The following is a 57313-nucleotide window of genomic DNA, read 5'->3' on the forward strand; positions in this document are numbered from 1 at the left end:
GCCGAGACAGGAGGCGAATGACGATGTCAAGGGCTTCGAAAATATTAGCCTGGAGCCGTCGGGGGGGGGCACTTCGAAGACGCTTCGCCCAGACGGCGCTGGTGTTCCTGTTCGGGTGCGACGTGCCTCCGCAGGTGGAGGTCGGCCGTGACGTCGAGCTCCTGCACAACGGCATCGGCACCGTCGTGCACCCGATGACCGTCATTGGGGACGGCGCGTGCATATGCCAGAACGTCACCATCGGCGACGCCACCAACTGGCCCGGCTACGACGGCGAGGGCTGCTTCGAGGGCGTCGTCATAGGCGAGGGCGTGATGGTGTGCACGGGCGCGAAGGTGTTGGGCTCCGACGGGCCGTTGCACGTGGGCAAGGGCACCGTGGTGGGCGCGAACGCCGTGCTGACGAAGAGCACTGGCGAAGATGAGGTCTGGGCAGGCGTGCCCGCCCGGCTGATTAGGAAGAAGAGAACGGCAAACCTGTGACATTTTAAGAAATGGAATTGTTTTACGTTAAAGAAGAAAGTATCAGGTTCAATGAATTTATTTCAAAAAGTAGTGTTTTCAGCAAAGCGGAAGATGCTGTTCGCTATAAGGCCCTTCATTGGTAATAGGACTTACACAAAACGTTATATCCAGCTCCTTAGGAATGCGGGAATAGATATAAGACCGTATAACGAATGCGGGTTTATTGCTACGAGCGTGTATTTTGACAAATACGATTTCTCAAAGCTTCATATTGGGCAAGACGTTTTCCTCACCCATGATGTTATTCTGCTCGTCCACGATCAATCCCCTGTCACGGCATGGAACGGCGAGTCGACACAAAAAGACGAAGGTTCTTTTTACAACCCCAAGGACATATACATCGGCAACAACGTATTCATTGGCATGAGGACGGTTGTGCTGCCGGGCACTGCCATAGGGGATGACGTGGTTATAGGCGCGGGTTCTGTGGTTAAGGGTGACATTCCGGCGGGCACCGTATGGGCAGGAAACCCCGCGAAGATGATCCAAACTACGAAGGAATATCGCGCAAAGCTAGAGAGACGCGGAGTTTTCGAAGACCGCGATTTTTCAGCGCTTCCCAAGAAAGGCACTTATCATGGCTAATGTCCTTCTTTACGAGCGGCCGAGCTCGAGTTTGCTTTTCCGCAACGTTATAACGGCCGTCCACGGGCAATCAACCATTACTGGTATTTCCAGTTATAGAGGCTCGTCGGAGGTGTGGTCTGGGGAATTCATCTATCAAGGGAAATATGATTACTATGACCAGGAGTGCGGCGAGCAGATGGACGATATCATCTGTCGCGATAGATCTCTCTCGTTAATGGACAGAGAGCGAGCCGAGCGTATCGTAAGAAGGTTTTGGAACGGGGCTCGTTCGCTCTTCGAGCATGGTCATTTCGATTATTTCTACACTATAAGCATAGATTGCTATGAAATCGATATTCTTCTCCGCCTTGCGCAGCGGTATGGCATTGATGCCGTTTCATGGATAGGGACATTTTTGAAAGGCTATGCGAGGATCACGCTTCGTGGGGAGAGGCGTATCTTAGGTAGACATGTAACGTGCGATGAAGCCGAATGCTTAGCTCGCCAGTTGCTAGACAAAGTTTATCTCCCTGCCTCTGAGAGCTCAAACATTCAAAAAAAGAAACAGGATGTGCAACGGTTTTATGTGCGTAGAAAACTCATCGAAAACCTGTACAACCCTCTTCAAAAAGTCCTAAAGCACGACCCTGACAATTTAATGTACAACGTTTACACCTTTCCAGATATGACGTTCGATGACGTTTACGGCTCAAATTACGATGATTACTTTACTTCGCTTGATTGCATTCAGATAGAGCGAACGAATACCATCTACTATCCGATGCATCTGATACCCGAGGCGACGACTAGTTACTGGTGTCAAGATGTTATAACTCCTGGTAAAGGAGACAACATCAGTTCTTACGCCGAATATGTCAAGAGGTTCATCGCTGAGGCCGACCCTGGCATTCATTTTCTTATCAAAGAACACCCTGCGATGTTCGGCAGGAGGCCCCTGACTTTCTACCGTGAGCTCCAAAGCTACAGCAACGTTGACGTGATACATCCAATGGTTCGTAGTAATGATTTGCTTGATCTCGTAGACAACGTTCTTGTAGATGACGGAACCGTCGGCATCGAGAGCCTTATTAGGGGGAAACGCGTCCTTTCGCTTGAGGAGAACTACTATAGCAGCCTGCATCCCAACATAAGCGTCGTTCCCCGCGTGACCTCGGGCGAGCTCTCGACGCGGATTGCTGAAATCGACCCCATTGCGTTTGTTGAGTCTCTGCTGGCCGATACTTTTCCTTCTGACTACGACAACGGAAAGAATCAAAACAAATGTGCGGTGGAACCTATAGCCGCCGGCGTCAAGTCTTACCTTGAAACGCGAAACGGCAGCAATCGATGAGCCAGAGTGTTGGAAAACAAGTCACTCTCAGCAGGCTGTTCTTCTTGTCGGCTGCCGTGTGCACGCTAATTTCCTTTTTCGGCCCTTTTGCATGGGAGGTCTATGACCCAGAGGCGCTAATCTACTTCTTTGCTGTTGAGGGGATTTTCTGGCTGGGGCTGCTTTGCGGCAGGTACTTTGCGATTAGCGGGAAGGGCCCTAAAGAAAAAAGTTGCCACTTTAACCGAAAAGGATACGCGGCCATTCTGCTGGCGTTTTCTGTGCTCAGCATCGTAGCCTGCATATATCTGTTAATTCGCTTTCGGTCGTATTACGGCAGCTCATATCAATTCGGTGAAGCCTCATATGAGTTCGCTGAAGAGGGTCGAGGTTTGCTTGATAAAATTTGCACAGTTTCCTTGCAGTTTGGCATGGCCAGCTACCTAATGGGACTTTGCACTGCCTGCAATCAACACGGGTTGGGAAAAGCGCTCTCCGTTGCCGGTTTTTGGACGACGGCCCTCTATTACACTGCGAGCGGTTCGAGATTTACGGCTGTTGTCGGCTTAATCGTCTTCCTTGTTGCCAACAGGCAGCAATCTATCGCAGCGCTTCAGAAGATTGCCACTCGGATGCGCATGCGAAAAGGCATGCAAAAAATCGTTGTGGTTTTCCTGGCCGTCATCGTCGTAGCGGCTATTGGTGCCATTACCAGCACGAGAATGGATACGGAGTCGAGAATCCCGCAGAACCATTACGAGTTCGTGCCAGGGGACAGCCCCCTTAAGGACAGTTGGGCTCCTTTTGCGGAGAGTGCCGGAGGCTCCGCAAACGCCATTTTCAGTTTATTTGACTATATCGGAGAATCACCGTTCGTGTTCTCTGCCTACTGGCATTTCTACATGCCCGAAAAGGTGTATTGGGGCGAGAGCACCTTGCGCTCGGTAGGGCAGGTTCTGCGACCTCTCGGGATTGATGTCGTCCAATCTGAAATGAGCATATACCAAGAAATCGGAGGCGGTACAGGGAAGTATTCGGGCTTCGTGTATACGCTCATCGTGGATTTCGGCAGGTATCTCACGCCTTTCGTCGCTTTTCTCATCGGCTTCCTGTTCTCAAAGATCGAGAGGCATCGAGGGGATAGTCCGCTAATGGGGTCGCTTTATCCCTGTGTGGTCGCATCCGTGGTTTTTGCCCCCATCTATTACTTTTATGTTGGCAGACTTGACTTCGTTGTCATGGGCCTTTTCGTACTCGAGGTTTTAAGGCGCTTGACGACTAAACAGGGTCGCCCCGCCGCCAGAAATGATTCGACACGCCGCTATGGAGAAACCTGCCATGGGTTGCGCTAGGGGAAGATATTTTGGGTGCTGTGACTGCCGTGCCCGTTTGTCAACGCCTTTCATGTGGGAGGGGTTGACGTTGCAGCGATTATTCCTTCGCGAGGATTTTGCAAGAGCTATGGAAATCGGCCGCAATTCCACGAGGTGTAGCTATGGCGAGCATTAAGGATGTTCTGAAGGGTTCGCTGACCTACTCGGTTGTTCCCATCTGCACGGCGCTGCTGACGCTTTTCGTTGTCCCGTTCGTCTCGTATGTGTATCCAACCGACGAATATGGGAAAATCAACCTCTTCTACACAGTCGGTTCCTTGGGGATGAGCATATTCCTCCTTGGCTTCGACTACTTCTTCATGCGCAATTACTACGATTATGATGAAGGCCGCTCCCCGAAGGTCCTCTTTACGCTGGCCTTGGCCGTTGGCATCGGTGTCGACGTTGTGGCTAGCGTGGCCGTCTTCCTTTTTTTCAGAGGGGCTGCTTCCAAGGTGCTGTTCGGGAGGGACGACCCCGCGAGCCTTCTCATGCTCGCGGTTTACATCGCGTGCCTGATTGCGTTCCGCCTCCTCAACACGATGGCCAGGATGCGCGGGAACGCGGCCCGCTTCAACGTCCAAAGCGTCATGCAGAACGTCATCACGCGGGCGTCGTTCGTCTTGATCGCATGGTATTCGACCAGCTACCAGTGGGCGCTTCTCGTCATGACGCTTGGTATGGCTCTCGTCACTGCTGTTTTCATGTTCAGGCAGCGCAGCGAGTGTCTTCAGCTCGTCTCTCGGTCGACTGCCGGACCGTTGGTAAAAGCTGGCTGGCTTTTCGGCGTGCCGTGCATGCTCGACGCAATGGCGACCCAATTGAACTCGTCGATTGGCAAGATAGTCCTGAGCGGTTACGGGATGTTCGACGCGGTTGGTGTGCTGGCCATAGCCACGACCTTATCGACGGCCTTTTCGATGATACCTCAGGCCTTCGGAACGTATTGGGCACCGTTCATGTACAAAAACTATAAGACAGAGCAACGGCTTATTAGGAACATGCACGACCTCGTCATGGTCCTCTCCATCGCGCTCGCGGTCGGCATATACGCTCTCCAGGATGTCTTGTTCCTCTTGGTGGGCCAATCTTATAAGACTGGCCAGGCCATCTTTATGCTGCTTATGTTGGTTCCCGTCCAGTCCCTTATATGCGAGACCACCAACTACGGGATAATGCTCGAGAACAAGCCCGTTTACGGCACGGCCGCGACAGCATGCGGCGTCGCGCTGTGCGCCGTGTTGACCATCTGTCTTGTCCCTTCTCTCGAGGTGAACGCCGTCGGTATCGCCGTAGGCTTGTCGGCCGTGGTGACCGGCGTCATGCGCAGCGTCATCGGCTGCAGGTTCTACAGGAGCGTCAACAGCTGGGGAAGGACCGCCGTCGGCTCTGCCTTGATCATCGCTGTGTGCGCCTCTAACTTCTTCGTTTACCAGTCCCTGCCGGCGCGGCTCCTGATATCGGGTGTGGTCCTTGCGATCACGTGCCTTTTGTACAGAAGGCAGCTTGCTTACGGCCTCGAGAGGCTGAAGAGTTCACGCACCTAGGGCACGAGGCATCCAAGCCAACTCAGATCTTTGAAAACGTTCGAATACAGATAGAAAGGCAGTTAGACTCATGTCCACCTTCAACGGCTCGACGCTGATGATCACGGGAGGGACGGGCTCGTTCGGCAACACCGTCCTGAAGCACTTCCTAACCTCGGACGTAGGGGAGATCCGCATCTTCTCGCGCGACGAGAAGAAGCAGGACGACATGCGCCACGAGCTGCAGGCCCGCTACCCGAACCACTTCGCCAAGGTGAGGTTCTACATCGGCGATGTGCGCGACATTCAGTCGGTGCGCGATGCGATGCATGGGGTGGACTACATCTTCCACGCCGCCGCGCTCAAGCAGGTGCCCTCCTGCGAATTCTTTCCGATGGAGGCCGTGCGCACGAACATCCTGGGCACTGACAATGTGCTTCACGCCGCGATGGACGCCGGCGTGAAGAGGGTTGTGTGCCTGTCCACCGACAAGGCCGCCTACCCCATCAACGCCATGGGCAAATCCAAGGCCCTCATGGAGAGCGTCATCTTCGCCAACGCCCGCGTGGCCGCCGAGCGGGGCGGCACGGTGGTGTGCTGCACGCGCTACGGCAATGTGATGTGCTCGCGCGGCTCGGTCATCCCGCTGTTCATCGAGCAGATCCATGCCGGCAAGCCGATTACGATCACCGAACCGTCCATGACGCGCTTCCTGATGAACCTCGACGAGGCCGTGGACCTGGTGAAGTTCGCTTTCGAGCACGCCAACCCCGGCGATCTCTTTATCCAGAAGGCCGATGCGAGCACTATCGGTGATTTGGCCAAGGCTGTCCAGCAGCTGTTCGGTGACACGGGAACGAGCGTCATCGGCCCGCGCCACGGTGAGAAGCTGTTCGAGACGCTGATGACCCGCGAGGAGCGCTTGCGCGCCGAGGACATGGGCGGCTACTACCGCGTGTCGGCCGACATCCGCGGCCTGAACTACGACACCAAACAGGCTTCCGGCGAGGTGAAGACCATGACCGGCGAGTCCTATACGTCCCACAACACCAACCGCCTGGATGTTGAGGGCACTGTGAGGAAGATCATGACCGCCGAGTACGTCCGCGAAGAGCTCGACGGCATTAGGCACAACTAGAGGAGGTCATCGATGATCTACAGATTCCCCCTGCGCGACGTCAAGGACATGCTGCTCAACCAGATAGGCAACAATTTCTTCAAGTCCATCGACGACGAGCGCCTGATCACCAAACATTTCGAGCGGACGCTCGAGAGGCTGGAGTGCAACATCTCCGCCAACGATAACAAATACTACTGGAGGCTCAACGCCGCCGGCGAGCGCGAGGCGTACTTCGATCCGCTGCACACCTGCCAGTGGATGTTGTTCCTGTATCTGACCGCGAACACCATCTACTGCGAGGAGAAGGACAACCCCGAGGCCGCGCGTGTGGTGTGCGACAAGATCTACGGGCAGATGAAGACCGTGTCGGGCTGCGACCTGTACTACGAGGTTGAGATGCCCGGGGCCTTCAGCTTCGACCACCCGACGGGCTCCTTCATGGGCCGCGCCACCTACGGGGAAGGCTTCTCGTTCACCCAGGGGTGCACGGTGGGCAACCTCAACGAGGTGTACCCGGTCATTGGGCGCGATGTGCAGATGTGCACCGGCAGCAAGGTGCTGGGCGACTCGCACATCGGCGACGGCTGCGTGATAGGCGAGGGCGCCGTGGTGAGAGACGAGGACGTGCCCGCAGGCTCCCTCGTGTACGGCAAGACCCCGAACCTGAAGATCACGCCCAAGAACTAGAGACACATCACCTACAGGAGGTTTTGACATGGAGGAGCTTGCAATCAACGGCGGCGCGCCCGTCAGCCCGAGGATGTTGGGCTACGGGCACCAGGATATCAACGAGGATGATGTGAAGGCGGTCGCCGACTGCCTGCGCGGTGACTATCTGACCTGCGGACCAGCGACCGCGGCCTTCGAGGAATCCATCAAGGTGGCCACCGGCGCCGAGTACGTGACCGCCGTGGCCAACGGCACTGCCGCCTTGCACGTGGCGTGCCTGGCAGCCGGTATCAAGCCTGGTGACGAGGTGATCGTGTCGCCCATCACCTTCGCGGCGTCGGCTAACTGCGTGCGCTACTGCGGCGCCACACCGGTGTTCGCCGACATCGACCCCGAGACCTGGAACATAGACCCGGCCTCGATCCGCGAAAAGCTGACCGAGAAGACCCGCGCCATCGTGGCCGTGGACTTCGGCGGTGTGCACGTGGATTCCGACGCGATTCGTAAGATCTGCGACGAGCGTGGCCTGACCTTTATCGAGGACGCGGCCCATGCCATGGGCACGCGCCACAACGGCCGCGCGGTGGGCTCCATCGCCGACATCACGACGTTCAGCTTCCATCCGGTGAAGACCGTTACTACCGGCGAGGGCGGCGCCGTTGCCACGAGCGACTCCGAGTTGGGCAAGATGATCGAGCTGTACGCTAAGCATGGCATTACGCGCGATTACGGTCTGATGCGCGAGAAGGATCAGGGTGGCTGGTACTACGAGCAGCTGGTGCTGGGTTACAACTATCGCATTAGCGACATCGAGGCCTCGCTCGGCGTGAGCCAGATGAAACGCTTGGGCCAGTTTGGCAATCGACGCAAGCAGCTCGTTGCCTTCTACAACGAGCAGTTTGCCAAGATTCCCGAGGTGCAGTTCCAACAGGACGCTACGCCCGAAGACACTGTGCGTCATCTGTATTGCTTGAAGTTCGACACCGAAGCCCTGGGCGTGACGCGCCGCTTCATTTTCGATGTGTTGCGTGCGGAGAACATCGGCGTGAACGTGCATTACCTGCCTGTTTATCTGCTGCCCTACTACAAAGACCTGGGTCACGGTCGTGGGGATTGCCCTAACGCTGAGGACTACTACGATCATTGTGTCACATTGCCGCTGCACTGCGGACTTACCGATGAAGATGCCCAATGCGTAGTGGACGCTGTGGCGAAGATTGTCGAGTGGTGCCGTGCAAATAAGGGGGCGGAATAGTGCCTGGAAGCATCTGTATCATCACAGCTCGTGGCGGTTCTAAGCGCATTCCGCGCAAAAATGTGCGTGAGTTTTGTGGCAGGCCCATTATTGCCTACTCGATTGAAGCGGCCCTGGAGAGCGAGCTTTTTGACGAGGTGATGGTATCGACCGATGATGAAGACATTGCCGAAATCGCCAAGGGCTGTGGTGCTGAGATACCGTTTATGCGCAGCGCTGAGACGAGTGATGATTTCGCTGATACAGCAGATGTAATCGGCGAGGTGCTACGTGAGTATACCGCTCGTTGCCGTTATTTTGAGACGTTTTGCTGCATCTATCCGACGGCCCCCTTTGTGACCGCTGCGAAGTTGCGGGAGTCTGGGGCTTTGCTTTCTGGTGGAGCGGAGGCCGTTGTCCCTGTGACTCCATTCTCGTTTCCGCCACAGAGGGGCTTCTTTCTCAAAGAGGGGAGGGTTACGCTTGCCGACCCCGAATCATTCGAGATGCGCTCCCAGGATTTGAGGCCAATGTACCACGACTGCGGTCAGTTCTACTGGGGAAGAGTAAACGGTTTCCTGAAGACAGGCGATATGGTGCCAGCTTCGACTGTGGCATATGTGGTGCCTGAGACCGAAGTTCAGGATATCGATAACTTGAGCGATTGGGAAATGGCGGAGATGAAATACAAGCATATGAGGAGGCGCTATGGGTGCTAGGTTCAATATAGGTAGCGTGGCTGTTGGCGATGGCTGCGATCCGTTCATTATCGCCGAAGCGGGTATTAATCATAATGGAAACGTTACGCTTGCTAAGCAGATGGTGAGGGTAGCTTCGGAGTCGGGCGTGGACGCCGTCAAATTCCAGACGTTTCGCACTGAGGATTTCATAGCCGACAGGTCGGTGGAGTACACATACAAATCTCAGGGCATCGAGGTTACGGAGTCGATGTTCGATATGTTCAAGCGAACCGAGTTCACCGACGATGAGTGGCGTGAAATTAAGGCGTGTTGCGACGAGTGCGGAATCACGTTTCTTTCCACCCCAGTTAGCGAGCGTGATCTTGACCTGCTGGTTGGTTTGGGTGTCGGGGCAGTCAAGGTCGGCTCAGATGATTTCACTAACATTCCTCTCATCACGAGCTTCGCTCGCCGAGGCCTTCCTATGCTTCTCTCATGCGGCATGGCTGATGGCGAGGAAATGGAGATGACGTTAGATGCTGCTAAAGCTGTGAATCCGGACATCTGCCTGTTTTTGTGTACGTCTCAGTATCCCACGCCTTCCGAGGATGTGAACGCTGCGAAGTTGCTTTCGATGAGCGAACGCTTCCCTGATGTGGTGCTGGGTTTCTCCGATCACACCCGCGGATGCACGGGTGCTATCGTTGCTACCGCTTACGGAGCGAAGGTGTTCGAGAAGCACTTTACGCTTGACCACGGGCTGCCGGGTCCCGATCACTGGTTCGCTTCCGAGCCTGATGAACTTAAAGCATGGGCTGCTGGCATCAGAGAGGCTAGCAAAATGGTAGGTAGTAGCGAGCTTAGCCCGACCGTGGAAGAGCGCAAAATGCGTGACTTGGCAAGGCGAAGCATCGTTGCCTTGAGGGATATTGCAGAAGGCGAGACGCTTACTGAGGAAAATGTGGGACTCAGACGGCCTGGTACCGGCATGAGTCCGGCGCGGCTGCCCGAGGTTCTGGGCTGTGTTGCAGCACGTGCAATCGCCGCGGAGGCCCTCATCTGTCCCCAGGACTATGTCGAAGAATAGGAGAACGACTTTGCTCGAAACCATCAAGGATCGACAGTTCATTGTAATTGGTATGGAGCATTATAATCCGCTGGGTGTAATCAGGAGCTTGGGCCAGTGTGGCATAATGCCGGTTTATATTGCAATTAAACATCGTTGTCCGCTTGCTTCGCTAAGCAAGTACTGTGGCGAGGTACGATATGTGGATAATGTAGATGAAGGCTACAGGATTCTTGTCGAAAACTACGGCGATCCCGTCAAGAAACCTTTTGTAATCACGACTGATGACGATATCCAAAGCCTCATTGATCTGAACTGGAGCTCGCTTAAAGATCGCTTTGTGCTGTTCAACTCTGGTAAGGATGGGCGCACGACTAAGTTCATGGACAAGAAGGAGATTTTGGATTGCGCTGAGCGCAATGGCCTGCCTGTGCTTAAAACAGTAGTGGTTGACAGGGGAATTGTTCCTCAGGGTATGGAGTATCCCGTTATTACAAAGGCAATCTCGCCTAACGATGGTGGTTGGAAGAGCGATGTGCACATTTGCGCTAGCGCCAAGGAGCTCGACGAGGCGTTCAAGACGATTCAAAGTGAACGCGTACTGATTCAGCGCTTTGTGGAGAAAAGCAACGAGATTTGTATTGAAGGCTTTTCCGCTGATGGCGGCAGGTTGACGTTTATGCCGTTTTACACCACATATAATTACAATATTGAAGGCTACTATAGCCCCTACATGACATTGCATTCCTATGACTTACCTGAGCTCGATCGGGGCGTACGCAACATGCTTGCTGAAATCGGCTTCGAGGGGATTTTTGAGGTGGAGTTTCTCGTAGATGCTGACGGGGCTCCTTACTTTAGTGAAATCAATTTTCGTAACTCTACTTGGAGTTATGCTGCTACGAAGCTAGGCATGCCATTGCCATGCCTGTGGGCTGAGTCTATGGAGACTGGTTCAGTGCCGGCGAGCTATTACCGTTCTGTGCCGGAGGGCTACCAAGCTATGGTGGAGCCCATCGATTACAAAAAACGTGTGGTAGAGGGTGAAACGAGTGCGGCAAGGTGGCTTGCCGATTTCAAGGGGGCTGATTGCCTCTACTATATGGACGAAGACGACCCGAAGCCTTACGAGGTAATGGTCGAGAATTGGGAGTTGCTTGGATAATGGCTGGAATGGATGAGTTGAAAAACGTTCTTGTGGTAGCAGCCCACCCCGACGATGAGCTTTTGGGTGAGGGCGGAACTGTAAGGCGCCTGGCAAACGCGGGGGTGACCGTAAGGGCGGTTATTTTGGCCGAAGGTCTGACGTCTCGTGCCGAAACGCGTGAAGAGTCCGACCTCGGTGAACTCGCGGAGTTGCAGGCGGATGCTCGCGCGGCGGCAGCCGTTGTGGGTTTTGAAAGTATTGATTTCTGCGGTTTTCCCGACAACCGCATGGATGAAGTTGACTTGCTTGACATTATCAAAAAGGTCAGCTACTACGTGGAGCTCTATCGCCCCGACACGATTTTTACTCATCATCATGGTGATCTGAATATAGATCACCGCAAGACATGTGAGGCGGTACTTACGGCATGTAGGCCGGTCGGTCAGTACTGCGTGAAGCGAATCTATGCGTTTGAGACTCCTTCCTCGACTGAGTGGAACTATATGTATGCTGAACCGTTTCGACCCAACGTTTTCGTAGATGTAAGCGGTACGGTTGAGGCTAAGATCGCCGGTATGGGGAAATATCGTAGCGAAGGTGCTGTGGCGCCACATCCCCGTAGTCCTGAGGCGCTGAGGGCGCTTGCTGCTTACCGCGGCTCTAATGTGGGCTGCACTTATGCTGAGGCTTTTATGCTTTTGCGTGAGGTACTTTAGAGAAATGGCGTCCGTGCACGAAAAGACGCTGCTGTTTAGGGTGGACGCAAACCCGTTGGTGGGATTGGGGCACCTTATGCGGTGCTTGTCAGTCGCCGATGCTGCTACACGCATCGGCGCTCGGTGCGTATTTGCATGTGCCGACGCTGAGGCTGCAGCTTTTGCTAGGCGTAGGGGCTATGATGCACTAGGGCTGAATGGGGATTACAGGAATCTGATTCCAGAGCTTGAGCGACTACACGAGCTTGCCTGCAGTGTGGATTCTTGTGTGCTCATTGTAGACAGCTACTATGCTGTTGATGAATTTCTCGAAGCCTCAAGGAGCATCGCGCACTTGGCTTATTTTGATGACTTTGGAGACGCGGTCCGTCCTGCGGATGTTGTGGTGAACTACAACATATCCGCCGATAAGGCGGAGTATGGGCGACTCTATGAGGGATGCTCGGGCACTGAGCTGCTATTAGGGCCGTCTTATGCGCCTCTGCGTGAGCAGTTTCGGGCTCTTGTCCCTTATGGCAAGCGTGCGGAGAAATCCGGTGTGCTCGTTTGCGTGGGCGGCTCTGATCCTGAGCGCATAGCGCTTCGGTTTGCGCGCGCTCTTGCGGCGGATTCCAAGTTGAGATGCGGACGACGCTTTACTTTCATGCTTGGTTCTTCCGAGCCTGATTTAATCGAGTTGCGCCGCATGGAAGCGATGCATGGCTGGCTCGAACTTCGAGAGGGCGTCGAAGACGTGGCGGGCCTTATGTGCGGGTTTGAGGCGGCGCTATCGGCGTCGGGCACAACACTCTACGAATTGTGCGCTTGCGGCTTACCGACTGTTGCCTATTGCTTATCGGATGATCAGGCAAAGCCCCTTGCGTCCTTTGTTGCAAGTGGCGCCATGGCTAATGGAGGGGACCTTCGTGGCAGTGGCTCCGTTGAAACGGCTTTGCATGCGCTAGCTGGATTGCTCGATGATGAGAAAGAGATGCTGCGCTTGTCGGATGCGGCTTGTTCTGTGGTCGATGGGTGCGGCGCCGAGAGGCTGGCGGAGTCTCTTCTGGGCTTGTGTGGTTGTGATTGTGGGGTGCGTGAATGATGACGAACCAAAAGGCAAGATTGAGGCCTGTCGAAATGCAGGACGCTGAGCTAATACTTGAGTGGGTGAATGATCCGCTTGATAGGGCGAATTCGTATTCCTCCGATCCCATAACGCTGGAGGAACATCTGTCTTGGATGGGTCGGTCTCTTGCTGATCCGAATATCTATCTGTATATGATGGAAGTTGACGGCGAGGATGTTGGCCACATTAAGCTCTATATCGAGGACGGGAAGGCAGAAATCGGCTACTGTATAGGTCCTGACTGGCGAGGTCGTGGCCTTGCTAAGACGATTGTTGCCCTTGTAACTATCGAAGCAGCAGAGAATCTAGCCGATGTGCAGATTTTATTCGGATGGGTGAAGGAGACCAACCCGGCATCTCGAAAAGCATTTTTGCGAACGGGCTACATCGAAGAAGGTCCGACTGACGGATCGTATCGCTATGTTTTCGATACGGTAGATTATCCGAGTAAAAAAGATCTGTTGCTAGAAGTTGTTCGTGGGCGGATATAAAAGAATAGCAGCTTAGAGGGTCGCTGGGGATAGGAGACCAGGCAATGGATCCGATCATTGCAGAAGGGGTTGCAAGCTTGGGTGTATCTCTAGCAACTCTTAGCGCTAAAGGAACTGCTTCTGCTGTTACGGCAAAAGTGAAGGCGCTCAAAGCAGAGAAGAACGCGGATATCATACGTACGGCCTACGACGAACTAATAAGCGAGTTGCTTGAAGAGCGTGCTAATGCAATCATGATTGCCCAGGGGTATAAAGCAGAACTCGACCGTGTGCAAATTAGCGATGATGATATAGCAAGCTTGGACGCAACTATCGGTCGAGTCTTGGATTTAATCGCACCTGATCCTGGGCAAGGGGATTCAAACGAGGTTGTAGCAGCGAGGGCAAGACGTGAGAGTTTGCAACAGTTTCGCCAACTAGTATCAGCGGATACGCTAAGAACAATGCAACTACTAGGCTTTAACTATAAGGCTGCTATCGGTGAGCCGTTAACGAATCTTTGCGCACAGAAGATTGCGTCATTTGGAAATTCCCAGGACGGTAATGCAACATCATCAGTTGGAGATGCTGGAAACTGAGGTTTTAACGTTTCCTGCATCCTGGTTTGCCGTTGTTGAGGGTGGACGTCCGCATTTCCTTACCCCATTACAGTCTGAGATAAGCCATCAATGAACTTCGATGGCGATCATTCGGCGCATGGCGTACAGTTTGGCCAAGCCCCGAGGGGCCGCCGATCGGGCGTCCCCGGATGGCCGTCCGCCCCTGCCCCTCGAGGGCCCGGGGGGTGTTGCCACCGAGGACGCTCGCCGCTCCGAACGACTGATAGGAAACTGCCGGGCCCGGGGGCCACGGCCGGGTAATGTGGGTGTCGAGGGGAGGGCTTCCGATCGGCCTGACGATTGGAGGACACCACCATGGCACCACCCACCAAGCCGAGAATCGTCATAGGGCTCGACGTCGGGAAATCGGCGCACTGGGCGTGCGTCGTCACGCGCGAGGGCGAGCTCCTGGCAAGCGGGCCCATTCCCAACAGGGAGAACGCCATCGACGGGCTCTACGCGCAGCACCCGGGCGCGCTGGTCGTCGTCGACCAGGTCCGCAACATCGGCTCGCTCGCGCTTTCGCGCGCCAAGCTCGCCGGGATGCCGCGCGCGCACCTGCCCGGGCTCGCCGCGCACGGCGCCTCGAAGCTGTTCGCCGGAGACGCCAAGACCGACGAGCGCGACGCGATGGTCATAGCCAAGACGGCGCTGGGCATACCCGACGCGCTGCTTGCGGTGGCCGACAGGCCGCCCGAGATAGAGGCCGCCAGGTCGCTCGCCGCGCAAAGGGACTTTTTGGCCTGCGAGAACACGCGCAGCAAGAACAGGCTCCGCAGCATATTGCTCGAATCGTGCCCGGAATTCGAGGCGCAAGCCGACCTCTCGGACCCGGCGACCCTCGAGCTCATGGCCGCCGTCGGCGGCCCGTGGTCGATATCCGAGGCCTCGTCGCAGTCCGTCGGGGCGCTCACGCGCGGCTGCAGGCGCGGCGAAGTGGCGGCGCTGGTCGGATCCGTCGAATCGTCAAGCAGGCCGCACCCGGCGGCCGTCGCCTGCGAGGACCGCGCCGTTCGGCTGCTCGCGCGAAGGATGTCGGAGAACGCCGCCGAGATAGAGTCGCCGACCTCCGAGATATCCGCGCTGCCCGCCGCCGACGAGACGTACAGGTGCCTGCTCACAGTGCCCGGCATAGGACCGCGAACGGCATCCGAGCTGGTCATATCCATAGACATAGCCGACTTCGCGGGCCACGACAGGCTCGCCTCGTACTGCGGGCTCGCGCCGCGCAACAGGCGGTCCGGCACGTCGATATCGTCGGTGTCCGCGTCGCGGCAGGGCAACAAGAGGCTGAAGAACCTGCTCATATTCTCTTGCAACTGCCTTGCGCGCAGCCGCAACCGATGGGGCGAATATTACGCGCGCTGCCGCGACAGGGGCATGCCGCACGGCAAGGCGCCGAAAGCCGTGGCGAGGAAGCGGCTCAAGGTGATTTACGCGATTATGAGGGACAAGGTTCCGTACGCAGCCTAACGGCCGGCGGAGATCGCAGGCCCGGCAGGGCCTGCGTCAGCATTGCCAAAAACGCTCATCGAAAGGGCGAATCCCTCTTGACAGAACTATAGGAACACCCCCCGCCGGTTCGACCGGCTCGCCGCAGGTTAAGTGCAATAGGGTCTGGATAGCCTGAAGGCCGGCGCTTTTAGGCGCAAGCCGGCCTTCCATGGGTTATACCCTAAGAGCGAACTACCCGCTATGCGGGTGGTCCTGATTTTACTCGGAATGCCCGACCGGCAGATTCCTGTCTTTATCGAATCGCTGGCGTTTGGCATACTGGCATTATGAGATCCATTCTTTGATTGCAAATCACAAGGAGGCGCTGCATGCCCGAAGTCGATAGCGGTGCAGCCAGTGATTCGCCCATGGGTTTCGGCGAGATGATCGCGGCGTTTCACGGCTTCGAAATTTGCGAAGAGCCTTGGCGTCTCTATTACGACGAGACGGGAAACTGGCGCTCTGTCTCTTACAGAGACGGTAGGGTAAGGGATGCCCGTGCCTTTGAGAGAGATTTTATACTCGGCGGCATCGTCGTGACGGACGATGCGGCGCTTCCCGAACTCCTAGAGGGCTCCAAGAAACTTCCGGCTCCGAACGGCGAGATAAAATGCAAATCGGTTCTCGGGGGCAGCAAAGATTTCCGGAAGGCTCTTAGGCGACAAGAGACAACGGACTTTTTGAGCCTCATCGACAGAGGCGGGGTGGCCGTGCACTACCACGCTCAGGACAACCTGTACTACTCCATCGTTGACATAGTCGACTCCCTTATCGCAATACCCATTCATAGAGCCACCGTGATATTTGAGCGGGAGCTGAAAAACGAGCTATACCTCTGCGCCCTTCAAGATCCGATTGCTTTCCTGGATGAGCTTTCTGGCTTTGGGTATCCGAACGTCAGCCGAAGCAAAGTTCGCCCTTTCTGCGAATTTATCCAATGGGTCATCTCGCTCCGCCAGTCGACGGAACGGTCGTCTGAGGAGATGGAGGGTTTCTTTCTGGAGACTCTGAGGCAAATGGTGAAGGCCGCATCCAAAGAAGAACCCCTGGCTTTTCTTGAAGGCAACAAGGATGATTCGCTCGTTGACGACTTCTCTTCTCACTACATCTCGGCATGCGCAGTGCTCCCGAATGCGACTCACATTTTCGATGAAGAATCCTATGTTTCCATGGAGCTTGCCAAGCCTCTGAACAACTACATTTTTGTCGATTCCAAAAGTGAGCCGTTGGTGCAGCTAGCTGATGTCTGGGTGGGGTTCCTCTCTCGTCTGTTCGCCTTTCTTGACGACTGGATGCGAAATCCTGACGACGGGCATCTTCAATCGCAAGAGATCGACAACTTAAGAACGGCAAAAAGGCTAATTGATCGCTCCGACGGCCTCCATCGTTCACTCATATCGAACGTAGGTGCAAATGGCACCATCCTCGGAAGAGAGAACGCATTGAGTTTTCTCTGCAGCCCTTAAATCATATACGGGGTAGCTCCCCAGCAAAGCAAGAGCTATTCCGTATACGCGGTCCACGGAATAGCTCTTGGCCGCCGCGCGTCTTCGCCCTCGGAAGGTTCGATTCGCGCACGCTAGGGTGGCATCGTTATGGGAGCGAGTCTTCTCGAAACGACACGGCGGCATTGCACGCCTCGCCTTTATCGATGAGTGCATTCCAAAGGATTGTGCCTCTAGCATGCATGTCCGAAAAGACGACACAGGTCAGAAGACATACGGATAAGCGCAGGTCAGCGGCCGGCACCGCCACTCGTCGGCCGATTTGAACGCCTTCTCGTTGAGGTTGGAGACTGTGTCGGCGGAGATGCCCGCGCCCCACAGGATCTCGCTGACGCCCTCGGTACCGTCAATAGTTTTGCGCAAATTCAGTCAGCCGCCGGCACGGCTACTCCTTGAGCAGAGACGCGTCCAGGTAGCGGCGGGAGCCCCATTCGCTGTCCGCGACGTATTTCAGGCGGGCGGCCACCAGCATCAGCGCGGATTTCCCGTCGGGGAACGTGCCGACCACGCGGGTCCTGCGCCTGATTTCCCTGTTCAGGCGCTCGATGGCGTTGTTCGTGCGTATGCGCCGCCAATGCTCGCGGGGCATCTCGCATCACGTCAGCGTCTCGGCGAAGCCCTCGCGCACGACCTTGGCGGCCTCCTTCAGCTTCATCGACTCGAGCTCGGCGGCCACCGACCCCGCCTTGGCCGACGCCGCCTCGCGCGACTCCATGGCGTGGATGGCCTTGAGCATGGCCGCGACCTGGGGGCGCTTGGATTTGGGGATCTTGGCAAGGACATTGCGGTAGAAGGCACGGTGCAGCGCTGGTATTTGGCCCCGGGGAACACCTCGGCGATCGATCCGACCATGCCGGCGGCCTTGTCGCCGGTGAACATGCGCACGCCGCGAAGGCCGCGCGACTTCAGCCACGACAGGAAGTCGCGCCAGCACTCCGACGACTCGGTGAAGCCCTCGGCGCAGCCGATCACCTCGCGGTAGCCGTCCTCGTTCACGCCGATCGCTGCCATGACCGCCACGTTCTCGTAGGAGCCGCCCCAGCTTCGCTTCAGGTAGATGCCGTCGACGTAGACGTACGGGTATTCGCAGGCCAGGGGCCTGCATCGCCACTCCTCGACCGCCTTGAAAGCCTTGTCGTTCAGGTTGGGGACCGTGCCGGCGGAGACGCCCGCGCCCCAGAGGATCTCGCCGACGTCCTCGATGCGCCGCGTCGACACGCCGGCCAGGTGCATCTCGATGATGGCCTCCTCGACCGAGGTCTCGCGCCTCTTGTAGCGCTCGATGACCGCCGTGGCGAAGCGCATGCCCTTGAGCTTGGGCATCCTGAGCGTGACCTGGCCCGACGTGGTGGTGAAGCCTCGCTTGTAGTGGCCGGCGCGGTACGCCGCCCGCCCGTCGGTGCGCTCATAGGGCGCGGCGCCCACCAGCTGGTCGGCCTCCTCGTCGAGCATCGCGTTGATGGTCTCCTCGATGGTTTTCCTGACCAGCTCGCGCAGCTCGGACTTCACCGCCTCCTCGTCGAATGATACGATTGGGTTGGACATGGCCTGCCTCCTAGCATGATTGAATTCGACACTCAAATCATACCGACGGCACGTGCCATGTCTTTTCTCTTTTCTGGACGTGTTCAGCTTTCAAAGTGCGCAAAGAATTTTACGTTACCCGCCTATGCGGCGGCCCACTCAACCATGTCGCCCGCCGTTGGGCATCCCGCGAACTTGGCGCTTCTGGTTTCCCCGGTGGAAACGCCGAGGGCGCGCATCGCGACCGATTCGGCGTGCTGGTCGATCGCGATGGTCGAGGCGCGGCTGGACCTGACGGCGTGCTCTTGCATGGCGAAGCTCCTTTCTGCCGTTCGCCGCGGCGAACGGCAGCTGGTTTGCATGGCGGTACCCAGCGTACGCCAACAGCCCACGGTCGAACAGCTCAGTGGCTTCTTTCGATTATCGGTTCAGCGGATGCGGGACATATCGTCTACGAAGGGGCTATGCCCTCGTTCGTCACCGTTAGCGGGGGGATCCCCCGCACCCCTGCAATATTAGGATGCATACTGAAATATCGAATTCGCGATTTCTCGGCTTACGCAAGAGCTAAACGTATTATCTGGGTTTATGTTTGCGCACCCAATGTCGATACTCTCCATGAACCCAATACGCCATTGCTCGTACGATGTTTTAGAGCTGAGCAGAAGCAATGTTTCTGGTTTCTGGTGACCCTCCGCTTCCGTCAAATAGCGGTACCTGTATTCGCCTAGCTGCATTAAGCCTTTTCGAGTTTGGGATACAAGATTCTTCTTGGTGATGGTCTTAGCTTCAACGATAAGGCATTTATCGTCTCTTATGCCTAGCAAATCAACAGCATCAGATTTGAATACTTTGAAATCCGCTTCAATCATTCTTTGTCGAGCAATTCCAACCAACTCTTCATGGCGACGACCAGCCTTCGTGCGACGCTGGATTCCAAGGCGGATGGCGTCGGGCGAATAGTGTCTCTCGTTGATATTAGGATTAAAGCTAGGTGAACTTGGAGGCGTTGAAAAATCAACAAGCCTAAGATCGCCGGACGTAGTGCCAGAAATAATTTCCGTATGGTCGATCGTAAATCCATCTCCTTGAATGGGCGAAAGGATCTCAACATGTTGGCTCATAGTGCTGGTATCGGGCGAACCGTAATAGACAAACCAGTCAAACGAATCGGATTCTTGTCCCTTAGGGAACCAATACTCATCCTGGTTTGTCTCATGAATAGAACAAATGTCATCAATCTGGAATAAGTTCTCAATTGCATACTGACTTAGGCGCAGCTCCTGACGGCCACCAATCGCAAGACCGGTTTGGAGAAGTAGGGAAAACCATTCAGCGCAGCTTCTCCTTAGCACTTGGTCGTGTGTAAGAACTCCGTTTGCCCTGATGTATTTCAAATTCTCGTAACCCAACAAGGGGTTGTCGTGGTTTTTGACAGGAACGAGTGCAGTGGCGCACTCTGCTGCAGTTAAAACCGCATTAGTGGGGTTTTCCTCGTACAAAGCGAGAAGCGTGCGGATAATCAGAACAGCAGGTTTGATCCGAACACCATGGGTTTTGTCGAGCATCCATCTCTTGTTGATGCCTCTAGCTTGAGCATACGCTTTTGCCTGGTTTGGTATGCCTTTATAGTCATTGGGGTATTGATATCTAAGGGCCTGTGTTGCCATCATTTCCGAATAACTCATCTCTCCATCGAGAAACAAGAGACCGGCTGGCGTGATGTTCAGATTCAAGGTACTCGTTAGGGTTGTAGAGACAATAAGACCGAGTTCGGAAAGGATTTGCTGATAGTCACGCCATGTATCCGAATGCCCAGAGTCGGATCGGATGTTTTCGGAAAACATACTCAGATTTGCCATATACGAAGAAACGCACTGAGAAAAATCGGGTGCTCCCTTAAACAGATCGGCGGCCTCAAGCAAAGCCGACAGAGAAGCGCTGTCGACCATACCCATGTGTTGTGTGAGCTGCCAGTTATACCCTGGATAAGGGAGTGTCAAATCTGCCATATTAATAACCCAGCGCTTTCTTTATTGCTTTGCCGATGGCTTTTGCCATAAGAACAGGAACAGCATTGCCAACAGCGCGATACTGCCAAGTTGTGGTGTTGGCAAACTCATACCAGTCAGGGAAAGTCTGAAGACGTGCAGCTTCGCGAACGGTAATATGCCTTGGATCGAATGGGTGAATGAACGGCCTACCGCCACCGCCTCGGGAGCCAACCAGGACCGTTCCGGAAGGTCTATCAGGGTGTACTCGATCGGTGTGGTCCGTGTGATCCCTCTCGCCTGGTTTTACCTTGTCGTATCTGTTTCTAACCCTATCGCAGTGTGCTCGAATGACATGATTCGGCACACCTTCGAGGTCTTCAAATGCGAATCTTGATTTAACCCATCCAGCTTGACCGTCTTTTGGCTTTTCAAAATGAGTTGGCTTAGGGAATTCGAACGGAATGTCCTCTTTGAAGCCGACAATTATGACGCGCTTTCGAATCTGGGGACATCCATAATCTGCCGAATTCATCACCTTATAATGAAAGTGATACTTTGTATTTTCCTCGAGATATTGAAGAAATTCTTTCCAGTCCTGACCGCCATTAACGGTTAGAAGGCCAGGAACGTTTTCGAACACGAACGCGCGAGGCTGAAGCTCGTTAAGCATGCGAACATACTGATAAACGAGCATCCCTCGAGGGTCTGCACACGCCTTGCGCTGGCCAAGGATACTGAACGCCTGGCATGGAGGACCACCAGCCATGAGATCGAACTGATTGATGCCGGTAATTTGTCTGATGTGATCACCAGTCGAATCGTTAATATCAGCTGCCTCGATTACAGCATTGGGAAAATTGTTTTGGAGAGTCTCGCAATGTTGTTTCTCCAAGTCGGAGGCGTATGCGGTTCTAAAGCCTGCAAGAGATAAACCCAGATCGAGTCCGCCACCACCGGAGAAGAAGGACACTACAGTTGGAGCGTTCTTGTCTTCGGTAAGCGTGTAGCCATTCAGTGTTTGCAAAAATTGGTTCAATGTGCACCTCAGTATGATTTTATTTAATCTCTTTATTCTATCTTCGGAAGTAGTGGCTCTCATAATAATTTCTGGTTGCGATGCAGAAACTGCAGCTAAAAACCAGAAAGGCTTGTCCATGAATAATCGTCCCCGCAGTTCAAAACGGGGCTTGCAGGCGGCAAGGGTGGGACGGCAAACGCTGCGAAGCGCGCCGGTTGCGCGGGGCGCGTCCTGGCCGGTGCTCGGGAAGCGCGATCGCAAGGCTCTGGCGCGATCCGTGGATCATGGGCGGTAGCTAGAACGTCCATCCCCATCAGGCGGGACGCCGGCTTTCGACGTTCCGGCGGTGGCCCCGCCGCGCCATCGCCCCGCCGTCGCGCTTTCGCCTGCGGACGGTCCCCGCGAAGGCCGTCGACCGCGCCGCTGCTTTGCATGACGCCCATGCTTTCGCGCTCTTTAAGGGACTCTTTCCATACTGCCGAACAACGCCTTATGCGCTGTTTTGTTAGACTCCGTGTCGGACAGGGTGAACAGGGGACGATTACAATCGTGCATCGCGGCGGCATGCGCGCCTGATGCGTGGTAGCCTCCGTGCGGGGGGGGGGCGGCCCTCTTCCTGCCGACTCTTGCCGTTAAGCGGTGGCAAGGCGTCCCGGGACCGTCGAGTTGCGCATTCGCGTGCAAAAACGGCGCCGGACCTTGCCCCATGCGGTGTGCTTCCGTTCGACTATTTAAGAAAAGTGCAGGTTATGAGCGCAAACAAAGATAAGAGCAAGAAGCGCGGCCAATCCAATAAGCTTCCCTTCGTTTTGATGGGCGGGCATATCTGCGTCGATGCCGCACAGGGCGGCTTAGCTTCGGTGCTGCCGTTTCTGGTGATTCAATCCGGGTTCTCGTACACCGAGATAACGGCGCTGGTTTTGGCGTCGAACATCGCGTCGGCGGTCATCCAGCCCCTGTTCGGTCTCATGGGCGACAAGAAGGCGCGTCCGTGGCTCATGTCGGTCGGCGTGGCGCTTGCGGGCTTGGGCATCGCGCTGGTGGGCGTGCTGCAGTCGTATTGGCTGGTGGTTTTGGCGGCAATGGCTTCGGGGGTCGGCAATGCCATGCTGCACCCGGAAGGGGCGCGCTTGGCATACCTCGCCGGCGGCGACGACAAAGCCATGAGCATGTCGATTTTCTCCGTCGGCGGCCAAATCGGCTTCTGTCTAGGGCCCATCATCGGCGTCGCCGCCGTTACGGCGTTCGGGCTTTCGGGCACGCTCGTGTATCTGGTCCTCTGCCTTCCGTACGCGCTGGTGCTCCTTGCGCTGAGCAAGCGCTTCCTGGCCTTCGGCGTCCGCGGAGGCGGCTCGTTGGCGGGCCGGGGCAAGCGCGACCGATGGGGTGCGTTCGGCGTGGTGCTCGGCGCGCTTTCGGTTCGCTCCATCGTGTTCTATGGCGTGACCAGCTTCTTCCCGCTCTACTTGGTGACCACGTTCAACGCGGCGGAAGATTCCGCCTCGCTGCTTATCACCGTGTTCTCGATTTTCGGCGCGGTGGCAACGGCTTCGGCTGGCTTCATGTCGCATCGTGTTCCCGCGTCGCGCCTCATGATCGGCTGTTTCGTTCTCATGGTGGCGTCGCTTGCCTCGTTCCTGCTTTCGGGCAGCGTGTGGCTCTGCGTGGCGGCGGTTATGGTGCTGGCGATGTGCTTGAATCTTTTCAACCCGCCCGCCGTGGCGCTGGCGCAGGAGTATCTGCCCGAGCATCTGGGCACAGCATCGGGGCTCACCTTTGGCGTGGCGGTAGCTGTCGGCGGCATCGCGTCGCCCATGCTCGGTGCGCTGGGCGACGGCGCGGGCCTTGCGTCCGCCATTTGGGTTCTGGCTGCGCTCGCCGCGGCCGGCCTTGCGCTCTCGATCGGCGTCGCCGTAATCGAGCGGCGCGGTGCACAGAAAGGCTAGCAAGTGTGCAGTCAGATAAGCGTCGACACTTGTCGCTGCTGACCAATGGATGCAAAGCCCTCTTCGCGCCTGCTCGGTTACGCGTAAATACCTTCGCCAACCTTGAAGCAGATTGCGGCGCGGCGCCGCTGGCGAAGTGCCGCTACATGGCCGTACTATGGCGGTCTCGAAACTCCACGATGCCGTAAAATCGACGTCGCAGACCCAACAATCAATCCTGCGAAAGAAGGTCTATGAACGAATTCGACGACATCATCGGTTACGATGCCACCAAGGAAGAGCTCGTCCGCATCGCCGATACGCTCAAAAACGCCGAGCGTTATCGGAAGCTTGGCATGGCGTCCCCGCGCGGCCTGATTCTGTATGGTCGGCCGGGAACGGGCAAAACGCTTATGGCGAACTGCCTCATCAAGGCAAGCGGGCGCCCTGCATTCACCTGTCGCCGTACCGAGTCGGACAACCCCTTCATCGACAAGATGAAGGGCGTCTTCGAGGAAGCGGAGCAAAACGCGCCGTCCATCGTGCTCCTTGACGACATGGACAAATTCGCCAACAGCGACTTCCAGCATCGCGATGCCGCCGAGTTCGTGGCTGTGCAAAGCTGCATCGACAACATGCGCGGCACAGAAGTGTTCGTGCTGGCCACCGCCAACGAGAATATCAAGAATCTGCCGGGTTCCCTGCTCAGACCTGGGCATTTCGATCGGCAGATTTGCGTGGAAACTCCGAAGGGCGAGGATGCGGTCAGGATCGTCGCCGGCTACTTGGCGAACAAGCCCTTCGCTGAAGACCTCGATCCGGAGCTGATCGCCTCGATGCTGGCGGGGCATTCGTGTGCAACGCTCGAAACCGTGGTGAACGAGGCCGGCATCATCGCCGCCTATTCGAAGAGCGATCGCATCACAACCGAGCACATGATTGAGGCGAGCATGCGCGCCGTGTTCCACGCGCCGGCGGAGTGCCTGTACGAGACGGACGTCGTGGACCTATCCAGCAGGTCGACGAAGTCGATCGTCGTGTGGCACTAGGCCGGCCATGCTGTGATGCAGGAGCTGCTGGTGCCGGGCAGCGTGGCGCTCGTCTCGGCGAAAAGCAAGTCGGCGAAGCGCAACCACAGCGGCTTCACGGTGCGGAACTGGCGCGAGGCCGATGACCTGCTGCGCGCCGGCATCGATGAGGTGCTGGTGGGCCTGAGCGGCCGCGCAGCAGTCGACGTGGTTTTCGGCATCTCCGATACGGGTGCGGACGACGACATCAAGCGGGCGTTCCAGACGCTGTCAAGCTTGCTGGGGAAATCGTGCGCGGACGGGTTCTGGCTGCATAGCCCCACCTGCGGTTTCTTCGACGAAGAGGACGGCTACGACGACGCCGAGGGCATAAAGCAGCGGCGCCAGGTGGTTGCGTCGCATATGCTGGGGCATTACTACGGGAAAGCGAAGCGCACGCTTCTGCGTAATCGCGCCTTGCTGGAGAGGCTTGCGGCCGCACTCGCTGAGAAGAGCTATCTGACCTCGAAAGACATAGCGCAGCTGAAGCAGGGGGTGTCGCTCAAGACGCCGGATTACCTATAACGCGCGGGTAAGCGCCTGGCTGGAAGAACGGGGGTCGGAGGTGCGTTTGGGGCGGTCTTTTGCGAAACGCAGGTCTCTTCCTCAACACACCTCCGTCCCCTGTTCAAGGACGAAAGCGTTAACGTTATCATTGCCGACAACAACGCGATGAAACGCATGAGGGGGAATCGCCGTGTATCGCAGGTATACCGATGGGGTGCCGCATCCGCCGTTGGTGAGCGAATACGAGGGCGCCGATTCCGGCGGGGTCCCCGACCTGTTCGTGAGCATGCCGGCCACCTGCCGCGATGTGAGCGATGAGCTGCTGGATTTCATGTGGTACCGGGAAATGTCCATCCCCGAGGTTGCGGCGGCGGCCGGCATTACGGAGAAAGCCGCCGAGGACCTGATCCTGAAAGGGAAGGGCGCGTCCGCCGACCTTTTCGCGCTGTGCGAAGCGCTGCGCGTCGAGTTGTTCTCGCTCCCTGGCGACGACGAGCTTGAGAGGGGCATGGAATGAGGGAAGCGTACGCGTGGCTGCAGAATCGCCTGGTCGGACGCTTCTTTGAGGACTCCGACGGCGTGACTCGGTTCAAATACGCCCCGGAAGCTTCCATGCCCATCAGCCTTTCGTTGCCGCTCGACGGCTCCTGGCAGGTCGATGCCCCGGGCGCGTTCTTGGACGGCCTGTTGCCGGACAACGACAGCGAACGCGAGGCGATGCGGCTCTGGTTCGGCGCGGCGTCGGCAGACCCGCTCGATCTTCTTGTGGCAACGGACACGACGGGCGGACTGTGCTTCACGTCGGTTCCCGAGCTGGGAGAAATCACGTTCCAGGCTCGAGAGTTCGCAAGGGAAAAGGACGTCGCGATCAAGGTTTACCGGCTCGGGCGCGGCTGGACGACGTGGCAGTCCGATGATCGCCGCAGCCGTTTCGCCCTTGCGGGTTCGCAGGGGAAATTCGCTTTGGAGCGGTTCGGCGGCCGTTTGACCTGGCCGAACGCCAAGCACCCTTCGACCCACATCGTGAAACCGCCCCATGAGCGCTTTTGCGGCACCCCGCTGGTGGAGGATGCGACCATGCATCTTGCGGCAGCGTGTGGGCTGGACGTTGCAAGGTCGTTCGTGCGGTCGTTCGGCGAAGATCGGGCTTATGTCGTCGAAAGATTCGATCGCGAGGTTTGCGCCGACGGGCGGGTTTTGCGCATCCATGTTGAGGATTTCGCGCAAGCGTTGGGCGTTTCGCGGCATGCGAAGTATTCCGTGACCGCTGCCGACGCGTTTGCTCTGCTGAAAGGGCAGCCCAACGGCCGCTCGCTGGTGAGGGAGTGGGCAAAGCGGCTCGTTTTCAACACGCTGGTGGGGAATTGCGATGCGCACGGCAAGAACTACAGCCTGTTTTTGCGATCGGACGGAAGCGTGGAGTTGTGCCCTCTCTACGACGCCCTTTGCATGCGAGTGTGGCAAGAAACCAGCGATTTGCTGGCCATGCCGATCAATTCCAAGAACCGGGCGAGCGAGTTGTCCCTGTCCGATTGGGCAGCGGAAGCGGCGGCGTCGGGGATCTGCGAAGACGACCTCGTTGGAGCGGTGGAAGCCATAGCCGCGCAAATCGCAACGCACGCGCCCGCCGTTCTGGCGAAATACCCAGATTGGATACAGGAAACAATGACCACGGCGATCGCCGTCAACAACCAGCAGCCGTTCCAGGAGCTGGGACTACGGCTTGAGAGGTGATCGTCCCCTGTTCACGTACACCGTTCAAAATACTTAACATTCTTGATATTGAGACAATATTAAATATTTTGTATACTCGGGCTACTAAGGCAAATACAAAGTATTTTGAACGGCGGCATAGCATGTGGACCAACGCTTACTCATACGAGGACATCGGCGAGTTTCTGCGGGAGGCGCGCAGGGCGCGCGGTATCACGCAGGTAGAGATGGCGAGAAAGCTCGGCTTCTCGTCGGTCACGCTCTCGGCGCTCGAGACGGGCAAGAACGTGTCGGCGATCAAGGTTGACCGCTACCTGCAGCAGCTGGGTTTTCGCATGGTGATCGTGCCCAAGGGCGCGGATGTGGAGGTGACCGAATGAGGCAGCTCGACGTTTACCTCGGAGAAAGCCTGATCGGACGCATCGTCGAGAACCGCAAGGGCGGGCGCTTCGAGTATGAGCAATCGATTGTTGGCAAACTTGCCGGCCGGCCGGTGCTCTCAATGGCGTTTCCCGCAAAAGTTCGCCCGTTCGGCGAGGCGAAAACTTCTGCTTGGTTCAATGGCCTGCTTCCCGAGGGAAACCGCCGCGACGAGGTTTGCAGGAGCCTTGGCGTGTTGCCGTATGACTGGATCGGCCTTCTCGCCGAGATAGGCTGGGAGTGCGCTGGTGCGGTGAGGGTGTTCGAGCACGGTCGTGAGCGCGCTTGCGAACTGCGGCTGGAGGAGATTCCCTCATCGGAGTTGGCTGAAAAGCTTTCGAGCGCTACGGAGCGTCTTCCGCAAGTTGAGAGCGGGTTGTTTCGCATGTCGCTAGGTGGCTTTCAGGAGAAGATGTGCGTTGTCATGCCGGCGATTCCTGAGGGGGCATCTTCCGTCGCCGCTGATGATGTTCTGCTTCCGATGGGTGACAGCCCCAGCACGCATATCCTCAAACCTGAAAGCGAGCATTATCCCGGTTTGGCGGAGTCTGAGGCGTGGGCCATGACGGCGGCCGGGAACGCGGCACGCGCGTCAAAGGTAGCCCTGCTCGATCTGGACGATGCGCCGAGCACGCTGGTGGTTGAGCGTTACGACAGAATCGCCGACAACGGCTCTGCACACGTGCTTAGGCTTCATCAGGAGGATGTTTGCCAGGCGCTTGGAATCGACCCGCACGGTAAGTACGCTGCTGCGGGTGCGCCTAAGGGCAATGATCCCACATACGTTGCAATTGCCGGTTTGCTGCAGAAGTTCTCTTCCGATCCCGAGGGCGAGAAGGCGGAGCTGCTGCGCCAGCTTGTTGCGAACCTGGCGCTTGGCAACTGGGATGCGCATGCCAAGAACACGTCGTTTCTCTACTGCGAGCAAATGGTCCCCACGCTCGCACCGCTCTACGATGTGGTGCCCATTGCCGAGGTCGAGCCGCGCACGACGCTTCTTTCCATGCGCGTGAACGGGGTGATAGACCCCGGGAAGCTTACACGGGCCGATGTCGCCGCCGAGGCTGTTTCCTGGGGATTGGCCACAACGGATGTTGAGTCGGTCGTCGACCGCGTGCTTAAGGATCTTGAGAAGGGCATCCGGATCGCATCGACGGCCTATCCGGCCGCTGCAGCCCGCCATGAAGCAAACGCGCTGGAAAGGATTCGCAAACTGAAAGGGGGTGCCCGGCATTGAGATGGCGTTGATCTGGTGAACAGGGGACGGAGGTGTGTTCGGGGTGCAACTTTGCGAGACGCAAGCCTCTTTCTGAACACACCTCCGCCCCCTGTTCGCGTTGACGGTTGCCATGCGACTTCTGGGCGGTTCTGCAGGAAATGGGCCCTGATTTTGCCATGGGTCCTTGGTTTCTGTGCGGTTTTCCGCAGGCGTCGTCCGCTGTCGACTTCGCTGACCTGGGGAAACGCTGCCGCTGCGCGGCCTTTCGGGTTGAATCCGCCTGCAAAACCGCCCAGAAGTCGCAAGCGGGCTTCCCATGGCGCTGTAAGTTACCTGGCTAGTCCGCCGCGCTCCCGCTGTGAGTTGTCCGGCTAGTCCGCCGACTCCCGTCGCTCCCGTCGTGACCCCGGTAGCATGCGTGCCACGCTCGGCGCCCATGCCTGCACCTCTGCGTTTTCCTTCTCGATATTTCCCCCTCCCCGTACTCCGAAAGCGGGGGCAATGCAAGACTGCAATCGTTGAGCGGAATGGGGTACGCTGGCACCTGAGAACTGAAGCGGTCCCGCTGCCGCGGTGCCGGTCGGTTCTCGTCATAAATCCCACGTGATGCGTCGGGGGACGCAGGGATGGGACGCATATTCGACCGAACGATCACCTGCCCAGTTGAACGCCAAGGTTGTATTGGAGCCGCCCTTCGGGGCTGCAACCTTGCCGATCATGAACAGGCGAAGCTGCATTGGAGCCGCCCGTAAGGGCTGTAGCTGCGTCTTTTCGAATCCGGGCTGGGGTTGATCATCTCGTTCACGGGGGTTTACGATACCCCTTTCTCGGTCTGCGCAACGATTCGGGGGAATCTTGCGCTGCTCAGCTTGATCTGAACTGCGCCGCGTCGCTCAAACGTGGGGAAACCTTATATCACCTGCTGCGTTTTCGCAGTTCTCTTTCCAAAGGAGAATGTCATGGCTATTTCCACCGAGATCGTCGGGAAGACCTTTGGCCCGTTCGTGCGCGACTATACCTTCAAGGACCTTGAGATTTGCGCGCTTGGTTGCGGCGCCGGCTGGGACGGCCGCGTGGACCTGGAGTACGTCAACGAAGGCGACGCCAAGAACCCGGACCTGAAGGTTCTGCCCATCTTCGCCGTGCCGCTGACCGTCAACGAGGAGATGACCACCACCCTCGACTACGGCTTCGACTACTCCGGTTCGCTGCACTACGGTATCGACGTGTACTTCCATGCGCCGTTCAAGATGAACGACCACATCGAGACGTTCGTCACCCAGGAGGCAATCTGGGACCGCGGCGAGGGTCGCGGCTCGCTGTCCAAGCAGGTCGGCAAGTCGTACTCCGCCGACGGCACCCATCTGTGCACGGTCGACACCTACGACTGCTGCATCTATGACGGCGGTTGGGGCGGCGAGCAGCCGCCGAGGGACTCCGTGGAGTACCCCGATCGTGAGCCCGATTTCACCTACGAGGAAACCTACGGCTACAATTGGCCGCTCGTGTATCGCCTGATGGGCGACTGGCATCAGCAGCACATCGACTGGTCCTACACCGAGCAGACCGGCCTTGAGCGCCCCATCGCCCACGGCGTCAGCAGCGCCGGCGTGGCCATGCGTCACGTCATCTCCCTGCTGTTCCCGGGCCATCCCGAGGCGATGACGCGCTTCAAGTGCCGCTTCACCTCCCCGGTGCTGCCGGGTGTGCGCCTGCGCACCATCGTGTGGAAGACCGCCGAGGGCGAGGCGAAGTTCCGCATGGTCAACGCCGACGCGCCCGACTCCAAGCCGTTCCTGAACCACGGCATCGTCGAGTGGGACCCCGCTCGCGCCTAGCGGTTTTGCGCCGCAGTCGGGCGGCTGACGGCTGAGCGTAGCCGCGCGAGCTGGTGGCGAAGCGGCTCGCCTGGGCATCGGCTTCGTTTGAACGCGGGTTGCGCTTGAAACGGTAGCGACTTGAGTTCGGTTACGGCTTGGGAAGATCGGCCGTGGGTCGAGGATGGCTGAGACCGGGTTTCGGCTGCGAACGAAATATGATGTGCAATGTGTGGCAGGGATGCGTCCCTGCCACACGTGTTTTTGCCCGACGTTTCGCCAGCGGCGCCGGGGTGTTTTGCCGTGTCTGGTGCCAGCGTGCCTGCGTGCTCTTGTCTTCTAATGCAAATGTTGGGCTATCGGGCGGCATCGATCCTGCCGATGAGAGAATTCGCCCATGAAATAGCGTCGCCGACGTTGAGGATCAGGTTTCCGTCTGGCAACTGGTCGGCATAGATGGTTGCCCATTCCTCGCCTCCCGCAATAGTGGGAGGCCAGGAATGCATCTTGCGGTAGGCGAACATCCTCATGCAGGTTTGACGCACGTCGGAGTAATCGCCTTCGTAAGCCTTGTCGAGCAGCTGCAAATCGATGAGGTCGTGAGCCCGCATGCTGCTGGGCGCGCTCACGGCGTGTAACTTCTGGGCGATTTGGTGGCGCAGCGCCATGATGGGAATCGGGCCGAGCGGCGGAAACCCCAGGCCTTTGAGGATGGCGTTGGCGTCTTCGGGCGAAACGAAGTCGGGTTCGTCTGCGTCGCCGATCTCGTTGTGGCCTACTTCTAGGTCGATGGTTACCCACGGTTTGCCGTTATATGATAGCTTCACCGAGAAAGGCTGCATCACATATTGCGGGGGAACGCCTTTGGGATGCGCCTGCCTCTCCTCGACCAACGCGCCCGTGAAGCCCTCCCATCCGGTTGCCAAAGAGCCGGCGAGCTGCTCGGAAAAGTCGTCTATGGCCGAGGCTCGCGCGATGTCGAGGTCGGTCGTGAAGCGCGTAGCCCCATCGCCCAGGCGCATCTTGATGGCGCTACCTCCCTTGACGGAGCCGTCCGGCAGCATTTGGGCGACGATCGTGTTCGCCATGATTGCTCGCTTAGCGATGAGATTCGGCTTCCCGACGAGTCTTTCGAGCGCGACGTCGAGGTTTCTCCTGCTATTCGGCCGTTTTGCTGGCATCCGCGCCCTCCAGTTCCTTCTTCAATGAACGAAATTCTTGCTTGCTTATGAAACCTTGCCTTCTGGCGGTTTCAGCTGCTGTCAGAAGGCGTTCCGGCAGCATCTTGCCTTTGCATGCGAGGATGGCATCATATGCGCTTTGGCACGGGATGCCGTCGTATATCGCGCCTGGCTCGATTCCGTCCACCCATTCCACCTTGAGGCTCTCCGGCAGCGCGCGGCGGCAGCGGCGGGGAGTTGCCACGAACGTGCGGGTGGGGTTCGTGGGGGCCAGGCCGAGCATGGCGATGACGGATTCGCCGTAGAGCACGGCGCTCGGCCCGACGGACGTGACCGCCCAGGCATACGCGTCGTTTTGCTCGGGGACCCACTGCGTGAGCTGGTAGAGGCCGTGGCCGACCTTCGCCACGCGCCCGCGCTTGGCGTATTGCACGAGCTCGTTGTTGGTTATGCCTGCTTCGCGAGCCTGAGCGGAGGTGATTAGGCCGTGGTTGTCGGCCGCGATGTCGAATATGTCTTCGTATTTCGTCATGGCAGGAGTATAACGAAAACATAATACATTTGACAACAACTGACTGTCGAGGGGTCGTCTTCAAGGCGCGCGTTCCCGCCTGAGCGCCTATGACCGCGGCGCGAGTGCCGGGGAAACTTTTGTCGCGAATATGTCTCAGATTGCGAGTTTTCCGAATGGCGAACGCGGCACGGCGTGCGGTGGCTTGCGCTTGGCGCGACATACGCATCGCTCGTTACATCCCGCAAGCGAAATCGACCAGCAAACGTCCTCCCTGTCGCCGGCAAATTCGGAAAACTCGCAATCTGTGGCACGAAACGCCGAAAACGTTCCCGCTCTTCCTTTTTTCCGCGGGGTTAACTCGGTTGTACAATGAGCGCGTTCTCGATATTGCTTGATGGAAGCGCGCGAAAGGATTTCGCTATGGGTACGGACATCGCTGCGGGCAACACCATGGATGCTGCGGATACCGCTATGAACGTCGTCGCGGACGCTGTTTCGGCCGGCGCCACGGACATGAAACAGGCTATGCGGCAGCGTCATACTGTGCGGAAGTTCGCGTCCGAGCCGCTTTCGCCTGAGCTGATCTCGCAGCTTAACGACCGCGTTCGCGCAAACAACGAGCGCCTTGGGTTGGCGATTTCGCTGAAGGTGGGCGACGAGTCGGCGCTGCCCGGTGCGCTCAAGCTGTTCTTCGCCAAAGGCGTGCGCAACTATTTTGTGCTGGCCGGCAGCGACAGGCCCGGGCTTGACGAGGACCTCGGCTACGCAAGCGCAGACTTGATGCTTTTTGCGCAGACGCTCGGGTTGAACACGTGGTGGATCGGCGGCACGTTCAGCCGCAAGAACGTCGAGCAGGCTGTGCCGGGGAAGATGGTTATCGGCATCGTTGCCGTGGGCTTCGGCGTCACGCCAGGCGTCGCGCACAAGAGCAAGACGGCGCCCGAGGTCAGTTCGTACGAGGGTCTAGAGCCGCAGTGGTTTGCGGATGGCGTGCAGGCGGCTCTTCTAGCCCCGACGGCGCTCAACAAGCAGTGTTTCCGAATCGCCGGCGCAGGCAACAAGGTTTCCATTAGCGAAAACGGCGACGCATTCAGCGGCGCGGACGTCGGCATCGTGAAGTACCACTTCGAGCTAGGCGCCGGCAACGAATTCGAGTGGGCGTAACCTGCCGCATGTGACACTTGTGAAATCGGGTGAGATGAACATGGCGAAAATCGATACGGATGAGCTGCGCGATTATCTGGAAGACTATTGCGGCACGGCGGCGTCTTCTGGGTTTCCTGCGGCGTTGCTCGATGTTGCGGACATCGAGAACATGGACGGTTACGAGCTTTGCGAAAAGGCAGAAGATCTCGGGATCGACCTGGAGCGATTCCGGGTTGACTAGTAGCTTGCGCGCGGGTCAAGCGGGCGCGTTGGCGTTAAGGCGCTGCGACCTTTGACGCGCAAGCGCGTAACAAGTTCTCAGCAAGAAGGCGATGCGAATCGTTCCGCATCGCCTTCTTCGCGTTTGCGGCGGGGAATCGGTAGAATCGTTCCTCTGCGCATGGAGGAGCTGGGCGTATGGGGTTCGTCCGTCGTTGGCAGGCATCCCCGATCCCTAGCACAGCCTTAGTGATTCTTCCAGGTCGTTTCCGCATTCGACCATCTTCAGGCCGGGGATGCGGCGGTACAGGTCGGGCGAGCAGGTGAGCAGGGTGGCGTCGTGGCGCATAGCCATGGCGGCGATGACGATGATGTTTGTGCCCGTGGGCGCGCCTACCGATTCCAAATGCAGACGGATACGGCAATGCAGGTTGCAGCAGCTGGAATCGTAGGGCACTTTATCGAAGGGCAACAGGAACTGGCGCACGATCTGCGTGTTGCGCTCGGCATCGCGGCTTTGCGTGGCGGCGATCAAAAGCTCGGACTCCACGACTACGGGGATGCCGAGCTCGGTCGGCGCTATGGAACGCATCGTCGCAGGTGAAACGGATATATCGCCGCGCAGCAAACCCACGCAGGTGCTGGTGTCCAGGTAGATCATCGCACGTGCCCCGCTTCCATATCCACTTTGCTTACGATGCGCACGGGCGCCTGGAACGTGGGGTCGTCGATGCTGCCGAACAGGCTCTCGAAACCCGGCGGCCATTCGCTGACCGCGGCGTTGCGGATCAGCTCGACAGCGCACTTCGAAAGCGATTTCCCGCCCGCTTGCGCCATGTCGCGCAAGACGGCCATGGTCTCATCATCTAGATACAGGGAAAGCTGCGACATGGAACCCCTCCGTTACGGGCACTTTTGCGCCCGCTCGCTTCGCAATGTTTCGCACAGCATACCCGATTCACGCGGGCAAGTACAAAAGCAAGTGCAGCCTAGCGAGGTATGCCGCCTCGTTCATAAACTGTCCGAGGTTCCGAAAAAGCGCGCTTTAGAAGGCGTTTTGCGGAACAGGGAACCATCCTTTGGAGAGGAGATACTATGGAAGCAAAGGGAAGGGCCACCTCGCGCCGTAATTTCCTGAAGCTCGGCGGCATTTCCGCGCTGGGCGCGTTGAGCGCCGGCGCGCTTTCCGCGTGCGGCTATCAGGAGTACACGCCTTATGCCGACGGAGCCGTCGGCGTTGCGGGCAACGGCTCCACCACCGCCAACGGGCTGCCGTCGTTCATGCAGGCGCCTGAGCCTATCGCAAAAGTCGCCGAAACCGTCGATTGCGACGTGCTGGTCATCGGCGTCGGCGCGGCGGGTACCCCGGCGGCGCTTTCCGCGGTGGAAAACGGCGCGAAGGTGGTGCTGCTGCAGAAGGAGCGTACTGCCATGTCGCACGGCAATTCCGCGGCAGGCCTCAACCTGGACAAATGCGATCCGGCGGGCATCGAGCACCTGATCTCGCTGGTGGTGAAGGCCAATCAGCATCGTTCCCATCGCGAGCTGGTCAGCAACTGGGCGTACAATTCCGGCGAGGCGCTGCACTGGTGCATCGATCGCATCAAATCCGTCGACGGCCCCGTGTCCGATGACGGCAATCGCCAGCAGGTCGCCACGCTCAACATCAACGGCTTCAAGCTTGACTACGTCACGGCCTTCTTCGGCCCGAAGCCCTTCACCACCGGCAATGCCATGCAGTCGCTGGCGAAGGTGGCGGCCGCAAAGGGCGTGGATATCCGTTACTCCACGCCGGCGCGACAGCTGGTCACCGACAAGTCCGGTGCCGTCACCGGCGCGATCGCCCAACGTGAGGATGGCGAATATGTGCAGGTCAACGCCAAGAATGGCGTGATCATCGCGACGGGCGACTACTCCAACGACGACGAGATGGTGGACTACTATATCCCCGACTTGCACAACTTCGAGCGCAAGCAGAACAACCAGACCGGCGACGGCCATAAGATGGGCATGTGGGTAGGTGCCGCCATGGAGCACGTCGGCCACACCAAGATGCTTCACGACTTCGATGCCGGCCCGGCTTCCATGTGCGACATGCCGTTTTTGGCCGTGGCGGACAACACCGGCAAGCGCTTCGTCGACGAGACCGTGGAGATGAGCCTGCTGAACAACTACCTGCGCGATGGCAAGCATCCCGGCTGGTACTCCCAGGTCTTCGACGCGAACTACATGACCGATGCCGCCGGTTGGAAGGGCAAGCTGGTGGACCCCGAGGGCCTGCGCGTGTACATGCCCGAGGAGGACGTCGAGCGCAAGGGCGTGTTCGCCGACCAGGTACGCACGTTCAAGGCCGACACGCTCGAGGAGCTGGCGGTGAAGATCGGTCAGGATCCGGCGACGTTCGTGAAGACGGTCGAGGACTACAACGCATTGTGCGAAGCGGGCACCGATACGGAGTTCGGCAAGGATCCGAAGTACCTGATCCCCGTCAAGCAGGCGCCATTCTACGGCATCCATCGCCGCATGCGCTGCTCCACCATTTGCGCAGGTCTTGAGGTTAATGGCGAAAACCAGGCGCTCACGGCGGAGGGCGAGCCGATCGAGGGCTTGTACGTCATCGGCAACTGCGCCGGCAACTTTTATGGCGGCGTTGATTACCCGCTGGATATTTACGGGCTGTCGTTGGGCCGTTGCGTGACCGCCGGCTACGTGGCCGGCCGTGCATTGGCTCAAAAGTAGGAAGGTGGAGAAGATGAGCGAGAACACTGAGAAGGCGGCGGAGCAAACCGCCAAGCCTGCGCCGAAGAAGGCCATGACGCGCGGACGCATCGTCGCTGCCGTGGTGGTCGCGGTGGTCATCGTGGCCGGATGCGGCATGTTCGCGTGGCATAACAGCCCCAGCTTCTGCGGGACCGTGTGCCATACGCCCATGAGCAAGTACGTTGCCGATTTCGAGGCCGGCCCGGTTGACGGTAACAGCACCGCCATGTTGGCCGCTTATCACGGCGCCGATGCGGATATGAACTGCCTGAGCTGCCATGAGGCCAAGATCGACGAGCAGGTGACCGAAGGCATGAGCTGGGTTTCCGGCAACTACAACTTCGATTCCGACACGCAGATGCTCGAAAGCCGTTCCAGCGAGCTGCCGACGGCCGAGTTCTGCCTGAAGAGCGGCTGCCATGACGGCGTCAACACCGTCGACGACTTGACCGCCGCCACGGCCGATCGCGAGTTCAACCCGCATGATTGGAGTCAGCACGGCGTTGTGGCCTGCGGAAACTGCCATAAGGCCCACGAGACCAGCGAGTTCTACTGCACGCAGTGCCACCTGGACGCCACGTACTCCAGCGTGCCGAACGGCTGGAACGTCGTCATCGACGGCACCACCTACAAGGTGAACGACGGCCAGCTGGTCGAGCAGTAAGCAAGCGTTAAACGAGCAGGCGGCGGCAGGTGATCGCTTCGAGGGCCACGCGCCAGCCGAAGTTCTGCGAGCAGGAAGCGGGTCGCGTTGGGACGCGGCCCGCTTTCGCGTTGTCGGGAGCGGTGGCAATGGGCCGAGGGCTTCCGTATCTTCGCCCGTTGGATCCTTCCCGCAACGTGAAAGAGCCTCCGCGTGGAGGCTCTTTCACGAATGCTGTTGAGGTCGATCGAGGCTGTTAGCCCAAGTAGTTGACGGAGTCCTCTTCGATCTGCTTGCCGGTTTTGGCATCGACCCAGCCGTCGGGCACCTCGGACTCGGCGTCCGCGTGGCAATCGGTGCAGATGAGCACCGATGCGCGATGCGACTTATGGCAGTCGCTGCACGTGTACTTGTCATGATGCCAGGAATGCGGGTTGCGCTCCATGTCGCTGGTCATCTCGGTCAGGTCGGCCTTCGTCAGCGCCTGGCCCTCGCTGTTCACGTGGCAACCGCTCTTCAGGCAGAACTGCTCGCCCGTGCCGGCATCGTTGCCGGAGTTCTGCATGAGCACTTCCAGGTTCGCCTCTTCAAGCGGGTAATAGTAGTCGCCCGTAAGGGTCGCCTGCACTTCGCCGATTTGCTGGCTGATGATGGGCTCGTGGCATGAAAGGCAGTTCTGGCCCGCTTCCTTGTGGGACACGACCAGCATGGCGCTGCTGTTGGAGACCTCGTTGCCCCATTTGTCGGTGCCCGGGGTGCCGGCCTGCTGATCGTACGTTTCCACGTAGTTGTTCATGGGCGTGTGGCAAAACGCGCTGCAGAAGCTGGGGCTGTTATGCCAGGTCCAAAAACCCATGCCCGCCACCACGATGACCACGACCACGACGCCGACGATGGTGAGCTTCTTATTCTTGGGCAGCTTCTGCTTGGGCGCGGAATCTATGCGCTCTTCGCTCATTCGCTGACCTCCTCTTTGATAGTGAATCCGTTTCGCGCAAGTGTTGCGTGAAGCCCCTATCCGATTCGAATAACCGAAACTATAGAGAATCAGGTGCGCAAGGGCATCACCCCCGATGGGGGAAAGTCGCGAGTGCTTCGCATAATGCCTGATGGGAATAGTGGTGAGGAGGCTTGCGGCGCTTACAGGCTTTGCCCTCGTGTTGCCAGGTCGATGAGCTCCTGATGCGAATGGACGCCCAGCTTGAAGTAGATGTGCTTGATATGGCTCTTCGCCGTGTTGCGGCTGATGACCAGGTGGTCCATGATGTAGCGGCCGTTGCGCCCGTGGGCGAGCAGGACGAACACCTCGCGTTCGCGTGCGGTGAGGCCGAATTCGTCGCTTAAGCATGTGCAGTTCTCGTCAAGCTGATTGGGCGCAGGTACTGCGGCGCCGGCTTCGGGGGCGGGCCCGTTCTCGGAGGGAGCGGTGCCTGCCGCACGTACGGCATCCATGACGGAAGCGCCATCGCTTGCGGGAATGTCGCCTGCGGCGGCGTTAGCCGCAAAGGCGTTGCCTGCCGTGGCGGTGCCGTCCGCGGAAAGCGCTGGGCTTGCGTCTCGCCCGAGCACGGCGGGCTCTTCCCCGGAAGCGTTCGGCATTGCCCCGGCAGTCTTGCCCGCATCCGCATCAGATTCACCGTCCACCTGCTCGTCCGAGCTGGGGTGGCTGACAGTTGTGACCGACTCGATGGCGTCAGTGAAGCTGAACGTGCGGAAGCCGCACCATAGAAACGCGAAGAACGCGAACACCATAGTCAAAGCGAAGCCGGTGGCCATGAAGAAATCGGTGGTCACGAAATCGTTGGTGATGTGGCCGGACATGGCGCCGATAAGCGTGCCGATGCTGCTCATCATCTGCATGACTCCCGCGGACACCAGGCAGCCGTATACGTTGCGTCGCCCGATTGCCGCGACAACCGTCCAAGCAAGCACATCGAAGCACTGCTCCCCGAAACGCAGCAGCGTGCTGGATGTGTTCGCAAAGGTCTCGTTAAACGATAGCGGCGTTGTCAAAAAACCTGCCATGACGATAAGCACCGAAAGAGTGAACAGCACGTCTTCGCGCTTATTTCCCCAGCTTAGCAGCAGGAAAAGAAGCAAAAGAGCCAAAAGCGGCGTGTTCGCCAGCAGCGTCGGCGGAGCGCTGGCGACCTCGTTGAACGTCAAGGCGAACCCCGAAGCTGCGGAGAATAGCAGGATGCATACGAAAACGCCGTGGAACACGGGAAGGAACGCTGTGGGGTCTGCCAGCTTCAAATCGTCGATCGAATCGCCGGCGCTGGTGATGTCGAGCACGCGGCTTGCGGGCTTCGTGGCCCATACCGCCACGATGATCTGCGCGGCGCCGAGCAGCAGGATGGCGTTCAGCGGCGTGCCGATAACGCCCCTGAAAAGGTCCAGCACGCTGAAAATGAACAAGCCTAACGCTATGGCGAAGCTGACTTGCTTCCCGGACTCAAGCTGAACCAGGCATAACGCGAACAAGCACAGGGTCAGCGCCCTGCTGATGGATCGACAGAAGATGCCCAGGGAAAGTAGTGCGACGCTATGGGTGCTTAGCCCTGCGCCTACGAACGCTATGGCGGCAAGCGTGAACGCGCAGGCGAGCGCGACAAGCGCGGGCGCGCGGACGATCTGAGGTTTTCGGTAGGCAACTGCCGTTATCACGAGGAAGGTCGCCGCCGTCACAAGCGTGGATATCTCCCTGATCCACCCGTCGGTGGTCGCGACCAAGGGGTAAAGGTACCCGTTGGTCATCGATCCCACAAGCTTTAGCGCGGCGTAAGCGAATGCGCACGCAAGCATGCCCGGCGTGAAGATGGACGAGATATCATCTTTGGTGGATGCGATGCGCATGGGGCTCCTTCCTGCTTACGGTTTCGTGCATTATACTCGCTTCACGCTATCGGTGAAACCGAAGCAACCCTTCTCTCATCTGGGCAAACGTAAAGTTTCACCCTATTGGGGTGGCAAACAGAGCGCAAAACCCCTCTTTCTCATTTCTCTCTCCTTCGCAAGCTTCATCCTTTCGAAGGATGCCCCATGCGGGGTGGTGACGCTTCTGCGCCTCCTGCGTATGCTGCGGCTCAGCGTATTGCTGAAAGCCCGATCCGATTCGAACCCGTCGAGCGAAAACCGTACGCAAACCAATGGAGGGAATAGTATGAACGAACAGACTCGTGGGCTCAGCCGCCGCAGCTTCCTGACCGGCGCCGCCGGCATGGGCGCCCTGGCCGCACTGGGCCTGACCGGCTGCGCCGCGCCGAAGAACGCCGCCGAGCGCGCCGCCGACGTGGCCGCCATCAAGAGCGGGAACGCCTCCGCAGGCGCTTCCGGCGTCGATTGGCTGGGCACCGCCCCGGAGATCGCCCCCGGCGACATCAAGGAAACCGTCGAAACCGACGTGCTGGTCGTCGGCGCGGGCATGTCCGGCATCATGGCCGGCGCCACGTTGGCCGAACTGGGCGCGAGCTTTGTGATCGTGGAGAAGGGCGCCGAGCCCGCCGCAACCCATTACGACATCGGCGCCATCCATTCGCGCTGGCAGAAGGAGCAGGACCTCGACTTCGACGAGAGCCGCTGGATCAACGAGCACGCGCGTTACGCGTCCTTCAAAAACGACCAGTCCGTCTTGCGCACGTGGGTCGAGAACTCCGGCGCCACCGTCGAGTGGATCGCCGACACGTACACGAAGCATTTCGGCCAGGAGTCCCAGGTCGTCGTCGACACCGAGAACGATAACGCCGGCGGCACCTCCTACTTCATCCCGCCCGAGTGCCATCATGTGTCCAACCCCGGCTTCGTGAACGAGCGCGGCCAGACCGAGCATGTCAAGGCCATGACGAAGGTCATCGAGGACGATGGCGGCCAGGTGCTGTATAGCCACGACCTGGTGAAGCTGGTGCAGGACGGCGACGGTGCCGTGACGGGCGCCATCTTCAAGGTTGAGAACGGGTACAAGCAGGTCAACGCGAAGAAGGGCGTTATCCTGGCATGCGGCGGCTATGCTGCGAACGCCGATATGCTGCAGGCCCGCGACCCCGAGGCCGTGCGCTGCATCACCTCGCTGAACTACAACACGAACAACACCGGCGCCGGCATCAAGGCGGCGCTTTGGGCGGGCGCTGACATGGATGGCGTGGGCGCGACCATGGTGTTCGACCGCGGCATCGTCAAGCCTGGTCAGGACGCCGGCATGGACGAGTCTGGCAATTGGGCGACCAACGGCCAGTTCAACCTTGGCTCCCAGCCGTTCCTGAAGGTGGACCGCAACGGCGAGCGCATCGCCAACGAGTCCGCGAACTACGACGCCATCCCCTTCGCCGCAGCTTCGCATCCCGGCGGCGTGTGGTGCCAGGTGTTCGATGTGAACGCCCCTGCCGACGTTCAGATTTTCAAGACCCAGGGCTGCTCTGCCAACACGTGGAAGACCACGCTGAAGGACAAGACCGTCGATGAGGCATACAAGAAGCAGCTGGACGGCGGCCTGATGATGAAGGCCGACACGCTGGAGGAGCTTGCGGGCAAGCTCGGCTTCGAGGGTGATGCCAAGGAGCAGTTCCTGAAGACCGTCGAGAACTACAACGCCATGTACGATGCGGGCGTCGATACGCAGTTCGGCAAGGAGGCTTATCGCCTGTCCGCTATTCGCCAGGCGCCGTTCTATGGCGCGTGGTATGGCGGTTCGCTGCTGACCACCATCGACGGCCTGCGCATCAACAAGCATTGCCAGGTCGTCGATAAGGACCGCAAGCCGATTAAGGGCCTGTATGCCGTGGGCACCTGCTCCGGCAGCTACTATGCCGGCAACTACCCGGTGTACCTGGTGGGCAACTGCCTGGGCCGTCAGGTCACGTTCGGCCGCTATGCCGCTCGTCACGCGGCCGGCGACATCGCGTAAAGGCCGCTTGTTACGGCGGGGCGCTGGCGGCAGCGTGCGTCGGCGAGGTTCCGGAGGCCGGTGACGTAGGTTCCGGGCGCCCTTGCTAGCTCACGCACACCACGTGCAGGACGTCGCCGTCCACGGTGAAGGCGACGTCCAGGCCCGCGTAGGCCAGGTGGTAGACGCGGGTCGGCTCGTGCTTGCTGCCGGCGCGCCGAGGGTCCTGGCGCAGCACCTCCGTCAGGCCAGGCAGCTTGCCGGCGGGCACTTCGGCCTGCAGCTGCTTGGAAAAGTCGACGTCAAGCTCATGCCAGGGCGCGTCCTCGATCCATCCGCCGCAGGCGTCTGGGTGGCAGTCGGCGAAAGGGATGTAGGGCTTGATGTCGTAGATGGGCGTGCCGTCGCGCAGGTCCGCGCCCAGCACGTGGATGATGGGGCCGGCGTCCGTGAACTCCACGCGGTCGAGCTTCACGCACGTCAGCCCGATGGGGTTCGGGCGGAACGGGCTGCGCGTGGCGAACACGCCCACGCGCTCGGCGCCGCCCAGCCGCGGCGGCCGCACGGTAGGCGACCAGCACGCAGGTTTGGGGGAGGTGGCGGGTGCGGTTTTGCCAGCTGCGCCTGCTCGCGCGTTATCGTCGACGACGTCGGCGGCGCCTCCGCCAGGTTCGCCGTTCTCGAAGCGCCAGAGCAGCCACAGGTGCGAGAAGCTGTCGATTCCGGCAACGGCGCTGTTCAGCGCGTATTCCGGTTCGAACACGATGCGCCCTTGCAGATGCGGGGCAAGGAAGCTGTTGCGGGGGATGCCGAACTTCTGCGGCAAATCGGTATGTATGTGAGCGATAGGTTTCATGCGCGCTATTGTATCGCGGCGCGCTGCCCCCGGCCGCGCCGCTCGCCGAAGGTTCTGCGGCATTTGCGTTGGAATCTGCCGTCATTTACTACTATGAAAGTATCAAATGCGGCATCGGCGCCGCGCTCGGCGAAGGAGGCTTTCATGGCGGATTCGAAGCGGCTGTTGGCGGATGCGCTCACGGGTCTGATGGAATGCAAGCCGCTCGACCAGGTGCGCGTCGCCGAGATCGCCTCCGCGGCAGGCGTGAGCAAGCAGACGTTCTACCACCACTTCTCCGACAAGTATCACCTGATGGAGTGCTGTTTCCGCGACATGTTCGCCGCTCCCTTCAAACGAATGGGGACGCTTGCGCCCTTCGACGAGTGCTATATCGAGTTCCTCCAGCTGTGCCATCAGCGCAAGACGTTTCTGCGCAACGCCTTTACCTCCCAGGACGTGAACAGCCTGTATCGCGTGATGCATCGTGCGCTGCGCGACGCGTTCGGTGCCCGCGTGCGCGTGCACGGCGTGCTCGATAAGGGGGAAACGGGGTTTTGCCTGGACTTCTTCTCGAAAGGCTGCGCAGGTTGCACGCGCCACTGGTTCGACCAGGGCATGGACTTCGAGGACGCCGAGCTGGTAGGCCTCATCCGCCAGTGCATCCCCGTCGGGGTTGCGAGGTTTTTCGAGTAGCCGGTCGCTCGGGACGCGAACAGGGGACGGAGGTGCGTTTGCATGATTGCCGCCGCCGGTCGACTTCTGGACGGTTTCGCAGGTTTTGGCCCTTGTTTTCGCCTTGAAATCTCACTTCTGGGCGGTTTCGGAGCGTCATTTTCGCATTTGCCAAATAAGCCGCGATAAAACCCCTGGTCAGGAAAATCCCAATAATGCGTTCATGTTTTCGCAGCCTGCAAAACCGCCCAGAAGTACCGGGGTCGCGGTTGGCGGGGGCGTAGATAAGCCCTCAGCACGAAACCACAAGTCGAACAAGTTGACGGTACGCATAAAACGTAAAGCGACCCCTTTACAAAACAGTGCTTGAGTCCATTCCTCCCTCAATTCACGCTTCCTATAATCCTCCCTCGTAGGGTCGAGCACGCATAGGGCGTTTGCTCGAAGTGCCCGCAAGGCTTCGCGCTTTCGCCGGGGCGCACGTTGCCCGCCCGCTCCGAAGGGGGCTGCGCAGCGCCGCGCCTAACCGCGTCGGCGACACGGCAAAACAGCAGGCAGGCGCAAGCGAGAGGAAGGAACAACATGGACAAATCGGGAATCAGCCGCCGTAGCTTTCTGACCGCCGCCGCCATCAGCGCGGCGCTTGCCGGCGCGGGCCTGACGGGCTGCGCTCCAAAGGTGGTCGGCGTCGCGGGCGGTGCCGCAGGCGCGGCGGGCTCGGGCAACGGCCAGACGATGGGCTTCGACGGCACGGGCGCCATGCCGTGGCTCGGTGAGGCGCCGACCATCTCCGACAGCGACGTGGCCGAGACGCTTGACGCCGACGTCGTGGTCGTGGGCCTTGGCTGCGCGGGCGTCCCCGCAACGCGCGCGGCTGCCGAAGCCGGCGCGAAGGTCATTGCCATCGAGGCATCCGCCCAGCTCAACAGCGTGGCCAGCGACATGGCCATCCTGGGTGGCGAGACCATGGCCAAGTGGGAGCGCGGCGACGGCTTCCTGGACAAGCACATGGTGGTCAACATGCACATGGAGGAGGGTAGCCACCACTCGAACTTCGGCATCATCAGCCGTTATTGCGACGAGTCGGGCAAGGCGCTCGACTGGTTCGTCAAGGGGTGCCCGGACATGTACATCGCGTCCGAAAGCTACGAGGAGGTCCCCGAGGCCAACCGCGCCCACTATATGTACCCGTACTTCTATCCCATGCTGGAAACGTACGACTACACGAAAGAGGACATGCCGTGCTACCCCACGTCGGTGGGCTTCTCCAGCCTGGCCACGGCCATGGCTGACAACCTCAAGCGCGCTCAGGAGGCCGGCGCCGAGGTTCGCTACAACACGAGGGGCGTGAAGCTCATCACAGCCGATGACGGTAGCATCGCAGGCATCTACGCGCAGGACACCAGCGCGGGCAAGTACCTGAAGATCAACGCGAAAAGCGTCATCCTGGCCACGGGCGACTACTTGGCCAACGAGGATATGATGAAGTACTTCGCCCCCGCGTGCGTCGAGAACGGCAACCAGATCCTGTCGCTGGACCTGGATGCGCAGGGCAACTACACCAACGTCGGCGATGGCCACAAGATGGGCGTGTGGGCAGGCGCGGCGGTGGAGCAGTGGCATGCGCCGATGATCCACCACATGGGCGGCGGCGCCGGCTCCGACGGCCGCGGCGTCATCGGCAACAACGGTTTTCTGTGGCTCAACCTGCGCGGCAAGCGCTTCATGAACGAGGATGTGCCTGGTCAGCAGCTCGAGAACCAGGTGGAGCTGCAGCCGCAGCGCACGGCCTACCAGTTCTTCGACAGCTCCTGGCCCGAGCAGCTCAAGTACTTCCCGGCCGCTCACGGCATCGCCTGCATCTACAAGGACGAGGCGATGCCCGACTGGACGCCGGCGGGCCTGAAGATCAACGTGCGCTGCCCGGCCGACATCGAGGCCGCCGTCGCCGAGGGCCGTTGCCTGAAGGCCGACACCATCGATGAGCTGCTGGCGAAGATCGACGGCATGGACGTCCAGGTGGCGAAGGGGTCCATCGAGCGCTACAACCAGTTGGCGAAGGCGGGCTCCGACGAGGACTTCGGCAAGAGCAGCCAGCGCATGTTCGCCCTGGAGAAGGGCCCGTTCTACGCAGCCGAGTGCGGCGTGGCGCTCACGCTGGCGAACCTGGGCGGCCTGGAATCCGACAGCGATTGCCACGTGTACAACACCGAGCGCCAGGTGATCTCCGGCCTGTACGTGGCCGGCGCCCCGCAGGGCGGCCGCTTCAACGTGCAGTACCCCATCTCGCTCAAGGGCCTGTCCGCCGGCATGTGCATGGTGTTCGGCAAGATCGCCGGCGAGAACGCCGCGGCGGGCAAGTAGGAGGCTGCCATGACCGACGAGAACAAGGTTGCGGAAACCATTTCCGCAGATGAGAAGCTTGATAGCGCGGGTGCGGCTGGTGCCGGCGCCTCGGGCGTTGCCAACGATTCGTGCGCCGCGGGCGCTGCTGGCGCTGCTGGCGCGACCCCGTCGCCCAAGCGTTGCCGCCGTAAGGTGACGGCGGTTGTGGCCACCGTGGTCGTAGTGCTGGTGGCGGCGGGAGCGGGCTTCATGGTCTGGCACGAGCAGCCCAGCTTCTGCAACGCGATCTGCCACACGCCCATGGACGGCTATCTGACCACCTACGAGTCCACGCTGGGCGAGGCCGCAACGGACAAGTGGGGCAACCAGGTCGCCGACGCGTCCAGCATGCTGGCGCCGGTGCATGCCCGGGAGGGCATCACGTGCGTGGGCTGCCACGTGCCGCAGATGTCCGAGCAGGTCACCGAGGGCCTGGGCTGGCTGACCGGCAGCTACAGCGTCGTGCAGACCGTCGACGAGCGCTTCGTTCCCGAGGAGAAAACGCTCTCCGACCTGACTGCGGCGCGCGGCATCGCCAGCGAGGCGTTCTGCCTGAACTCGGGCTGCCACGTCAACGACGACGGCTCCACCATGACGCGCGACGACCTGGTGGACAAGACCAGCTACATGAAGCGCAACCCGCACGTGCAGGAGCACGGCGAGGTTGCCTGCAGCGAGTGCCACAAGGCGCACCGCGCGTCTACCGTGTACTGCAGCAAGTGCCACAGCGACGCCATCATCCCCGATGGCTGGATCAGCTACAAGGAAGCCGAGGCCCTCGAGCCCACGGCGGTCGAGTAGGGAAGGAGCGCGCCCGCGAGCGTGCTGTGAGTCCACCCTGCTTGCAAGCCCTTGTCGGGACTCCCAGCAGGGGCTTTTGCTGTCGCGTGAACAGGGGACGGAGATGTGTTCGCCATCGGTTGCCTTTGCCACCTAATCGTTACCGTAAGCGTTGCGTTTTTCCCGGTAAACGGCGTGCCGTAGCGGTACACTGACAACAGCTGTAACGGTGCGGGCTTCGTCAGGGGGAACCGCTAAGCCCGCTTATGTAAAGGGGGTGCCGCCATGGCGGTCAATCGTTTCGTGCTCAACAACATCTCGTATCACGGCGCCGGCGCGATCGGGGAGATTCCCGGCGAGATCACGCGCCGCGGCTTCGCGAAGGCGTTCGTGTGCTCCGACCCTGATCTGGTGAGATTCGGCGTCACGGGCAAGGTGACAGCTAAGCTTGACGAGGCCGGCATCCCGTGGGAGCTTTACGACCAGATCAAGCCCAACCCAACCATCAAGAACGTGCAGGACGGCGTGGCGGCGTTCAAGGCTTCCGGCGCGGACATGATCGTGGCGGTCGGCGGCGGCTCGGCCATGGATACCGCCAAGGGCATCGGCATCATCGCGGAGAACCCCGAGTTCGCCGACGTGGTTTCGCTCGAGGGTGTAGCGCCCACGAAGAACCACGCCACGTTCACCATCGCCGTTCCCACCACGGCGGGCACGGCGGCCGAGGTCACCATCAACTATGTCATCACCGACCCTGAAAAGGTGCGCAAGTTCGTGTGCGTCGACGTCAACGATATTCCCGACGTTGCGGTGGTCGATCCCGACATGATGGCCAGCATGCCGGCGGGCCTGACCGCGGCCACGGGTATGGACGCGCTCACGCACGCCATCGAGGGCTACACCACGAAGGGCGCTTGGGAGCTGTCCGACATGTTCCACCTGAAGGCTATCGAGCTGATCTCGAAGAATCTGCGCGCGGCGTACGCCGAGGCGAAGTCGGGCGAGCCGGGCGCCGGCCGCGAGGGCATGGCGCTTGGCCAGTATGTTGCAGGCATGGGCTTCTCCAACGTCGGTCTGGGCATCGACCACGCCATGGCGCACACGCTGTCGGCGCATTACGACACGCCGCATGGCGTGGCGTGCGCCATGCTGCTGCCGGTTGCCATGGAGTTCAACAAGCCGGTGTGCGCCGAGCGCCTGGTCGACGTGGCGCGCGCCATGGGCGTCGACGTTGCGGGTATGAGCGCGGAAGCCGCCGCCGACGCGGCCATCGCCGCCGTGCGTCAGCTGTCCGCCGATGTGGAGATCCCGCATACCTGCAACGGTCTGGTGGCGGAAGACCTCGAGCAGCTGGCAACCGACGCCATGGCCGACGCCTGCTTCCCGGGCAATCCCCGCGAAGCCGACCACGCCCAGGTAGTCGATCTGTTCCGCAAGGTCATGGCGTAAGGCAACCTGCGCTGGCTCCGAGCTAAGGTGCTGGCGCAGAACCAGAGCGGCTGCGATAAAGGCGTAACCTACTAGGGGTCGGCCCCGGAAGAACTCCGGGGCCGACCCCTTCTCGTTTGTTAACGATTCTCTTGTGGCGCATATGCATCCCGGCGACCCTTGGGCAGATCAAAGCCGGGCCTGGGCTAAGCCTCGAACGGGTTGCTTTCGTCCTTGGGTTTCTGCTGTGCGGCCTGCGCTGCGAGGATGTCCGGCAGGATCGAGGAGGAACCCTCGAAGCCTGACGGGAGCAGGATGGTCGAGGCCTTGCCGGATTCGGCGAATGACCCCATCATCTCCACCCACTGGGTGTACGTGAACAGGTCGTTCGCTTCCTTGGCCGACACGCCGGAGGACTTGATCACGTCAAGCGATGCGGCGATGCCGTCGGCGATGGCCTTGCGCTGGTTCGCGATGCCGATGCCCGTCTGCTCCATGGCCTCGGCTTGGGCGCGCGCCGCCACGACGGTCTTGGTGCGCTCGGCCTCGGCAAGCGCCTTCGCCGCCTCCTGGTCGCGCTGCGCGGAGTTGATCGCATTCATGGAGCGCTCGACGTCCTTCGGCAGCTCGATGTCGGTGATGAGCGTGGTGATGATGTCGTAGCCGTAGCCCGCCATGAGCTCCGTCACGGAATCCTTCACGTTTTGCGCGATGAGGTCCTTGTTGTCGAACACCTCGTCGAGCGTGTATCCGGGGATGGCCGAGCGCAGCGCGTCGGCGATGTAGCTTTCCATCTGGTCGATGGGGTTGCTCAGGATGTAGTAGCTGCGGTAAACGCCCGACTGCTCGACGGTCTGGGCGGGCATCTGGTCAACACGGAACTGGACCGAGACCGCCGTGCCGATGGTCACGTTGTCCTTCGTCTTGCCGTTGAGCGAGTAGCGCGCCTCTTGCGTGCGCAGGTTGACCTCGGCGGCGCGGCGCTCGATGATCGGGATCAGGAAGTGAAGGCCCGGCTGCACGATACGGTTGAACTTGCCGAGGCGCTCGATGATGGACGCCTCCTGCTGCCGCACGACGAACAGCATCGGCGAGCCAAGGGCCGCGGACCCGACGGCCGCAGCGATAAACAGGATGAAAAGGGTAAGTACGATCATGGTGCTTCCTTTCTGCTGGGATGAGCTAATTGTACCGGATAGGGGCAGCCGACAACGTAAAATTTGGCGCGTGTTTCCTTCGCGATTGCGCGGGGCGCAGGGGCTGGCGGGGCGGGGTGGGCGCTGCCGGCGCGATTCCGCAGGGTGGTCAGGGGAGGAGGGGTGGTCGGGGACGAGTCGCGCACAGCTTGCGCTCGTGGACCCCCGCTTCCGCTTGCTTCCCGCGTGCTTGCGCTCGCAAAACGCGATACGTCTGCGTTCGAATCGGATGACCCTGAGTAGTCCGTTTAGCGGCAAGCCTTTGACCTGGGAAAACGACTACGTCAGGCAGCCGGTTACTCGGGAGGTTGCCAAACAAACGCAGACGTATCGCGTTTCCCGTCCGCTTACGGCACCGTGCGCGCATTTCTCGTCCGCCTGCGGCCCCGTGCGCGCGTTTCCCACCCGCCTGCGTCTCCGGCCGCGCATTTCGCGCTCGTTTCGCACTGCGGGCGCATGTAACGCGTTCGCTTCCGCTGCGTTTCGCGCTTGTTTCGCTTCGGTTGAAGCTTTGCTAACGCGCGGGTTGTCCGGCGGCCTTCGCACCCTCGAACCTACTATGCAAACCGTGCAAACGGATCGATCGACATTTGCTAGGTAGGAAACGAGACGAAGGATGTGATGCCTTATGACCCCACCCGCAGGCACGGCGGTTCTCGGCGGCGCAACGGCGGAATCGAAAGAGTACTTCGAAAAGCGATCGCTTAAGAAGGGCTCCGTTAACTGGGTGCTGCTGATGAGCCTTGGAATCGCGTATGTGATCAGTGGAGACTTCTCAGGTTGGAACTATGGGATCGGCTACGGCGGCTGGCTGGGAATGTTGATCGCGTTTCTGGTGATGGGTGCGATGTACCTGTTCATGGTGCTCGGCCTGGCAGAGATGTCGTCCGCGATGCCGGCAGCCGGCGCCGGCTACGGCTTCGCCCGCCGCGCCATGGGCAAGGTCGGCGGCGCGCTCACCGGATTCGCCATCCTCATCGAGTACACCATCTGCCCGGCGGCGATCTCGACGTTCATCGCGGCGTACGTGCATGCGCTCGGCCTGTTCTCCAATGTGCCGTCAGCCGCGATCATCGGCTTCTTCTTCGTCGTGTTCGTCGGCATCCACCTGATCGGCGTGGGCGAGGCGCTCAAAATCGTGTTCGGCATCACGGCGATCGCCATGGTGGCGCTCATCGCGTTCTTCGTCGGCATCGCGCCGCATTTCGATGTGGCGAACCTGTTCAACATCGCGCCCGCAGTCGACGGCGGCACCATGCTTTTGCCCTTCGGGCTCGGTGGCGTGCTCTCGGCGCTGCCGTTCGGCATCTGGCTGTTCCTGGCCGTCGAAGGCGTGCCGCTGGCCGCTGAGGAATCGGCCAACCCCAAACGCGACATGCCCCGCGGCATCATCGGCGCCATGCTGACGCTCATGGTCACCGGAGCGCTTGTGCTCATTCTGACCGCCGGCGGCGCCGGGGCCGCATTCGCCGGCACCGCAGCTGCGCCTCTGGTCGACGCGCTGAACGAGGTGGGCGAAGGCCCGCTGGCGACGTTCGTGAACTACGCGGGCCTCGCCGGTTTGGTGGCGTCGTTCTTCTCCACGGTGTTCTCCGGCTCCCGCCAGGCGTTCGCCCTGTCCCGCGCCGGTTATCTGCCGAAGTTCCTGTCGGTCACCGGTTCGCGCAAGACGCCGTATGTTGCGCTCATCATGCTCGGCGCCATCGCGTTCGCCCTGGCCGCGATCGTGCAAAACGGCGACATCCTGCTGAACATGGCCGTGTTCGCCGCGTGCGTGTCCTACGCCATGATGAACCTGTCGCACATTATCCTGCGTAAGAAAGAACCCGACATGGAGCGCGGTTTCAAGACGCCCGGCGGCATCGTTTTGACCAGCATTTCGTTTGTGTTGTCGCTCGTGGCCGTCGTCTCGACCTTCGTGGTCGACGCCTTCGCCGCCGGCTGCACGCTGGCCGTGCTGGCGGGCCTCATGGCATACTTCTTCGCCTACTCGAGAAAACACCTGGCCGGAAACGCACCCGAGGAAGAGTTCGCGGCGCTGAAGGCCGCCGAAGCGGAACTGGGTTAGCGGCCTGCGCGACGGCCGCGACCGCTGGGCCTTGCGCCCCGCAGTCACCGCGTCGCCTCCCGCGCCCGGTACCCGGGTGTACGCGCCCGTTCCCTTCGCGTCCCGCGTGTCCCGTGCCCGGCAGCATTTGGCCTGCCCTTTCTCGTGCCCGCGCGCCCCGCACGTTCCCCACAAACTCCCATCCGCTATTTCCCGTACGAAACGAGGCAAAACATGAGCACTTCCGAAGAATGCGGCATCATGGAATCGAACAGCTTTAACATGGACAACCTGGACACCCTAGACGGCGAATTGCACGACCTTGTCGCGCGCCGCAAGGTGCTCGGGCCGTGCTACCGCCTGTTCTACCAGCACCCGTTGCACCTGGTGCGCGGCCGCGGCACGCGTCTGTTCGACGCCGACGGTACCGAGTACCTGGACATGTACAACAACATCCCCTCCATGGGCCACAGCAACCCGGCCATCACCGAGGCTGTCACGCGCCAGATGCAGCTGCTGAACACGCACACGCGCTACGTGCACGAGAACATTCTGGACTACGCGGAGGACCTGCTGTCCACCATGCCGGACGAGATCGACCGCATCATGTTCATGTGCTCGGGCTCCGAGGCCAATGACCTGGCCGTACGCTGCGCGCAGCTCTACACCGGCGGCGAGGGCATCATCGTGACCGGCGAGGCGTACCACGGCAACACGGCGCTTATCTCCGGGTTGTCGCCTTCCATCGGCAAAACCGTGGCTATGAGCCGTACCATGCGCATGATCCCCTCGCCCGACACGTTCCGCTTGGGCACCGAGGATTTGGGGCCGTGGATGTGCGACCAGATCTCGGCGCAGATCGCCGACATGCGCCGTCACGGCATCAAGTTCGCCGGCGTGCTCTTCGACGGCATTTTCTCCTCCGACGGCGTCATCCCCGGCATGCGCGGTTTCCTGAAACCGGTTGTTGACCTGGTACATCGCGAAGGCGGCGTTTACATCGCCGACGAGGTGCAGCCGGGATTCTGCCGCACCGGCGATGCGTTCTGGGGGTTTGCGCGCCACGGCATCGTGCCCGACATCGTCACCATGGGAAAGCCCATGGCCAACGGAATCCCGTGCTCGGCCATGGCCATCCGCTCCGACGTGCTCGACGCATTCGCCGAGAATAACCCGTACTTCAACACGTTCGCCGGCAACCCCGTGTCCATGGCCGCGGCGCAGGCGGTGCTCGATTACATCCGCGAACACGACATCCTGGCGCACACGCACGAGATGGGCGAGAAGCTGCGCGAGGCGATGCGCGATGTGGCCTCGCGTCACCCGCAGCTAGCGGACGTGCGCGGCGCGGGCCTGTTCAACGGCGTGGAAGTGGTGCGCCCCGGCACGCTTGAGGCTGACCGCCCCTTTGCCGTGCAGCTTATCGAGCAGCTACGCGAGAACCGTGTGCTCATCTCGCTGTGCGGGCCGTACGGCAACGTGCTGAAGGTGCGCCCGCCGCTGGTGTTCGACGACGCCGACCTGGACTTTTTCGCCAGCGCGTTGGAAACGTCGCTTGAGCAGCTGGAACGCTAGAAGGGCTGCGGTGGCGGGTGCCCGCGTCGGCGTCCGCCTGGCCGCACCTGCGATTGCAAGGAGATCATGATGGCAACGAATTTCGAAAACCCCGAAGTGTTCATGGGAGTGGCGCGGACGGCAGCTGCGCGCTACCCCTACGACGACTTCGACGTGAAGCTGCTAGCGTTTTCCGAAAACGCGACTTATATGGTATACAATCCGCTGACCAGCGAAAAGCTGTTCGTGCTGCGCGTCGGGCGCCCGGGTTACCACAAACTGGAGGAGTACGAGAGCGAAATCAGCTGGCTGCGTCAGATCAACGACTACACGCCGCTGAAGGTGGCCAATCCCATCCCGGCGCGCGACGGGTCCTATATCCAGCAGGTCGAGCGCGACGGCATCTGCTACTTCTGCGTGGCAACCGAATTTCTGACCGGTGAAACGCTTGAACACGACAACTCGCCCGAGGTGGCGCCGGCGCACTTCCGCGTGCTCGGCGAAACGACGGCCTACCTGCACCGTCAGACCGAGATCTGGAACGGCACGAAGGACATCAAGCGCTTCGAATGGGACTTCGATAACGTCATCGGTCCCAACGCCATCTGGGGAAATTGGCGCGACTACCCTGATCTGTACCCCGAGGCGCAGGCGAAGATCGAACGCTGCTGCGACATCATCAAGGCGCGCCTGGAGCGCTACGGCAAGACGGACCGGAACTACGGCGTCATCCATGCCGACCTACGCGATACGAACATCATCGTCGAGGGCGACGTGATCAAGGTCATCGACTTCGACGATTTCGGCTTCGGCTGGCACCTGCACGACCTGGCCGGCGCGCTGACGTTCATCGAGGAGCGCGATGACGTCCCCGACCTGGTCAACGCATGGCTGGACGGCTATCGCAAGGTGCTGCCGTTCACTGACACCGACTTCGTGGAGATCGACACGTTCATCCTGCAGCGCCGCATCCAGATGATGGCGTGGATGGGCAGCCATCAGGACTCCACGCCGGTACAAGGCTACATGAAGGGCTACATGGAAGGCACGATGGGCCTGGTCGACCGCTACCTGCGTTTGTTCGGGTAGCGCGGATGCCGGCGCCGCTGGAGCAGGCGATCGTGCGAATCGATCGCGTTGCGCAAGCTTGCAGCCAGGCGTTTTGGGGTAGCGGCACGATGGTCGATCGCGATTGATTCGCCGCGACCGGCCGGCAGCGAGTGCGCGCCGTGGCCGACTAGATGTTTGCAAGTAAGATCGAGTTCGCGGGCGTGCCCCGCAATGAAGGAGCGCAGCATGAAGGAAATTGAGGTCATCATCAACGGCGACAAGCTCGAGCGCGTCAAGCGCATTCTGTCGGCGTTCAGCAAGAGCGGCATTTTCGTGACGCAGGGATTTGGCTATGGGCACCAGCAGGGCTTTCACCAGGTGTACACGCGCGATGACAACCGCGGTGTGAACATGCTGCCGAAGGTGTCGGTGCGCACTGTTGTGCCTGATGAGCTGGTCGATCCCATCGTCGATGAGATGGTAGCCGACATGGGCAACGCCACCTTCGGCGACGGCAAGATCTTCGTGCGCGAAATCGCCGACGCCATCCGCGTCCGCACCAACGAACGAGGCGACGCCGCTCTGTAGGGGGCGGGGGAGCAGGAGATCCGCAAGCGCAGGAATGGCCGCGAATGCCGCAAGCGCGGGAATGGTCGCGAACGGTCGAGGAGCTGCAAGTGGCCAAGGGGCAGCGAAATCCGCGGGAGCGGGAGAGGCTGCAAGTGGATTTCGCGGCCCTTGGTCTTTGCTGTTTTTCGTTGCTTCCCGTCGCCGTCGGCTTTCGGCTGCTTCCTACCCGCTCCTCGCCGTTTCGGCTGTAGCTCGTCTCCCGCCGCTTCCATCGCGCCGGATTCACCTACTTTTAGCTGTCAGAACCCGCTCTCAGCCGTAAAAGTCGATACGTCTGCGTCTAGATCCGCCCCGCGCGAGTAACTCTGGTATCGACCTACGCATTTCACCAGGTCATAAGCGCGAAAAACTATCGTCCTTGAAGCGAGTTTGCTATAAAACGCAGACGTATCGACTTTTGCTCATGGGGTTTGCGTCGTACTGCGTTTGGCCGCGCGTTGTGGCGTTTGCAGGCGGGTTGGGTGCGCGAGGTTGAAGATCGTCGCGCAACAAATGGTGCGCCGCGCCTCTATTCGCCCTCGGCTGGAAAATCGCCGTTGGCCACGCAGATTCTGAGAGCTTGCTCGAGTGTCCGCACACCGTTGGCAAGGTCCTCGGGCTTCGTGAATTCGTTGGGCGCATGGGCATGGCTGCCGACGCTCGGCACGAACATGAGCGCGGTCGGGGCATGCGCGGCAAGCGCCACGGCATCGTGGCCGCATACCGTTTTGGTGCGCATACAGGTTATCCCGCATGTTGTAGCAGCGCGCTCGATAAGGGAGATGCCGCTTTCGGGGAACGCCATGGACGGCCGCATCTCGGTGTCGGTCACCTTGATTCGCGTGCTGGATGCCGCTTCGATTTCCGTAAACCGATTCGTCAGCTGCTTAGCCGCTTCGCGCGCGTTCTCCTCAGACTCCGCGCGTATCTCCAGGTGAAGCTGGCATTCCGATGTCACGATGTTCGGCGAGTGGGGGAACAGCTGCACCTTCGTGACTGATGTGCGCAGCTCGATGCTGCGGCGGGCGAAGTCGTCGGCAAGCTCGCGCGCGGCGACGGTAAGCAGCGCCATGCCATAAAGCGCATCTTTGCGCAGTGACATGGGCGTCGATCCCGTGTGCGACTGCTCGCCAAGGATGCGCATGTCCATTTTCACGGCAGCCCAGTTGCCCGTGACCGCGCCGATGCTCACGTCCGCGGCCTCGAGCACGGGGCCCTGCTCGACGTGCAGCTCGAAGTAAGCGGCGGCTTGCGGCGGTTCGTCGGTGCCTTGCCAACCGCCCTCGCGCAGCGCGTCGTCGAAGCGCATGCCGTCCAGGTCTTGCGCCTGTTCGACATCGGAAAGCCGCAGCGAGCTCGTGAACACCCGGCTACCCATAAGGCTCGGCTCGAATCGGGCGCCCTCCTCGTTGGTCCAATCGACCACGGCAAGATTTGCCTTCGGGGCAAGCTGGCCCGCGCGCACGGCCTTGTCAACCGCCCGCGCAGCGCACAGCGCTGCAACCACCCCGTAGGCGCCATCGAGCACGCCACCGTTCTCCTGGCTGTCAAGATGCGATCCGCACAAGATGTAAGGCGCTGAATTATCCCAGGTGAACAGGCCGAAAATGTTCCCTGCAGCATCGATACGCACCTCGGCGCCGACTTCGCGCAGCTGCTTGACAAACCAGCTGCGATGAGCGCAATCGTCAGGGGTGAGCGCCATGCGGTCGGTGCCGCCGTTAGGCTTGCGGCCGATGGCCATTGACTCGGCGAACAGGGTTGTAAAACGCCGCGGCGCGGATGTCTGCTGATTCACGAAAGGCTCCTTTGAAAGAGGGGGGCGAAAATCGGGCCCAAGAAAGCGGGATTTGCTGCCGAAACGAGGTTCGCGGCCGCCTCGGCGGCGAAAAGGCCGATACGTCTGCGTTTGATGCTGGCACGTCAAGTAGTGGGCACTAGATTGGAAACAAAAGACCTGGTCAGGCAGGTGGAAAGAGAATCGCTGCTGGCAAGAGCCCGATTCAAACGCAGACGTATCGGCCTTTGGGGCTGCGAATGCCGCGGAGCGAGGCATTCGGGGGGTGTGTGGGCGAAGCGCGTGCGCCCGGGCAGGGGGTGCGTTCATCCCTGCCCGGGCGTCAACCATCGCTACAGCACGCCTGCCGTCGCGGTGCCGGCTCCCGCGTGGCGTGCGGCAACCTCGCGCGCCGCGGATACGGCACCTGTCACCTTGCCCGTGCCAAGCCCGCCGCTTGCGCCCGTAGGCTCCTCGCGGATCATCACGCCGGCGGCGTTTCCGCAGGTTGCAACTGCGCTTGCCATCACGTTCGCAACACCGGCACCCGCGCAACCCGCAGAAACCTCGCGCTCGGCAACGCGCTCGGCCGCGCTAACCGCCGCCATGCCCGGCGCGGTCACGCCGCCAGCTGCCACGCTGCGCTCGCCGTCCGCGGCCACCGCGAACAGCTCGTCGACGCGTGCGCGCTCCTTGGCCGTCGTGCCCGTCAGCTTCGATACCGCCACGTACACGATCAGGTTGATTGCCAGCGCGACCACGCCTCCGGTGATGCTGCCTAGAGCGGGGATGTCATCGGGGAACGCCACGGTCAGCACCGCCGCGCACGCGAAGCCCACGATCATGCCGGCAAGCGCGCCGCTCTTGTTGCCGAACTTGAAGAAGATGCCCAGGAACAGCGGCACGGAGATCTGCACGACCGCCTGGTAGGAGATCTGCGCGAGCAGCTGCAGACGGTCCATGCCGTTGGTGAAATAGGCCAGCACCGCGGCAAGCGCGATGAACAGCATCATGCTGCCCTTCGACACCAGGGTCTTCTGCTTGTCGGTCAGCGCCACGCGGCTGCCCACGATGTCGTTGGCGATCTGGGTGCCCGCAGCCTGCACGCTGCCGTCGATGTGCCCGATGGAGCCGGCGAAGATCATGGTCAGGCCCAAGCCGAGCAGCCATACGCCGCCGTAGTTCTCAAGCAGCGTCATCCAGCCCGCCTGCGGGTTGGCGGCGACGCCGGTGATATGCGCGGCGGACAGCATCACAACGGTGAGCAGGGCGTAGAAGCCGCCGG

General features: G+C 59.8%; 52 protein-coding genes and 2 pseudogenes (2 of these 54 only partly in view). 39 read left to right on the top strand and 15 right to left on the bottom strand.

Annotation, left to right across the window (positions count from 1 at the left end; genetic code table 11):
* The 18 genes from DW178_RS02200 to DW178_RS02285 all read left to right on the top strand — a co-directional run.
* Positions 1-21: the final stretch of a glycosyltransferase gene (locus DW178_RS02200; protein WP_199669217.1), read on the top strand. 1071 nt of this gene lie to the left of the window's left edge; the window shows 21 of its 1092 coding nt (coding positions 1072-1092); its start codon lies off the left edge, out of view; it ends in the stop codon at positions 19-21.
* An 80-nt stretch (positions 22-101) separates the two neighbouring features.
* Positions 102-482, top strand: a complete 381-nt coding sequence (locus DW178_RS02205) for a serine O-acetyltransferase (RefSeq protein ID WP_118349481.1) — start codon at positions 102-104, stop codon at positions 480-482.
* Between the two features lie 51 nt (positions 483-533).
* A complete protein-coding gene (locus tag DW178_RS02210) occupies positions 534-1109 on the top strand; it encodes an acyltransferase (RefSeq protein WP_118349482.1) in 576 nt (191 codons plus the stop codon).
* Complete coding sequence (locus tag DW178_RS02215; RefSeq protein WP_118349483.1) at positions 1102-2442, top strand: capsular polysaccharide export protein, LipB/KpsS family; 1341 nt, start codon at positions 1102-1104, stop codon at positions 2440-2442. The genes DW178_RS02210 and DW178_RS02215 overlap by 8 nt, the downstream gene beginning before the upstream one ends.
* Positions 2439-3773 carry an oligosaccharide repeat unit polymerase gene (locus DW178_RS02220; RefSeq protein WP_118349484.1) on the top strand — a complete coding sequence of 445 codons (1335 nt, stop codon included), beginning with the start codon at positions 2439-2441 and terminating at the stop codon, positions 3771-3773. Before DW178_RS02215 ends, DW178_RS02220 begins: the two co-directional genes overlap by 4 nt.
* A 143-nt stretch (positions 3774-3916) precedes the next feature.
* On the top strand, positions 3917-5341 hold the full coding sequence (locus DW178_RS02225) for a lipopolysaccharide biosynthesis protein (RefSeq protein WP_118349485.1): 1425 nt from the start codon (positions 3917-3919) through the stop codon (positions 5339-5341).
* A 70-nt stretch (positions 5342-5411) separates the two neighbouring features.
* Positions 5412-6458: a polysaccharide biosynthesis protein gene (locus DW178_RS02230; protein ID WP_118349486.1), complete on the top strand. Its 1047-nt coding sequence runs from the start codon at positions 5412-5414 to the stop codon at positions 6456-6458.
* A 12-nt stretch (positions 6459-6470) separates the two neighbouring features.
* Entirely contained in the window at positions 6471-7127 is a 657-nt protein-coding gene (locus DW178_RS02235) for an LbetaH domain-containing protein (protein WP_118349487.1), read from the top strand.
* Between the two features lie 28 nt (positions 7128-7155).
* Positions 7156-8364 carry a UDP-4-amino-4,6-dideoxy-N-acetyl-beta-L-altrosamine transaminase gene (pseC, locus tag DW178_RS02240; RefSeq protein ID WP_118349488.1) on the top strand — a complete coding sequence of 403 codons (1209 nt, stop codon included), beginning with the start codon at positions 7156-7158 and terminating at the stop codon, positions 8362-8364.
* Positions 8364-9062 carry a pseudaminic acid cytidylyltransferase gene (gene pseF / locus DW178_RS02245; protein WP_118349489.1) on the top strand — a complete coding sequence of 233 codons (699 nt, stop codon included), beginning with the start codon at positions 8364-8366 and terminating at the stop codon, positions 9060-9062. The genes pseC and pseF overlap by 1 nt, the downstream gene beginning before the upstream one ends.
* On the top strand, positions 9052-10110 hold the full coding sequence (locus DW178_RS02250) for an N-acetylneuraminate synthase family protein (RefSeq protein ID WP_118349490.1): 1059 nt from the start codon (positions 9052-9054) through the stop codon (positions 10108-10110). Before pseF ends, DW178_RS02250 begins: the two co-directional genes overlap by 11 nt.
* Positions 10111-10120: 10 nt before the next feature.
* On the top strand, positions 10121-11254 hold the full coding sequence (locus DW178_RS02255; protein WP_199669218.1) for an ATP-grasp domain-containing protein: 1134 nt from the start codon (positions 10121-10123) through the stop codon (positions 11252-11254).
* Positions 11255-11262: 8 nt separating this feature from the next.
* Positions 11263-11952: a PIG-L deacetylase family protein gene (locus DW178_RS02260; RefSeq protein WP_286168465.1), complete on the top strand. Its 690-nt coding sequence runs from the start codon at positions 11263-11265 to the stop codon at positions 11950-11952.
* Between the two features lie 4 nt (positions 11953-11956).
* Positions 11957-13033: a UDP-2,4-diacetamido-2,4,6-trideoxy-beta-L-altropyranose hydrolase gene (pseG, locus tag DW178_RS02265; RefSeq protein ID WP_158573971.1), complete on the top strand. Its 1077-nt coding sequence runs from the start codon at positions 11957-11959 to the stop codon at positions 13031-13033.
* Positions 13030-13548, top strand: coding sequence for a GNAT family N-acetyltransferase (locus tag DW178_RS02270; RefSeq protein ID WP_118349493.1), 519 nt, complete (start codon positions 13030-13032; stop codon positions 13546-13548). Before pseG ends, DW178_RS02270 begins: the two co-directional genes overlap by 4 nt.
* Before the next feature lie 44 nt (positions 13549-13592).
* Entirely contained in the window at positions 13593-14126 is a 534-nt protein-coding gene (locus DW178_RS02275) for a hypothetical protein (protein WP_118349494.1), read from the top strand.
* Between the two features lie 336 nt (positions 14127-14462).
* Positions 14463-15620 (top strand): IS110 family RNA-guided transposase, encoded by a 1158-nt coding sequence (locus DW178_RS02280; RefSeq protein ID WP_118349535.1) that lies wholly within the window; start codon positions 14463-14465, stop codon positions 15618-15620.
* A gap of 350 nt (positions 15621-15970) precedes the next feature.
* Positions 15971-17107, top strand: coding sequence for a DUF3800 domain-containing protein (locus DW178_RS02285; RefSeq protein ID WP_118349495.1), 1137 nt, complete (start codon positions 15971-15973; stop codon positions 17105-17107).
* Between the two features lie 246 nt (positions 17108-17353).
* On the opposite strand, the pseudogene DW178_RS02290 reads toward DW178_RS02285, so the two are convergent.
* The 5 genes and pseudogenes from DW178_RS02290 to DW178_RS02305 all read right to left on the bottom strand — a co-directional run.
* Positions 17354-17485: pseudogene (locus DW178_RS02290) on the bottom strand (transposase); the annotation flags it as partial.
* A gap of 46 nt (positions 17486-17531) precedes the next feature.
* Positions 17532-18691 (bottom strand): annotated as a pseudogene (locus DW178_RS02295) (IS256 family transposase).
* Positions 18692-18813: 122 nt separating this feature from the next.
* Positions 18814-18981, bottom strand: coding sequence for a hypothetical protein (locus tag DW178_RS11240; RefSeq protein WP_158573975.1), 168 nt, complete (start codon positions 18979-18981; stop codon positions 18814-18816).
* A 204-nt stretch (positions 18982-19185) separates the two neighbouring features.
* On the bottom strand, positions 19186-20682 hold the full coding sequence (locus DW178_RS02300; protein ID WP_118349497.1) for a hypothetical protein: 1497 nt from the start codon (positions 20680-20682) through the stop codon (positions 19186-19188).
* Position 20683: 1 nt separating this feature from the next.
* Positions 20684-21820 carry a DNA cytosine methyltransferase gene (locus DW178_RS02305; protein WP_118349498.1) on the bottom strand — a complete coding sequence of 379 codons (1137 nt, stop codon included), beginning with the start codon at positions 21818-21820 and terminating at the stop codon, positions 20684-20686.
* 611 nt (positions 21821-22431) lie between these two features.
* On the opposite strand from DW178_RS02305, the gene DW178_RS02310 reads away from it, so the two are divergent.
* The 8 genes from DW178_RS02310 to DW178_RS02345 all read left to right on the top strand — a co-directional run bounded on the left by DW178_RS02310 (position 22432) and on the right by DW178_RS02345 (position 30371).
* Entirely contained in the window at positions 22432-23628 is a 1197-nt protein-coding gene (locus DW178_RS02310) for an MFS transporter (RefSeq protein WP_158573977.1), read from the top strand.
* 233 nt (positions 23629-23861) lie between these two features.
* The gene (locus DW178_RS02315; protein ID WP_118349500.1) at positions 23862-24656 is read left to right on the top strand and encodes an AAA family ATPase; all 795 of its coding nucleotides are present in this window, start codon (positions 23862-23864) and stop codon (positions 24654-24656) included.
* Positions 24657-24668: 12 nt separating this feature from the next.
* Complete coding sequence (locus DW178_RS02320; protein WP_118349501.1) at positions 24669-25199, top strand: hypothetical protein; 531 nt, start codon at positions 24669-24671, stop codon at positions 25197-25199.
* A gap of 172 nt (positions 25200-25371) precedes the next feature.
* Entirely contained in the window at positions 25372-25698 is a 327-nt protein-coding gene (locus DW178_RS02325; protein ID WP_118349502.1) for a hypothetical protein, read from the top strand.
* On the top strand, positions 25695-26915 hold the full coding sequence (locus DW178_RS02330) for a HipA domain-containing protein (RefSeq protein ID WP_118349503.1): 1221 nt from the start codon (positions 25695-25697) through the stop codon (positions 26913-26915). The genes DW178_RS02325 and DW178_RS02330 overlap by 4 nt, the downstream gene beginning before the upstream one ends.
* 122 nt (positions 26916-27037) lie before the next feature.
* On the top strand, positions 27038-27274 hold the full coding sequence (locus DW178_RS02335; protein WP_114619999.1) for a helix-turn-helix domain-containing protein: 237 nt from the start codon (positions 27038-27040) through the stop codon (positions 27272-27274).
* The gene (locus DW178_RS02340) at positions 27271-28551 is read left to right on the top strand and encodes a type II toxin-antitoxin system HipA family toxin (protein WP_118349504.1); all 1281 of its coding nucleotides are present in this window, start codon (positions 27271-27273) and stop codon (positions 28549-28551) included. Before DW178_RS02335 ends, DW178_RS02340 begins: the two co-directional genes overlap by 4 nt.
* Positions 28552-29492: 941 nt before the next feature.
* Positions 29493-30371 (top strand): MaoC/PaaZ C-terminal domain-containing protein, encoded by an 879-nt coding sequence (locus tag DW178_RS02345; protein ID WP_118349505.1) that lies wholly within the window; start codon positions 29493-29495, stop codon positions 30369-30371.
* A 335-nt stretch (positions 30372-30706) separates the two neighbouring features.
* Here the strand turns inward: DW178_RS02345 and DW178_RS02350 are convergent, their stop codons facing one another.
* Positions 30707-31438 (bottom strand): nucleotidyl transferase AbiEii/AbiGii toxin family protein, encoded by a 732-nt coding sequence (locus DW178_RS02350; protein ID WP_286168466.1) that lies wholly within the window; start codon positions 31436-31438, stop codon positions 30707-30709.
* A 70-nt stretch (positions 31439-31508) separates the two neighbouring features.
* A complete protein-coding gene (locus tag DW178_RS02355) occupies positions 31509-32063 on the bottom strand; it encodes a type IV toxin-antitoxin system AbiEi family antitoxin domain-containing protein (RefSeq protein WP_118349507.1) in 555 nt (184 codons plus the stop codon).
* A gap of 402 nt (positions 32064-32465) precedes the next feature.
* On the opposite strand from DW178_RS02355, the gene DW178_RS02360 reads away from it, so the two are divergent.
* Positions 32466-33209, top strand: a complete 744-nt coding sequence (locus tag DW178_RS02360) for a nitroreductase family protein (RefSeq protein ID WP_286168467.1) — start codon at positions 32466-32468, stop codon at positions 33207-33209.
* A 40-nt stretch (positions 33210-33249) separates the two neighbouring features.
* Positions 33250-33432 carry a hypothetical protein gene (locus DW178_RS02365; RefSeq protein ID WP_118349537.1) on the top strand — a complete coding sequence of 61 codons (183 nt, stop codon included), beginning with the start codon at positions 33250-33252 and terminating at the stop codon, positions 33430-33432.
* A 213-nt stretch (positions 33433-33645) separates the two neighbouring features.
* Here DW178_RS02365 and DW178_RS02370 read toward each other — a convergent pair whose 3' ends face one another.
* Together DW178_RS02370 and DW178_RS02375 are read right to left on the bottom strand one after the other, a co-directional pair.
* A complete protein-coding gene (locus DW178_RS02370; RefSeq protein ID WP_158573979.1) occupies positions 33646-34071 on the bottom strand; it encodes a type II toxin-antitoxin system VapC family toxin in 426 nt (141 codons plus the stop codon).
* Entirely contained in the window at positions 34068-34301 is a 234-nt protein-coding gene (locus tag DW178_RS02375; protein WP_118349509.1) for a ribbon-helix-helix domain-containing protein, read from the bottom strand. The genes DW178_RS02370 and DW178_RS02375 overlap by 4 nt, the downstream gene beginning before the upstream one ends.
* Before the next feature lie 204 nt (positions 34302-34505).
* Here DW178_RS02375 and DW178_RS02380 point away from each other — a divergent pair, with 204 nt between their 5' ends.
* Both DW178_RS02380 and DW178_RS02385 read left to right on the top strand, forming a co-directional pair.
* Positions 34506-36149, top strand: coding sequence for an FAD-dependent oxidoreductase (locus DW178_RS02380; protein ID WP_118349510.1), 1644 nt, complete (start codon positions 34506-34508; stop codon positions 36147-36149).
* 13 nt (positions 36150-36162) lie between these two features.
* The gene (locus DW178_RS02385) at positions 36163-36834 is read left to right on the top strand and encodes a cytochrome c3 family protein (protein ID WP_286168468.1); all 672 of its coding nucleotides are present in this window, start codon (positions 36163-36165) and stop codon (positions 36832-36834) included.
* Between the two features lie 235 nt (positions 36835-37069).
* On the opposite strand, the gene DW178_RS02390 is transcribed toward DW178_RS02385, so the two are convergent.
* Together DW178_RS02390 and DW178_RS11490 are read right to left on the bottom strand one after the other, a co-directional pair.
* Positions 37070-37771 carry a cytochrome c3 family protein gene (locus DW178_RS02390; protein ID WP_118349511.1) on the bottom strand — a complete coding sequence of 234 codons (702 nt, stop codon included), beginning with the start codon at positions 37769-37771 and terminating at the stop codon, positions 37070-37072.
* 182 nt (positions 37772-37953) lie between these two features.
* Positions 37954-39669, bottom strand: coding sequence for a helix-turn-helix transcriptional regulator (locus DW178_RS11490; protein ID WP_286168469.1), 1716 nt, complete (start codon positions 39667-39669; stop codon positions 37954-37956).
* 307 nt (positions 39670-39976) lie between these two features.
* Here DW178_RS11490 and DW178_RS02400 point away from each other — a divergent pair, with 307 nt between their 5' ends.
* The gene (locus tag DW178_RS02400) at positions 39977-41713 is read left to right on the top strand and encodes an FAD-dependent oxidoreductase (protein ID WP_118349512.1); all 1737 of its coding nucleotides are present in this window, start codon (positions 39977-39979) and stop codon (positions 41711-41713) included.
* A gap of 85 nt (positions 41714-41798) precedes the next feature.
* Here the strand turns inward: DW178_RS02400 and DW178_RS02405 are convergent, their stop codons facing one another.
* Positions 41799-42611 (bottom strand): tRNA (N6-threonylcarbamoyladenosine(37)-N6)-methyltransferase TrmO, encoded by an 813-nt coding sequence (locus DW178_RS02405; protein ID WP_294165315.1) that lies wholly within the window; start codon positions 42609-42611, stop codon positions 41799-41801.
* A gap of 81 nt (positions 42612-42692) precedes the next feature.
* On the opposite strand from DW178_RS02405, the gene DW178_RS02410 reads away from it, so the two are divergent.
* From DW178_RS02410 to fucO, 4 genes are all read left to right on the top strand, one after another.
* Positions 42693-43223 carry a TetR family transcriptional regulator gene (locus tag DW178_RS02410; protein WP_158573981.1) on the top strand — a complete coding sequence of 177 codons (531 nt, stop codon included), beginning with the start codon at positions 42693-42695 and terminating at the stop codon, positions 43221-43223.
* Between the two features lie 561 nt (positions 43224-43784).
* On the top strand, positions 43785-45566 hold the full coding sequence (locus DW178_RS02415) for an FAD-binding protein (protein ID WP_118349514.1): 1782 nt from the start codon (positions 43785-43787) through the stop codon (positions 45564-45566).
* A gap of 9 nt (positions 45567-45575) precedes the next feature.
* Positions 45576-46388, top strand: coding sequence for a cytochrome c3 family protein (locus DW178_RS02420; RefSeq protein ID WP_118349515.1), 813 nt, complete (start codon positions 45576-45578; stop codon positions 46386-46388).
* A 264-nt stretch (positions 46389-46652) separates the two neighbouring features.
* Positions 46653-47816, top strand: a complete 1164-nt coding sequence (gene fucO / locus DW178_RS02425; RefSeq protein ID WP_118349516.1) for a lactaldehyde reductase — start codon at positions 46653-46655, stop codon at positions 47814-47816.
* A 185-nt stretch (positions 47817-48001) separates the two neighbouring features.
* Here fucO and DW178_RS02430 read toward each other — a convergent pair whose 3' ends face one another.
* On the bottom strand, positions 48002-48952 hold the full coding sequence (locus DW178_RS02430; protein WP_118349517.1) for an SPFH domain-containing protein: 951 nt from the start codon (positions 48950-48952) through the stop codon (positions 48002-48004).
* 667 nt (positions 48953-49619) lie between these two features.
* Between DW178_RS02430 and eat the strand changes: the two genes are divergently transcribed.
* The 4 genes from eat to DW178_RS02450 all read left to right on the top strand — a co-directional run bounded on the left by eat (position 49620) and on the right by DW178_RS02450 (position 54230).
* A complete protein-coding gene (eat, locus tag DW178_RS02435) occupies positions 49620-51059 on the top strand; it encodes an ethanolamine permease (RefSeq protein ID WP_118349518.1) in 1440 nt (479 codons plus the stop codon).
* 213 nt (positions 51060-51272) lie between these two features.
* Positions 51273-52613 (top strand): aspartate aminotransferase family protein, encoded by a 1341-nt coding sequence (locus DW178_RS02440; protein WP_118349519.1) that lies wholly within the window; start codon positions 51273-51275, stop codon positions 52611-52613.
* Between the two features lie 69 nt (positions 52614-52682).
* On the top strand, positions 52683-53681 hold the full coding sequence (locus DW178_RS02445) for a phosphotransferase enzyme family protein (protein ID WP_118349520.1): 999 nt from the start codon (positions 52683-52685) through the stop codon (positions 53679-53681).
* Positions 53682-53888: 207 nt separating this feature from the next.
* On the top strand, positions 53889-54230 hold the full coding sequence (locus DW178_RS02450) for a P-II family nitrogen regulator (protein WP_118349521.1): 342 nt from the start codon (positions 53889-53891) through the stop codon (positions 54228-54230).
* A 550-nt stretch (positions 54231-54780) separates the two neighbouring features.
* Here DW178_RS02450 and DW178_RS02455 read toward each other — a convergent pair.
* Both DW178_RS02455 and DW178_RS02460 read right to left on the bottom strand, forming a co-directional pair.
* Complete coding sequence (locus tag DW178_RS02455; protein WP_158573983.1) at positions 54781-56049, bottom strand: Zn-dependent hydrolase; 1269 nt, start codon at positions 56047-56049, stop codon at positions 54781-54783.
* A 332-nt stretch (positions 56050-56381) separates the two neighbouring features.
* A protein-coding gene (locus DW178_RS02460) for a sodium:solute symporter family protein (RefSeq protein ID WP_118349523.1) crosses the window boundary here: on the bottom strand, positions 56382-57313 show its 3' portion. The gene runs 835 nt beyond the window's last position; 932 of the gene's 1767 nt are visible here — the last part of the coding sequence; its start codon lies beyond the right edge, outside the window — the gene reads right to left on this strand; the stop codon is at positions 56382-56384.

Origin of the sequence: Eggerthella sp. AM16-19 (genome assembly GCF_003474385.1) — a bacterium.
Classification (GTDB): domain Bacteria; phylum Actinomycetota; class Coriobacteriia; order Coriobacteriales; family Eggerthellaceae; genus Senegalimassilia.

Excerpts from the sequence above, each read along its gene's own strand:
- DW178_RS02260 (WP_286168465.1), top strand. The coding sequence starts at position 11,263 with ATGGATGAGTTGAAAAACGTTCTTGTGGTAGCAGCCCACCCCGACGAT.
- DW178_RS11490 (WP_286168469.1), bottom strand. The coding sequence starts at position 39,669 with ATGCGCATCGCATCCACCAAAGATGATATCTCGTCCATCTTCACGCCG.
- DW178_RS11240 (WP_158573975.1), bottom strand. The coding sequence starts at position 18,981 with ATGCAAGAGCACGCCGTCAGGTCCAGCCGCGCCTCGACCATCGCGATC.
- DW178_RS02305 (WP_118349498.1), bottom strand. The coding sequence starts at position 21,820 with ATGGACAAGCCTTTCTGGTTTTTAGCTGCAGTTTCTGCATCGCAACCA.
- DW178_RS02215 (WP_118349483.1), top strand. The coding sequence starts at position 1,102 with ATGGCTAATGTCCTTCTTTACGAGCGGCCGAGCTCGAGTTTGCTTTTC.
- fucO (WP_118349516.1), top strand. The coding sequence starts at position 46,653 with ATGGCGGTCAATCGTTTCGTGCTCAACAACATCTCGTATCACGGCGCC.
- DW178_RS02330 (WP_118349503.1), top strand. The coding sequence starts at position 25,695 with ATGAGGGAAGCGTACGCGTGGCTGCAGAATCGCCTGGTCGGACGCTTC.
- DW178_RS02300 (WP_118349497.1), bottom strand. The coding sequence starts at position 20,682 with ATGGCAGATTTGACACTCCCTTATCCAGGGTATAACTGGCAGCTCACA.
- DW178_RS02430 (WP_118349517.1), bottom strand. The coding sequence starts at position 48,952 with ATGATCGTACTTACCCTTTTCATCCTGTTTATCGCTGCGGCCGTCGGG.
- DW178_RS02390 (WP_118349511.1), bottom strand. The coding sequence starts at position 37,771 with ATGAGCGAAGAGCGCATAGATTCCGCGCCCAAGCAGAAGCTGCCCAAG.
- DW178_RS02360 (WP_286168467.1), top strand. The coding sequence starts at position 32,466 with ATGGGTACGGACATCGCTGCGGGCAACACCATGGATGCTGCGGATACC.
- pseG (WP_158573971.1), top strand. The coding sequence starts at position 11,957 with ATGGCGTCCGTGCACGAAAAGACGCTGCTGTTTAGGGTGGACGCAAAC.
- DW178_RS02220 (WP_118349484.1), top strand. The coding sequence starts at position 2,439 with ATGAGCCAGAGTGTTGGAAAACAAGTCACTCTCAGCAGGCTGTTCTTC.
- DW178_RS02410 (WP_158573981.1), top strand. The coding sequence starts at position 42,693 with ATGGCGGATTCGAAGCGGCTGTTGGCGGATGCGCTCACGGGTCTGATG.
- DW178_RS02450 (WP_118349521.1), top strand. The coding sequence starts at position 53,889 with ATGAAGGAAATTGAGGTCATCATCAACGGCGACAAGCTCGAGCGCGTC.
- DW178_RS02385 (WP_286168468.1), top strand. The coding sequence starts at position 36,163 with ATGAGCGAGAACACTGAGAAGGCGGCGGAGCAAACCGCCAAGCCTGCG.
- DW178_RS02375 (WP_118349509.1), bottom strand. The coding sequence starts at position 34,301 with ATGTCGCAGCTTTCCCTGTATCTAGATGATGAGACCATGGCCGTCTTG.
- DW178_RS02370 (WP_158573979.1), bottom strand. The coding sequence starts at position 34,071 with ATGATCTACCTGGACACCAGCACCTGCGTGGGTTTGCTGCGCGGCGAT.
- DW178_RS02235 (WP_118349487.1), top strand. The coding sequence starts at position 6,471 with ATGATCTACAGATTCCCCCTGCGCGACGTCAAGGACATGCTGCTCAAC.
- DW178_RS02275 (WP_118349494.1), top strand. The coding sequence starts at position 13,593 with ATGGATCCGATCATTGCAGAAGGGGTTGCAAGCTTGGGTGTATCTCTA.
- DW178_RS02440 (WP_118349519.1), top strand. The coding sequence starts at position 51,273 with ATGAGCACTTCCGAAGAATGCGGCATCATGGAATCGAACAGCTTTAAC.
- DW178_RS02355 (WP_118349507.1), bottom strand. The coding sequence starts at position 32,063 with ATGACGAAATACGAAGACATATTCGACATCGCGGCCGACAACCACGGC.
- DW178_RS02420 (WP_118349515.1), top strand. The coding sequence starts at position 45,576 with ATGACCGACGAGAACAAGGTTGCGGAAACCATTTCCGCAGATGAGAAG.
- DW178_RS02380 (WP_118349510.1), top strand. The coding sequence starts at position 34,506 with ATGGAAGCAAAGGGAAGGGCCACCTCGCGCCGTAATTTCCTGAAGCTC.
- DW178_RS02225 (WP_118349485.1), top strand. The coding sequence starts at position 3,917 with ATGGCGAGCATTAAGGATGTTCTGAAGGGTTCGCTGACCTACTCGGTT.
- DW178_RS02285 (WP_118349495.1), top strand. The coding sequence starts at position 15,971 with ATGCCCGAAGTCGATAGCGGTGCAGCCAGTGATTCGCCCATGGGTTTC.
- DW178_RS02400 (WP_118349512.1), top strand. The coding sequence starts at position 39,977 with ATGAACGAACAGACTCGTGGGCTCAGCCGCCGCAGCTTCCTGACCGGC.
- DW178_RS02230 (WP_118349486.1), top strand. The coding sequence starts at position 5,412 with ATGTCCACCTTCAACGGCTCGACGCTGATGATCACGGGAGGGACGGGC.
- pseC (WP_118349488.1), top strand. The coding sequence starts at position 7,156 with ATGGAGGAGCTTGCAATCAACGGCGGCGCGCCCGTCAGCCCGAGGATG.
- DW178_RS02210 (WP_118349482.1), top strand. The coding sequence starts at position 534 with ATGAATTTATTTCAAAAAGTAGTGTTTTCAGCAAAGCGGAAGATGCTG.
- DW178_RS02250 (WP_118349490.1), top strand. The coding sequence starts at position 9,052 with ATGGGTGCTAGGTTCAATATAGGTAGCGTGGCTGTTGGCGATGGCTGC.
- eat (WP_118349518.1), top strand. The coding sequence starts at position 49,620 with ATGACCCCACCCGCAGGCACGGCGGTTCTCGGCGGCGCAACGGCGGAA.
- DW178_RS02270 (WP_118349493.1), top strand. The coding sequence starts at position 13,030 with ATGATGACGAACCAAAAGGCAAGATTGAGGCCTGTCGAAATGCAGGAC.
- DW178_RS02315 (WP_118349500.1), top strand. The coding sequence starts at position 23,862 with ATGAACGAATTCGACGACATCATCGGTTACGATGCCACCAAGGAAGAG.
- DW178_RS02365 (WP_118349537.1), top strand. The coding sequence starts at position 33,250 with ATGGCGAAAATCGATACGGATGAGCTGCGCGATTATCTGGAAGACTAT.
- DW178_RS02350 (WP_286168466.1), bottom strand. The coding sequence starts at position 31,438 with ATGGCGAACACGATCGTCGCCCAAATGCTGCCGGACGGCTCCGTCAAG.
- DW178_RS02310 (WP_158573977.1), top strand. The coding sequence starts at position 22,432 with ATGAGCGCAAACAAAGATAAGAGCAAGAAGCGCGGCCAATCCAATAAG.
- DW178_RS02445 (WP_118349520.1), top strand. The coding sequence starts at position 52,683 with ATGGCAACGAATTTCGAAAACCCCGAAGTGTTCATGGGAGTGGCGCGG.
- DW178_RS02335 (WP_114619999.1), top strand. The coding sequence starts at position 27,038 with ATGTGGACCAACGCTTACTCATACGAGGACATCGGCGAGTTTCTGCGG.
- DW178_RS02415 (WP_118349514.1), top strand. The coding sequence starts at position 43,785 with ATGGACAAATCGGGAATCAGCCGCCGTAGCTTTCTGACCGCCGCCGCC.
- DW178_RS02280 (WP_118349535.1), top strand. The coding sequence starts at position 14,463 with ATGGCACCACCCACCAAGCCGAGAATCGTCATAGGGCTCGACGTCGGG.
- DW178_RS02340 (WP_118349504.1), top strand. The coding sequence starts at position 27,271 with ATGAGGCAGCTCGACGTTTACCTCGGAGAAAGCCTGATCGGACGCATC.
- DW178_RS02345 (WP_118349505.1), top strand. The coding sequence starts at position 29,493 with ATGGCTATTTCCACCGAGATCGTCGGGAAGACCTTTGGCCCGTTCGTG.
- DW178_RS02405 (WP_294165315.1), bottom strand. The coding sequence starts at position 42,611 with ATGCCGCAGAACCTTCGGCGAGCGGCGCGGCCGGGGGCAGCGCGCCGC.